At 64.5% G+C, this 55607-nt stretch carries 58 protein-coding genes (2 of these 58 running past the window's edge); 24 read left to right on the forward strand and 34 right to left on the reverse strand.

Features of this window, described 5'->3' with window-relative positions:
• The 9 genes in view from ACE3OO_RS03585 to coxB are tightly spaced (at most 32 nt apart) and all read right to left on the reverse strand, a layout consistent with a single transcriptional unit that may run on beyond the window.
• Positions 1-1112, reverse strand: the 5' portion of a protein-coding gene (locus ACE3OO_RS03585) for a carboxypeptidase M32 (RefSeq protein WP_374299794.1). 379 nt of this gene lie to the left of the window's left edge; 1112 of the gene's 1491 nt are visible here — the first part of the coding sequence; its start codon is at positions 1110-1112; its stop codon lies beyond the left edge, outside the window.
• Positions 1113-1115: 3 nt separating this feature from the next.
• Entirely contained in the window at positions 1116-1862 is a 747-nt protein-coding gene (locus ACE3OO_RS03590; protein WP_374299796.1) for an SURF1 family protein, read from the reverse strand.
• 4 nt (positions 1863-1866) lie between these two features.
• Positions 1867-2247: a DUF983 domain-containing protein gene (locus ACE3OO_RS03595; RefSeq protein ID WP_374299798.1), complete on the reverse strand. Its 381-nt coding sequence runs from the start codon at positions 2245-2247 to the stop codon at positions 1867-1869.
• An 11-nt stretch (positions 2248-2258) separates the two neighbouring features.
• Positions 2259-3071, reverse strand: coding sequence for a cytochrome c oxidase subunit 3 (locus tag ACE3OO_RS03600; protein ID WP_374299800.1), 813 nt, complete (start codon positions 3069-3071; stop codon positions 2259-2261).
• 30 nt (positions 3072-3101) lie between these two features.
• Entirely contained in the window at positions 3102-3686 is a 585-nt protein-coding gene (locus ACE3OO_RS03605) for a cytochrome c oxidase assembly protein (RefSeq protein ID WP_374299802.1), read from the reverse strand.
• On the reverse strand, positions 3683-3817 hold the full coding sequence (locus ACE3OO_RS03610; protein WP_374299804.1) for a hypothetical protein: 135 nt from the start codon (positions 3815-3817) through the stop codon (positions 3683-3685). Before ACE3OO_RS03610 ends, ACE3OO_RS03605 begins: the two co-directional genes overlap by 4 nt.
• On the reverse strand, positions 3814-4746 hold the full coding sequence (locus tag ACE3OO_RS03615) for a heme o synthase (protein ID WP_374299806.1): 933 nt from the start codon (positions 4744-4746) through the stop codon (positions 3814-3816). Before ACE3OO_RS03615 ends, ACE3OO_RS03610 begins: the two co-directional genes overlap by 4 nt.
• A 32-nt stretch (positions 4747-4778) precedes the next feature.
• Positions 4779-6392 carry a cytochrome c oxidase subunit I gene (ctaD, locus tag ACE3OO_RS03620; RefSeq protein WP_374299808.1) on the reverse strand — a complete coding sequence of 538 codons (1614 nt, stop codon included), beginning with the start codon at positions 6390-6392 and terminating at the stop codon, positions 4779-4781.
• Between the two features lie 29 nt (positions 6393-6421).
• Positions 6422-7303 (reverse strand): cytochrome c oxidase subunit II, encoded by an 882-nt coding sequence (gene coxB, locus ACE3OO_RS03625; protein ID WP_374299810.1) that lies wholly within the window; start codon positions 7301-7303, stop codon positions 6422-6424.
• Positions 7304-7520: 217 nt separating this feature from the next.
• Between coxB and ACE3OO_RS03630 the strand changes: the two genes are divergently transcribed.
• From ACE3OO_RS03630 to ACE3OO_RS03645, 4 genes are all read left to right on the forward strand, one after another.
• Entirely contained in the window at positions 7521-10832 is a 3312-nt protein-coding gene (locus ACE3OO_RS03630) for an EAL domain-containing protein (RefSeq protein ID WP_374299812.1), read from the forward strand.
• A gap of 110 nt (positions 10833-10942) precedes the next feature.
• On the forward strand, positions 10943-12382 hold the full coding sequence (gene tldD / locus ACE3OO_RS03635) for a metalloprotease TldD (protein WP_374299814.1): 1440 nt from the start codon (positions 10943-10945) through the stop codon (positions 12380-12382).
• Positions 12383-12411: 29 nt separating this feature from the next.
• Positions 12412-13224 (forward strand): serine O-acetyltransferase, encoded by an 813-nt coding sequence (cysE, locus tag ACE3OO_RS03640; RefSeq protein WP_374299816.1) that lies wholly within the window; start codon positions 12412-12414, stop codon positions 13222-13224.
• A gap of 11 nt (positions 13225-13235) precedes the next feature.
• Positions 13236-14171, forward strand: coding sequence for a hypothetical protein (locus ACE3OO_RS03645; protein ID WP_374299818.1), 936 nt, complete (start codon positions 13236-13238; stop codon positions 14169-14171).
• On the opposite strand, the gene ACE3OO_RS03650 is transcribed toward ACE3OO_RS03645, so the two are convergent.
• Positions 14152-15516, reverse strand: a complete 1365-nt coding sequence (locus ACE3OO_RS03650; protein WP_374299820.1) for a glutamate--cysteine ligase — start codon at positions 15514-15516, stop codon at positions 14152-14154. The genes ACE3OO_RS03645 and ACE3OO_RS03650 overlap by 20 nt on opposite strands.
• Positions 15517-15695: 179 nt before the next feature.
• Positions 15696-16427 (reverse strand): 16S rRNA (uracil(1498)-N(3))-methyltransferase, encoded by a 732-nt coding sequence (locus tag ACE3OO_RS03655; RefSeq protein ID WP_374299822.1) that lies wholly within the window; start codon positions 16425-16427, stop codon positions 15696-15698.
• A 37-nt stretch (positions 16428-16464) separates the two neighbouring features.
• Here ACE3OO_RS03655 and ubiA point away from each other — a divergent pair, with 37 nt between their 5' ends.
• The 3 genes from ubiA to ACE3OO_RS03670 all read left to right on the forward strand — a co-directional run bounded on the left by ubiA (position 16465) and on the right by ACE3OO_RS03670 (position 18605).
• Positions 16465-17400: a 4-hydroxybenzoate octaprenyltransferase gene (gene ubiA / locus ACE3OO_RS03660; RefSeq protein ID WP_374299824.1), complete on the forward strand. Its 936-nt coding sequence runs from the start codon at positions 16465-16467 to the stop codon at positions 17398-17400.
• Positions 17401-17447: 47 nt separating this feature from the next.
• Positions 17448-18200 carry a hypothetical protein gene (locus ACE3OO_RS03665; RefSeq protein ID WP_374299826.1) on the forward strand — a complete coding sequence of 251 codons (753 nt, stop codon included), beginning with the start codon at positions 17448-17450 and terminating at the stop codon, positions 18198-18200.
• Positions 18201-18287: 87 nt separating this feature from the next.
• Entirely contained in the window at positions 18288-18605 is a 318-nt protein-coding gene (locus ACE3OO_RS03670; protein ID WP_374299827.1) for an endonuclease domain-containing protein, read from the forward strand.
• 59 nt (positions 18606-18664) lie between these two features.
• Here ACE3OO_RS03670 and ACE3OO_RS03675 read toward each other — a convergent pair whose 3' ends face one another.
• Positions 18665-19396 (reverse strand): hypothetical protein, encoded by a 732-nt coding sequence (locus tag ACE3OO_RS03675; RefSeq protein WP_374299829.1) that lies wholly within the window; start codon positions 19394-19396, stop codon positions 18665-18667.
• A gap of 76 nt (positions 19397-19472) precedes the next feature.
• Between ACE3OO_RS03675 and ACE3OO_RS03680 the strand changes: the two genes are divergently transcribed.
• From ACE3OO_RS03680 to ACE3OO_RS03705, 6 genes are all read left to right on the forward strand, one after another.
• Positions 19473-20396: a DMT family transporter gene (locus tag ACE3OO_RS03680; protein ID WP_374299831.1), complete on the forward strand. Its 924-nt coding sequence runs from the start codon at positions 19473-19475 to the stop codon at positions 20394-20396.
• A gap of 1 nt (position 20397) precedes the next feature.
• The gene (locus tag ACE3OO_RS03685) at positions 20398-21912 is read left to right on the forward strand and encodes a UbiD family decarboxylase (RefSeq protein WP_374299833.1); all 1515 of its coding nucleotides are present in this window, start codon (positions 20398-20400) and stop codon (positions 21910-21912) included.
• Positions 21913-22057: 145 nt separating this feature from the next.
• On the forward strand, positions 22058-23500 hold the full coding sequence (locus tag ACE3OO_RS03690) for an adenylate/guanylate cyclase domain-containing protein (protein WP_374299835.1): 1443 nt from the start codon (positions 22058-22060) through the stop codon (positions 23498-23500).
• 46 nt (positions 23501-23546) lie between these two features.
• Complete coding sequence (locus ACE3OO_RS03695) at positions 23547-23825, forward strand: hypothetical protein (RefSeq protein ID WP_374299837.1); 279 nt, start codon at positions 23547-23549, stop codon at positions 23823-23825.
• A 44-nt stretch (positions 23826-23869) separates the two neighbouring features.
• Complete coding sequence (locus tag ACE3OO_RS03700; protein ID WP_374299839.1) at positions 23870-25225, forward strand: TldD/PmbA family protein; 1356 nt, start codon at positions 23870-23872, stop codon at positions 25223-25225.
• A 15-nt stretch (positions 25226-25240) separates the two neighbouring features.
• Positions 25241-26026: an inositol monophosphatase gene (locus ACE3OO_RS03705; RefSeq protein ID WP_374299841.1), complete on the forward strand. Its 786-nt coding sequence runs from the start codon at positions 25241-25243 to the stop codon at positions 26024-26026.
• A gap of 9 nt (positions 26027-26035) precedes the next feature.
• On the opposite strand, the gene ACE3OO_RS03710 is transcribed toward ACE3OO_RS03705, so the two are convergent.
• The 8 genes from ACE3OO_RS03710 to ACE3OO_RS03745 form a co-directional block, all read right to left on the reverse strand.
• Complete coding sequence (locus ACE3OO_RS03710; protein ID WP_374299843.1) at positions 26036-26188, reverse strand: 4a-hydroxytetrahydrobiopterin dehydratase; 153 nt, start codon at positions 26186-26188, stop codon at positions 26036-26038.
• A gap of 4 nt (positions 26189-26192) precedes the next feature.
• A complete protein-coding gene (locus ACE3OO_RS03715; protein ID WP_374299845.1) occupies positions 26193-26879 on the reverse strand; it encodes an SDR family oxidoreductase in 687 nt (228 codons plus the stop codon).
• Positions 26880-27316: 437 nt separating this feature from the next.
• Positions 27317-27715: a nuclear transport factor 2 family protein gene (locus tag ACE3OO_RS03720; RefSeq protein ID WP_374299847.1), complete on the reverse strand. Its 399-nt coding sequence runs from the start codon at positions 27713-27715 to the stop codon at positions 27317-27319.
• A gap of 75 nt (positions 27716-27790) precedes the next feature.
• Entirely contained in the window at positions 27791-28135 is a 345-nt protein-coding gene (locus ACE3OO_RS03725; RefSeq protein ID WP_374299849.1) for a hypothetical protein, read from the reverse strand.
• Positions 28136-28239: 104 nt separating this feature from the next.
• Positions 28240-30315 carry a molybdopterin oxidoreductase family protein gene (locus ACE3OO_RS03730; RefSeq protein ID WP_374299851.1) on the reverse strand — a complete coding sequence of 692 codons (2076 nt, stop codon included), beginning with the start codon at positions 30313-30315 and terminating at the stop codon, positions 28240-28242.
• Entirely contained in the window at positions 30312-31445 is a 1134-nt protein-coding gene (locus ACE3OO_RS03735; protein ID WP_374299853.1) for an NAD(P)/FAD-dependent oxidoreductase, read from the reverse strand. Before ACE3OO_RS03735 ends, ACE3OO_RS03730 begins: the two co-directional genes overlap by 4 nt.
• A 122-nt stretch (positions 31446-31567) precedes the next feature.
• The gene (locus ACE3OO_RS03740; protein ID WP_374299855.1) at positions 31568-33025 is read right to left on the reverse strand and encodes an NAD-dependent succinate-semialdehyde dehydrogenase; all 1458 of its coding nucleotides are present in this window, start codon (positions 33023-33025) and stop codon (positions 31568-31570) included.
• Between the two features lie 91 nt (positions 33026-33116).
• On the reverse strand, positions 33117-34109 hold the full coding sequence (locus ACE3OO_RS03745; protein ID WP_374299858.1) for a zinc-dependent alcohol dehydrogenase family protein: 993 nt from the start codon (positions 34107-34109) through the stop codon (positions 33117-33119).
• A gap of 117 nt (positions 34110-34226) precedes the next feature.
• On the opposite strand from ACE3OO_RS03745, the gene ACE3OO_RS03750 reads away from it, so the two are divergent.
• From ACE3OO_RS03750 to ACE3OO_RS03760, 3 genes are read left to right on the forward strand one after another with little or no spacing between them, the layout of a single operon-like run.
• Positions 34227-34685, forward strand: a complete 459-nt coding sequence (locus ACE3OO_RS03750) for a host attachment protein (protein ID WP_374299860.1) — start codon at positions 34227-34229, stop codon at positions 34683-34685.
• Positions 34686-34693: 8 nt separating this feature from the next.
• Complete coding sequence (locus ACE3OO_RS03755) at positions 34694-35521, forward strand: ATP-dependent Clp protease proteolytic subunit (protein WP_374299862.1); 828 nt, start codon at positions 34694-34696, stop codon at positions 35519-35521.
• A gap of 15 nt (positions 35522-35536) precedes the next feature.
• The gene (locus tag ACE3OO_RS03760) at positions 35537-35746 is read left to right on the forward strand and encodes a ChaB family protein (protein WP_374299864.1); all 210 of its coding nucleotides are present in this window, start codon (positions 35537-35539) and stop codon (positions 35744-35746) included.
• On the opposite strand, the gene ppk2 is transcribed toward ACE3OO_RS03760, so the two are convergent.
• The 5 genes from ppk2 to ACE3OO_RS03785 all read right to left on the reverse strand — a co-directional run bounded on the left by ppk2 (position 35743) and on the right by ACE3OO_RS03785 (position 40290).
• Positions 35743-36516: a polyphosphate kinase 2 gene (gene ppk2 / locus ACE3OO_RS03765; protein WP_374299866.1), complete on the reverse strand. Its 774-nt coding sequence runs from the start codon at positions 36514-36516 to the stop codon at positions 35743-35745. The two genes, ACE3OO_RS03760 and ppk2, sit on opposite strands and share 4 nt — an antisense overlap.
• A gap of 3 nt (positions 36517-36519) precedes the next feature.
• On the reverse strand, positions 36520-37395 hold the full coding sequence (locus ACE3OO_RS03770; RefSeq protein WP_374299868.1) for a pirin family protein: 876 nt from the start codon (positions 37393-37395) through the stop codon (positions 36520-36522).
• Between the two features lie 93 nt (positions 37396-37488).
• Positions 37489-38778, reverse strand: a complete 1290-nt coding sequence (locus ACE3OO_RS03775) for a TRAP transporter large permease (RefSeq protein WP_374299870.1) — start codon at positions 38776-38778, stop codon at positions 37489-37491.
• A complete protein-coding gene (locus ACE3OO_RS03780; protein WP_374299872.1) occupies positions 38769-39269 on the reverse strand; it encodes a TRAP transporter small permease in 501 nt (166 codons plus the stop codon). The genes ACE3OO_RS03775 and ACE3OO_RS03780 overlap by 10 nt, the downstream gene beginning before the upstream one ends.
• A gap of 40 nt (positions 39270-39309) precedes the next feature.
• Entirely contained in the window at positions 39310-40290 is a 981-nt protein-coding gene (locus tag ACE3OO_RS03785; RefSeq protein ID WP_374299874.1) for a TRAP transporter substrate-binding protein, read from the reverse strand.
• Positions 40291-40608: 318 nt separating this feature from the next.
• On the opposite strand from ACE3OO_RS03785, the gene ACE3OO_RS03790 reads away from it, so the two are divergent.
• The 6 genes from ACE3OO_RS03790 (at position 40609) to ACE3OO_RS03815 (ending at position 46682) form a co-directional block, all read left to right on the forward strand.
• Complete coding sequence (locus ACE3OO_RS03790; protein ID WP_374299876.1) at positions 40609-41340, forward strand: FadR/GntR family transcriptional regulator; 732 nt, start codon at positions 40609-40611, stop codon at positions 41338-41340.
• A gap of 31 nt (positions 41341-41371) precedes the next feature.
• Positions 41372-42283, forward strand: a complete 912-nt coding sequence (kdgD, locus tag ACE3OO_RS03795; protein WP_374299878.1) for a 5-dehydro-4-deoxyglucarate dehydratase — start codon at positions 41372-41374, stop codon at positions 42281-42283.
• A gap of 10 nt (positions 42284-42293) precedes the next feature.
• The gene (locus tag ACE3OO_RS03800; RefSeq protein ID WP_374299880.1) at positions 42294-43115 is read left to right on the forward strand and encodes an NAD-dependent epimerase/dehydratase family protein; all 822 of its coding nucleotides are present in this window, start codon (positions 42294-42296) and stop codon (positions 43113-43115) included.
• Between the two features lie 2 nt (positions 43116-43117).
• The gene (locus ACE3OO_RS03805) at positions 43118-44203 is read left to right on the forward strand and encodes a mandelate racemase/muconate lactonizing enzyme family protein (RefSeq protein WP_374299881.1); all 1086 of its coding nucleotides are present in this window, start codon (positions 43118-43120) and stop codon (positions 44201-44203) included.
• A 14-nt stretch (positions 44204-44217) separates the two neighbouring features.
• Positions 44218-45066 (forward strand): amidohydrolase family protein, encoded by an 849-nt coding sequence (locus ACE3OO_RS03810; RefSeq protein WP_374299884.1) that lies wholly within the window; start codon positions 44218-44220, stop codon positions 45064-45066.
• Between the two features lie 245 nt (positions 45067-45311).
• Positions 45312-46682 (forward strand): DEAD/DEAH box helicase, encoded by a 1371-nt coding sequence (locus ACE3OO_RS03815; protein ID WP_374299886.1) that lies wholly within the window; start codon positions 45312-45314, stop codon positions 46680-46682.
• 53 nt (positions 46683-46735) lie between these two features.
• Here the strand turns inward: ACE3OO_RS03815 and pcaC are convergent, their stop codons facing one another.
• The 8 genes from pcaC to pcaH are packed head-to-tail and all read right to left on the reverse strand — an operon-like array spanning position 46736 to position 53512.
• A complete protein-coding gene (pcaC, locus tag ACE3OO_RS03820) occupies positions 46736-47131 on the reverse strand; it encodes a 4-carboxymuconolactone decarboxylase (RefSeq protein ID WP_374299888.1) in 396 nt (131 codons plus the stop codon).
• 16 nt (positions 47132-47147) lie between these two features.
• On the reverse strand, positions 47148-47930 hold the full coding sequence (pcaD, locus tag ACE3OO_RS03825) for a 3-oxoadipate enol-lactonase (protein ID WP_374299890.1): 783 nt from the start codon (positions 47928-47930) through the stop codon (positions 47148-47150).
• Between the two features lie 17 nt (positions 47931-47947).
• The gene (locus tag ACE3OO_RS03830) at positions 47948-49297 is read right to left on the reverse strand and encodes a 3-carboxy-cis,cis-muconate cycloisomerase (protein ID WP_374299892.1); all 1350 of its coding nucleotides are present in this window, start codon (positions 49295-49297) and stop codon (positions 47948-47950) included.
• Positions 49291-50613, reverse strand: a complete 1323-nt coding sequence (locus tag ACE3OO_RS03835; RefSeq protein ID WP_374299895.1) for a TRAP transporter large permease — start codon at positions 50611-50613, stop codon at positions 49291-49293. The genes ACE3OO_RS03830 and ACE3OO_RS03835 overlap by 7 nt, the downstream gene beginning before the upstream one ends.
• Entirely contained in the window at positions 50610-51164 is a 555-nt protein-coding gene (locus tag ACE3OO_RS03840; RefSeq protein ID WP_374299897.1) for a TRAP transporter small permease, read from the reverse strand. Before ACE3OO_RS03840 ends, ACE3OO_RS03835 begins: the two co-directional genes overlap by 4 nt.
• Positions 51145-52194 carry a TRAP transporter substrate-binding protein gene (locus ACE3OO_RS03845; protein WP_374299899.1) on the reverse strand — a complete coding sequence of 350 codons (1050 nt, stop codon included), beginning with the start codon at positions 52192-52194 and terminating at the stop codon, positions 51145-51147. Before ACE3OO_RS03845 ends, ACE3OO_RS03840 begins: the two co-directional genes overlap by 20 nt.
• Positions 52195-52233: 39 nt before the next feature.
• Positions 52234-52803 carry a protocatechuate 3,4-dioxygenase subunit alpha gene (pcaG, locus tag ACE3OO_RS03850; protein WP_374299901.1) on the reverse strand — a complete coding sequence of 190 codons (570 nt, stop codon included), beginning with the start codon at positions 52801-52803 and terminating at the stop codon, positions 52234-52236.
• Between the two features lies 1 nt (position 52804).
• Positions 52805-53512, reverse strand: a complete 708-nt coding sequence (gene pcaH / locus ACE3OO_RS03855; RefSeq protein WP_374299904.1) for a protocatechuate 3,4-dioxygenase subunit beta — start codon at positions 53510-53512, stop codon at positions 52805-52807.
• Positions 53513-53654: 142 nt separating this feature from the next.
• On the opposite strand from pcaH, the gene ACE3OO_RS03860 reads away from it, so the two are divergent.
• Positions 53655-54422, forward strand: coding sequence for an IclR family transcriptional regulator (locus ACE3OO_RS03860; RefSeq protein WP_374299906.1), 768 nt, complete (start codon positions 53655-53657; stop codon positions 54420-54422).
• A gap of 216 nt (positions 54423-54638) precedes the next feature.
• On the forward strand, positions 54639-55127 hold the full coding sequence (locus tag ACE3OO_RS03865) for a MarR family winged helix-turn-helix transcriptional regulator (protein ID WP_374299908.1): 489 nt from the start codon (positions 54639-54641) through the stop codon (positions 55125-55127).
• Here the strand turns inward: ACE3OO_RS03865 and ACE3OO_RS03870 are convergent.
• Positions 55124-55607 carry the 3' portion of a thiolase family protein gene (locus tag ACE3OO_RS03870; protein ID WP_374299910.1) on the reverse strand. It continues 779 nt past the right edge of the window, so 484 of the gene's 1263 nt are visible here — the last part of the coding sequence; the start codon falls outside the window, past its right edge; its stop codon occupies positions 55124-55126. The genes ACE3OO_RS03865 and ACE3OO_RS03870 overlap by 4 nt on opposite strands.

Below are 55607 nucleotides of genomic sequence, written 5' to 3' on the forward strand. Positions count from 1 at the left end.
TGCAGCAGGGCCTGTTCCAGGCGGTAGCGCAGGATCACATGGGCCGGATAGGTCACCTCGTCGGCATCGACGCGGATCAGATCGGGCTTCACCCGCGCATAGATGCCCAGCAGGTTTTCATCCGACCAAGCCGGGCCGCTGCCATTGAAGGCCTTGCGCAGGATCGGCGCGGCATAGCGCAGGAATTCGGCGCCGCGGCAGACCTGCATCTCGACCAGCAGGCTCTGGCTTTCATGCAGCACCATGCCGCGCGCCTCGCCCACCGGCTGGTCGCGCCACGCCTTGGGCAGGCCGAGTTCATACAGCGCATGGCCGGTCTCGTGCAGCACGCCCATCAGCGCCTTGGTGAAATCGTCTTCCGAATAGCGCGTGGTGATGCGCACGTCGTCGGGCACGCCGCCGGTGAAAGGGTGCAGGCTGACATCCAGCCGCCCGTGATTGAAATCGAAACCCAGCGCCTTCATGAAGCGCAGGCCGACCTGGCGCTGCGCCTCGGTCGAAAATGGCCCCGGCAGTGGCAACGGCGCGGGCCGCTTGGCCTGTTTGCTCAGGGCCTTGTCGATGAAGCCGGGCAGGAAGCCGCCCAGATCGGCAAACAGCTTGTCGATTCTGGCCGACCGGCCGCCGGGCTCATACTCATCCAGCAGCGCGTCATAGGCATCCAGGCCAAAGGCCGCCGATTTGGCGGCGGCCACTTCGCGGGTGAGTTCCAGCACCGGCTTGAATGCCTTGGCGAAGGATTTGAAATCATCATCCCGGCGGGCTTTGCGCCAGACCATCTCGCAGGCCATGCTGGCCTTCGAGCGCGCCTCCACCAGGTCGGACGTCAGCGCCGTGGCATGGCGCCATTGCCGGTGCATCTCGCGCAGATTGGCGCGCTGCCAGTCGCTCAGGCTTTTCTGTTGCGCCTCGGCCTCGCCCAGCAGGTCGGCTAGTCGCGGATCGGTCAGCCATTCATGGCGCACCACGCTCAAGACCGCCATCTGCTCGGCGCGGGCCTTGCTGCCGCCTTCGGGCATCATGGTGGACTGGTCCCAGCCCAGCATGGCCAAGGCCCCGTTCACCGCGCCGATGCGGCGGAATCGTGTTTCGAGAGCCTTGTAGCTTTTCATGTCTCAGGCCTTTGGCTGGCCGGATTTCGCTGCCGCTTCGCGGTCCCGGCGCCGATGCCATAGCACATAAATCACCGCCAGGACTATGACACCGCTATACCAGGTGACCGCATAGGCCAGGTGATTGTTGGTGAAATTCAGCCTGGTATGGCCGCTGCGCGGCCAGCCGCCCGGCACCTTCACCGAGGCATCGGCATCGACGAAGAGTTCCGGCGCGTCGGTGATGCCGGCGGCCTTCAGCATCCCGGCGGCGTCGCCGTAATACCACAGGTTACGCTGCAGGTCGTTGTCGGGCGTGAACCAGCCCTTGCCCCAGGGCAGATGGGTGATGCCCGAAATCGTCACTTCGCCAGTCACCTGCCCCTCTGCGCGGCGGGCGGGGTCCTTGTCCTCGGCCGGCACCCAGCCACGGCTGACCAGCACCCAGCCGGGCGCGTCGCTGCGCTTGAGCGGCGTGATGATGTGATACCCGAAATTGCCGCGTTCGGAATGGGCCAGCAGATGGAACTCGTGGCTGTGGTCAAAGCTGCCGCGCACCGTGACCGGGCGATAGCTCCACTGCTCCGGATCGAGCGGCCCTGCGGGCAGCGGCACGGGCGGTGCCTTCAGCCCGGTTTCGACGCTTTCGATCAGCTCGAGCTTCCAAAACAGCCGCTGCACCTGCCAGGTGCCCAGGACGAGCAGCAGGATAAGGGCGGGAATGGTGAACAGGGTCGGCCAGAGGGCCGGCCGAAAACCTAGAATTTTCAATGGATTACTCGCGCAGCAATTCTATGTCGGACGAAGCCTTGTGCCGGAATTGTAGCGCGATGAGCGTGGCTTTGAAGGGCCGCAGCAGAAGAATGGAGCCGCCCAGGATGAGCGGCGCCCACAAAACCATGTGCAGCCAGAGCGGCGGGCCGAAGCGCAACTCGACCCACAGCGCCAGGCCGACAACGATGAAACCGAGAATGAGGATGACGAAAACCGCCGGCCCGTCGCCGGCGTCGATCTTGGCATAATCCAGATCGCAGGACGGGCAGCGCGGCTTGACCGTCAGCAGCCCATCAAACAGCGGGGCTTCGCCGCAGCGGGGACACCTGCAGCGAAGCCCCGTCGATACCGGCGATAGCGGCGGATAAAATGCGGCCGCCATCGTTCTGGCCGTTAGTGGGCGGCCGGCGTGCCGGCGCCCCACCAGTAGATCGCGACGAACAGGAACAGCCACACCACGTCGACGAAATGCCAGTACCAGGCGGCCGCCTCGAAGCCGAAGTGGTGGTTCGACTTGAAATGGCCCTTGGTGGCGCGAACCAGGCAGACCAGCAGGAAGATGGTGCCGATGATGACGTGGAAACCGTGGAAACCGGTCGCCATGTAGAAGGTCGAGGCATAGATGCCGTCCTTGAAGCCAAAGGCGGCATGGCTGTACTCGTAGGCCTGCAGCGTGGTGAACAGCACGCCGAGGATGACGGTGATCGTCAGGCCCTGGACCAGACCCTTGCGGTCATCATGCAGCAGGGCGTGGTGCGCCCAGGTGACCGTGGTGCCCGAGAGCAGCAGGATCAGCGTATTGATGAACGGCAGGTGCCAGGGATCGAAGGTCTCGATCGTGGCCGGCGGCCAGACATGGCCGATGGCCTCGGTCGGGAACAGCGAAGCGTTGAAGTAGGCCCAGAACCAGGCAACGAAGAACATCACCTCCGAGGCGATGAACATCACCATGCCGTAGCGCAGGTGCAGCTGCACCACCGGCGTATGGTGGCCGTCATGCTCGGCTTCGCGGATCACATCGCCCCACCAGGCAATCATGGTGTAGAGCACGATCAGCAGGCCGGGCACCGCCCAGAGATAGCTGTGGCCATGGAAGCCGGCCACCGCGCCAATCGCCAGGGCGAAGGCGCCCATTGCGCCGACGAAGGGCCACGGGCTGGGATCGACGAGATGGTAGTCGTGGTTGCGGGCGCTGTCTGCGGCCATGGTGTTACCCCCTAGTTACGCAAGTTGATCTCAGTTGACCGGGCGGACCGAACCGCCACGATCGGAAACGCGCTTCTCTTCCGGCAGGCGGAAGAAGGTGTAGCTCAAGGTGATGGTGGTGACGTCGCGGGTCTTCGGATCCTTCAGGATATCGGGATCGACGAAGAACGAAACCGGCATGTCGACGCTCTGTCCCGGCTCCAGCCGCTGCTCGGTGAAGCAGAAGCAGGCGATCTTGTTGAAGTACTGCCCCGCCTTTTCCGGCGTGACGTTGAAACTGGCTTGGCCGCTGACGGCCTGCGTCGTCTGGTTGGACGCGCGATAGAAAATCAGCGTCTCCTCGCCGGGCTTCACCCGCACCTCGCGCTGCACCGGCTGGAACTGCCAGGGCAGGCCGGGAGCGATATCGGAGTTGAAGCGCACGGTGATCGTCGCCGTCTCGGCATCGGTCGCACCCGGCGCGCTGGCGGCGCGCAGGGGCGTGCCGGCGAAGCCGGTGACGCGGCAGAACAGGTCGTAAAGCGGCGCGGAGGCGAAGGTCAGCCCCACCATGCCGGCCACCACGGCGGCGCAGCTCAATGCGATGCGGCGGTTCTTGCGGGCGGCGGGCGTCATCCGGCGCGTCCCGTCATCTTGGCGATGGTGATGAAGTAGAACAGCACGACCAGCGCGCCCAGCACCAGGGCCAAGGCGATGTTGCGGGCGCGGCGGCGCTTGTGTTCGTCATGCTGCGACATCGCGCTCATGCCCCCCAACCCAGCCCGCGTTCGGCCAGCAGCAGGGCGAACAGCAGGAAAAGATACAGGATCGAATAGGCAAACATATGCTTGGCGGCGCGGTCGCCGGTACCGCGCCAGATGCGCACGGCGAGGCCAAGGAAGATCGCGCCGAGCACGGCGGTCACGCCGCCATAGAGCGAGCCGGCCAGGCCGAGCGCCCACGGGCTGAGCGTGATCGGCACCAGCAGCAGGCTGTAGATCAGGATCTGGCGGCGAGTCTCGCGGTCGCCGGCCACCACCGGCAGCATCGGTACGCCGGCGCGGGCGTAATCGTCGGAACGATACAGCGCCAGCGCCCAGAAATGCGGCGGCGTCCACATGAAGATGATCGCGAACAGCAGCACCGGCAGCAGCGACAGATCGCCGGTGACGGCGGCCCAGCCGATCATCGGCGGGAAGGCGCCGGCGGCGCCGCCGATCACGATATTCTGCGGCGTGCGGCGCTTCAGCCACATCGTATAGATGAAGACGTAGAAGCCGATGGTGAGCGCCAGGATCGCCGCGGCCACCCAGTTCACCGCCAGCCCCATCACCAGCACCGAGGCGAAAGACAGCACGGTGCCAAAACCCAGTGCCTGGTCGCGGGTGATGCGACCCTGCGGGATCGGCCGGCCCTGGGTGCGGGCCATCACGGCGTCGATATCGGCGTCGTACCACATGTTGATCGCGCCCGAGGCGCCGGCGCCGATGGCGATGCACAGCAGCGCCGTGACCGCCAATGTCGGATGCAGCCCGCCCGGCGCCAGCACCATGCCGACCAGGCCGGTGAAGACCACCAGCGACATCACGCGCGGCTTCAGCAGCGCGAGATAATCGGCCGGATGGGCATCATGAGTGCCAGCGAGGCCGGCAGAGCCGGCCTCGCTGCGCTCAACGCTGTAACTGGCGTCAGACACGTATCAACTCCCGGGGCGTGGAGTTTCCGGCCTTACTTGATGACCGGAAGTTTTTCGTACTGGTGGAATGGCGGCGGCGAGGACAGCGTCCATTCCAGCGTCGTCGCACCCTCGCCCCACGGATTGGCGGCAGCCTGCTTCTTGCGCAGGAAGGCGTAGATCACCGAGCCGACGAAGAACAGCGTCGAGGCAAAGGCGATATAGGCGCCGATCGAGGCAACAAAGTTCCAGCCGGCGAAGGCATCCGGATAGTCCGGGATGCGGCGCGGCATGCCCTGCAGGCCCAGGAAGTGCATCGGGAAGAACAGCAGGTTGACGCCGATGAAGGTGGTCCAGAAGTGGATCTGGCCCGCCGTCTCGCTCAGCTCGTAGCCCGACATCTTGCCGAACCAGTAGTAGAAGCCGGCGAAGATGGCGAACACGGCACCGAGGCTCAGCACGTAGTGGAAATGGGCCACCACGTAATAGGTGTCATGCAGGTAGGTGTCGACACCGGCATTGGCCAGCACCACGCCGGTCACGCCGCCAACGGTGAACAGGAAGATGAAGCCCACCGCGAACAGCATCGGCACGGTGAAGCGGATTGAGCCGCCCCACATCGTCGCGATCCACGAGAAGATCTTCACGCCGGTCGGCACCGCAATCACCATGGTAGCCGCGGTGAAATAGGCGCGGGTGTCGACATCCAGGCCCACCGTGTACATGTGGTGCGCCCAGACGACGAAGCCGACCACGCCGATCGCGACCATGGCATAAGCCATGCCGAGATAGCCGAACACCGGCTTCTTCGAGAAGGTCGAGATGATCTGGCTGATGATGCCGAAGCCCGGCAGGATCAGGATGTACACCTCGGGGTGACCGAAGAACCAGAACAGATGCTGGAACAGGATCGGGTCGCCGCCGCCTTCCGGCTTGAAGAACGAGGTGCCGAAATAGCGGTCGGTCAGCAGCATGGTGATGCCGCCGGCCAGGACCGGCAGCGACAGCAGCAGCAGGAAAGCGGTGATCAGCACCGACCAGACGAACAGCGGCATCTTGTGCAGGGTCATGCCCGGCGCGCGCATGTTGAAGATGGTGGTGATGAAGTTGATGGCGCCGAGGATCGACGAGGCGCCGGCGATGTGCAGGCTCAGGATGGCTAGGCCCACGGCGGGGCCGGGATGGCCGACATCCGACGACAGAGGCGGATAGATCGTCCAGCCGCCGCCGACGCCCAGGCCACCGGCCGGGCCCTCGACCATGGTCGAGAGCAGCAGCAGGCCGAAAGCCGGAATCAGCAGCCAGAAGGAAATGTTGTTCATGCGCGGGAAGGCCATGTCCGGCGCGCCGATCATCAGCGGCACGAACCAGTTGCCGAAACCGCCGATCATCGCCGGCATGACCATGAAGAAGATCATGATCAGGCCGTGGCCGGTGACCAGAACGTTGAACAGGTGATGGTTGTCGCCAAGGATGCCGTTGCCGGGGTTCATCAGCTCGGCGCGCATCAGCACCGACATGAAGCCGCCGATCAGGCCCGCCATGACGGCGAAGATCAGATACAGCGTACCGATATCCTTGTGGTTGGTCGAATAGACCCACCGGCGGAAACCGGTCGGCAGATGATGGTCGTCGTGATGGGCCGCGTGGGCGTGAGCCTGGGACATGGCGCTCCCCTGTTCCTTAAAACGATGCGTTACTGGGCGACGCGCGCGTCGGCGAGACGCGGCGACGGGCCGTCAACGGTGGCGAACTTCTGCTTGGCTTCATCGGCCCACTTGGCATAGGCCTCCTTGGAAACCACAACCACCTTGATCGGCATATAGCCGTGGTAGGCGCCGCAGATTTCCGAGCACTGGCCATAGAAGACGCCTTCGCGCTCGGCGCGGAACCAGGTTTCGTTGGTGCGGCCCGGCACGGCATCCTTCTTCACGCCAAAGGCCGGCATGGCCCAGGCGTGGATCACGTCGGCCGCGGTGACCAGCAGGCGGACATTGGTATTGACCGGCACCACCACCGGATTGTCGGTCTCCAGCAGGCGCATCTGGCCGGGCTTGAGATCGGCTTCCTGCACCAGCGTCGCGTCGAAGGTGAAATTGCCGTTATCCGGATATTCGTAGGACCAGTACCACTGCTTGCCGATCGCCTTGATGGTCAGTTCAGCCTGCTTGGTCTTGTCGCCGAAATACAGCAGCTTGAAGGACGGCACCGCGATCACGATCAGGATCAGGATCGGCACCACGGTCCAGGCCACTTCGATCAGGGTGTTGTGCGAGGTCTTCGACGGCACCGGGTTGGCCGAAGCGCGGAAGCGCACGATCACGTAGACCAGCAGCGCCAGCACGAAAACCGTGATCAGCGTGATGATCCACAGCAGCAGATCATGGAAATTGTGCATCTCCGACGCCACCGGGCTGACCGCCGGCTGCATGCCGAGGTGCCAGGGGGCCGGCAGGCCCGGCGTCTGTGCGCCAGCCGGTGCATTCAGGAACAGGACGGCGCCCAGCGCCCCCATAGCAGCCGAAACCGAAACGCGGCGCGCAGCCCGGCAGGCCTCGGCAAACGTTTTCCACCCCATCGTTGATACCCTCGCTTGTAACTAGAGACAGAGTCTCACTTCTTCGAGGCGGAACATACACCGAGCCCTTGCCGGCCGACCAAGCCCGGCGCCCTCGTGCGACGATTTGTCGCTGCGCCCTGGCGCGCACCCATCCTGCCTCTTACCCCTTGATTTGGCTTGCGCTTGCGCCACCGCAGCCGGCCCCCTAAGCTGCCTGCTCGCAAGGTTTGCAGGCATGCTCGATCCCAATCAGCGGAAATTGACGCAGGACATCCTCGACTGGCTGGATCGACCAGCCTTTACGGTTGAGTATGGGCCCGGCGATGACTACCGATACGTGTCCTGCAACACGGCTTATGCCGCCCTGACGGAAATGAGCGCCGACGCCCTGGCCGGCCAGGGCCTGTCGGCCGGCTTTGCCCTCGGCGAATCCGACAAGGTGCGGGCCCTGCTCGACACTACCCGCCAGGAGGGCCGCCGCCAGATCGGCAATACCCTGATCCGCTGGGCCAATGGCTGGCTGTGCCAGGGCCTGACCGTGGCCCCGCTGAATGACGGCGCCGGCCGGGTGGCCGGCCTGATGGTCATCGCCGAGGCATCGACGCCAGAAAAGATGCATCAGGTCGCCCTGCAGGTGGCCGAATACAAACTGCGCGATTTCGCCGAACTGGCCTCGGACTGGTTCTGGGAGACCGATGCCGACCATCGGTTCACCTGGATTTCCGATTCGTCCTCGGCCCATACCGGCAGCCTGCGCGCCTCCATGCTGGGCCGCTGCCGCTGGGAAGTCGCCATCCAGGTCGACAGCGAAACCGACATGCTGTTCTGGCAGGAACATCGTCGCCAGCTCGACAACCACGAACCCTTTCGCGGCTTCCGCTACTGTTCGCTGCTGACCGGCAACGAAATCTGGATCGAGATCAACGGCAAGCCGGTCTTCGATGCCAGCGGCCGGTTCATGGGCTATCGCGGCTCGGGTCGCGACATCACCGACCAATACCGCCAGCAGCGCCGCATCGAGGCCGCGCTGCGTCAGGCCGAGGAAGCCAGCCGCGCCAAGAGCCAGTTCCTGGCCAATATGAGCCATGAGCTGCGCACGCCTTTGAACGCCATCATCGGCTTCTCCGAAATCATCCGCGACCAGATGTTCGGTTCGGTCGGCGTGCCGCGCTATGTCGATTACGCCCGCGACATCAATGCCTCGGGCACCCACCTGCTCGCCCTGATCGGCGACATCCTGGACATGTCGCGCATCGAGGCCGGCTATTACGCGCTGGATGAGAAAGCCGTCGATCTTTCATCCGTGATCCAGTCGGCGCTGACCATGGTCAAGCCGCAGGCGGAACGCGGCGGCATTACCCTGCGCAACCTGTCGCCGGAGAATCTGCCGCAACTGCGCGCCGACGAACGCGTGGTCAAGCAGGTGTTGATCAACCTGCTGGGCAACGCGGTGAAATTCACCCCCGGCGGCGGCACCATCGACGTGGTGTTCCGCCAGTTGCCTGACGGCACGCCCTCCCTCACCGTGATCGATACCGGCATCGGCATTCCGTCTGAACGGCTGGAGCATATCTTCGAGCCATTCCAACTCGCCAAGGCCGAAGTGGCCCGCCAGCATGGCGGCACCGGCCTCGGCCTGTCGATCAGCAAACGCTTGATGGAACTGCATGGCGGCTCGCTGTCGCTGAGCAGCACGGTTGGCGCCGGCACCCAGGCGCAGATGACCTTCCCGAGCTGGCGCCTGCTGTCCGATGTCGACGAGGAATGGACACCGCCGGTGCCACCGCCGGCGCCGCCCAAGCCGGCTTCGGCCACGCCGGCCAAGGTGGCGGCGCAAAAACCCGTCATCGCGCCGGATAGCGGCCTGGTCGACACCTTGCGCGCCCTGATCGACACCATGAACGAGGGCGTGCTCAGCATCGACGGCAGTGGCACGATTTCCAGCGTCAGCGATACCTGCGCCACGATCTTCGGTTATCCGCCCGGTGAACTGGTCGGGCAGAATGTGAAGGTCCTGATGCCGGAGCCCTTCCGGTCGGGCCATGATTCCTATGTGCGCAACTATCTCGCTACCGGACGGGCCAAGATCCTGGGCCTCGGCCGTGATACGCTGGGCCGCAAGAAATCGGGCGAGATATTCCCGATCCATCTGAGCGTCGGCGAATATGCCGGGGAGGATGGCCCCGGCTTCGTCGGCATCGTGCGCGATATCTCCGACCGCCGCGATGTCGAGTTGCGCGCCGAATTCGCCAGCCGCAACGATCCGCTGACCGGCATCCTCAATCGTGCCAGCTTCATCGCCGAGACCGAACGCATGCTGGGCGCCCAGCATCGTCTGGATGGCGGCTTGTGGGTGCTGTTCAACCTCGACATGGACAGCTTCCGCGATATCAACGAAGGCTTCGGCTATCACATCGGCGACATGGTGCTGAAACAGACCGCCGACCGCATGGCCGAGGTGCTGCCGCGCGAAGCCCTGATCGGCCGCATCGCCGCCGACCAGTTCGCCGCCCTCGCGGCGGTGAACGACCTCAACAATGCCCTCAACCTGGCCCAGGCCGTCCACGGCCACCTGACCAAGGCGCTTGCCGTTGACGGCCGCGTCGTGCCGCTGAAGGCCAGCATGGGCGCCGCCATCATCGACGATCCGGGCGAAAAGATCAGCGACGCCCTGGCCAAGGCCGAACTGGCGATGAAACTGGTGCGTTCGGCCGGCGGCGATTCCACGCGTTTCTACAGCCCGGAAATGACCCGCGCGGCCGAACGGCGGCTGCAGCTGACCATGCATCTGGATGCAGCGGTCGACAACAACGAGTTTCACATCGTCTATCAGCCCGTGGTGGAAACCGCGACCGGCGCGATCTGCGCCATCGAGGCCCTGCTGCGCTGGCGCCATCCCGATCTGGGCGCGATCTCGCCGTCGGAATTCATCCCGCTGGCCGAGGAAACCGGCAGCATCATCCCGATCACGCGCTGGGTTTTCGCCACGGTATCCGAGCAGCTGCGCAGCTGGCGGCGCAACGGCATCGAGCCGCGCCGCGTCTTCGTCAACGTCTCGGGCCAGCAGTTCATCCGCGACGACCTGCCCGGCCATTTCCGCAAGATGGCCCAGGAAGAACCGGAACTGATTCCCTTCCTCGGCATCGAGATCACCGAGCAGGCGGCCATCCAGAACATGGAAGCCACCGTGCAGGCGATCCGCGAACTGGCCGAGATCGGCATCGATGCGGCGCTGGACGATTTCGGCACCGGCTATTCGTCGCTCAGCTACATCCAGCGCCTGCCGATCCGCAAGATCAAGCTGGACCGCGCCTTCATCGCCGATCTGCCCGGCAACGAACGCGACATCGCCCTGGTGCGCGCCATGATCGGTATGGCGACCGGTCTCGACCTGCCGGTGGTGGCCGAGGGCGTCGAAACCACGGCGCAACGGGATTTCCTGCGCGGCGTCGGCTGCAGCGAAATGCAGGGCTATCTGATCAGCAGGCCGGTGCCCGCCGATGAGATGTCGACCCTGCTGCGCCAAAGTGAGCGCCGGCGGCGATAAATCGCACCGTCCGGGGGGCTGTATTTCCCCCGTCCCTGCGCCATATAATTTCCACGCCGGCCCGGCCGGTCTGTTTTTGCTGGTTTTTCATTGTCTTGCACGAGGTCGTCATGACCGGCACGTCTGCCGCCCAGGAGCTTTTCTTCACCCGCGCCGGGCTGGACCGCGCGCGCCTCGACACGCTGATCGGCGACGCCCTGCAGGGTGCCGATGACGGCGAGCTGTTCCTGGAATACAGTCAGTCGGAAAGTTTCAGCTTCGACGACGGCCGGCTGAAAGCCGCCAGCTTCGACACCAGCCAGGGATTCGGCCTGCGCGCCGTGTCGGGCGAGCAGACCGGCTATGCCCATGCCTCCGACCTGAGCGAGGCGGCGATCCGCCGCGCCACCACCACCGTACGGGCGGTGCGCGCCGGTCATGGCGGCGTGATGAGCGAGCCGCCGCAGCCGACCAACCGCCATCTTTATGGCGACGACAATCCGCTGAACGAAATTCCCTTCGAGCAGAAGGTGGCTTTGCTGCAGGCCATCGACGCCTATGCCCGCGCCAAAGACCCGCGCGTGAAGCAGGTTTCCGCCTCGCTGGCCGGTTCGTGGCAGGCCGTGGCGATCCTGCGCGCCGATGGCACGATGGTGGAGGATATCCGCCCGCTGGTGCGGCTGAACGTATCCGTCGTGGCGGGCCAGGGCGACCGCATGGAAAGCGGCAGCCGCGGCGCCGGCGGCCGCGTCGGCTATGCCCGCTTCTTCGACCCCGCCCATTGGCAGGCGGAAGTCGACGACGCCCTGCGCCAGGCGCTGGTAAACCTGGATTCCGTGCCGGCACCGGCTGGCGAGATGACCGTGGTGCTGGGTCCCGGCTGGCCCGGCATCCTGCTGCACGAGGCCATCGGCCACGGCCTGGAAGGTGATTTCAACCGCAAGAAAACCTCGGTCTTCGCCGGCCTGATGGGCGAGCGCGTGGCGGCGCCCGGCGTCACCATCGTCGACGACGGCACCATCGAAAGTCGGCGCGGCTCGCTCAGCGTCGACGACGAAGGCACGCCGACCGAAAACACCGTGCTGATCGAGGACGGCATCCTGAAAGGCTATATGCAGGACCGCATGAATGCGCGCCTGATGGGCATGAAGCCGACCGGCAACGGCCGCCGCGAATCCTTCGCGCACAGCCCGCTGCCGCGCATGACCAATACCTACATGCTGGCCGGCGACCGCGATCCGGGCGAAATCCTCGCCGGCGTGAAAAAGGGCGTCTATGCCGTGAATTTCGGCGGCGGCCAGGTCGACATCACCTCGGGCAAGTTCGTGTTCTCCTGCACCGAGGCCTACATGATCGAGAACGGCAAGGTCGGCGCCCCGATCAAGGGCGCCACCCTGATCGGCGCCGGCGCGGAAGTGCTGAAGCAGGTCAAGGCGGTCGGCAACGACCTCAAGCTCGATGCCGGCATCGGCACCTGCGGCAAATCGGGCCAGGGCGTGCCGGTCGGCGTCGGCCAGCCAACCCTGCTGATCGATGGATTGACGGTGGGCGGCACCGCAAAAGCCGCGTAAACTGCCGTAACGGTACCGGAGGGAGCCCCATGCCCGTCATCGCCAACAAGATCGTCAGCCACGACCCGGTCTGGGCCTCGATCCGCGAGGAAGCCCTGCGCGCCGCCGCGGAGGAACCGTTGCTGGCCAGCCTGGCCCATTCCGCCGTGCTGCATCATCAGCGGCTGGAAGATGCCCTCAGCTATATCCTGGCACAGAAGCTGGGCAGCGATGCCCTGCCCGTGCTGGGCATGCGCGAGGTGATCGAGGAAGCCTTCGCCGCCGATCCCGATATCGGCAATGCCGTGCGCGCCGATCTGGTGGCGGTGAACGAGCGCGACCCGGCCTGCAGGGGTTTTTTGAAGCCTTTGCTGTTCTTCAAGGGCTTCCAGTCGATCCAGGCACATCGCGTGGCGCATTGGCTGTGGCACCAGAAGCGCGAGACCATGGCCTTCCTGCTGCAGAACCGCTCGTCCGAGGTCTTCGGGGTCGATATCCACCCGGCCACCCGCTTCGGTCGCGGCATCATGATCGATCACGGCACCGGCGTGGTGATCGGCGAGACCGCCGTGATCGAAGATGACGTGTCGCTGCTGCAGAATGTGACCCTGGGCGGCACCGGCAAGGAAACCGGCGACCGTCATCCCAAGATCCGCCGTGGCGTGCTGATCGGCGCGGGCGCCAATATCCTGGGCAATATCGAGATCGGCGAAGGCGCCAAGATCGGCGCCGGCAGCGTGGTGCTGATCCCGGTTCCCCCGCATTGCACGGCGGCCGGCGTGCCGGCCAAGCTGCTGGGCGATTGCGGCTGCGAACAGCCGGCCCGCGAGATGGACCACGCCCTGCCGTCGCAGACCGACTGATATTCGCGGCCGTGCGCCGTCTCGCCGTCGTTGCCGCAGCCCTGCTCGGCCTCGCCGCCGGCGGTGCCGGGGCGCAGTCGCTGGTTGGCGCGCGCGAATGGCTGCCGGCCGGCAGCCTGTCGCTGGACGCCTTGAGCCAGCGGCCGGCCGAACGGCTGGAGGACGGGCGGAATTTCTATGTCGCTTTCGGCCGTCTGGCCTTCCGCTCGCCGGATATCCTCGGCGGCACGGCACGCAAGGCCGGCCTGTCCTGCCAGGCCTGCCATGCCAGCGGTTTCGCCACCCATGCCTTCTTCATCCCCGGCCTGTCCGACCGGCCCGGCCGCATTGATGTGAGCAACGCCTTCTGGCACCTGCGCGGCGAGGATGGCATCGACAACCCGCTGGAGATTCCGTCCCTGCGCGGCGTGAAAACAAAAGACCGTTTCGGTCATGACGCCCGCACGGCATCGCTGCGTGACTTCACCCGTCGCGTCATCGTGATGGAATTCGCCGGCGACGAACCCGATGCCCTACTGCTGGATGCCCTGGTCGCCTATCAGGAGAAGCTGCAGCCGGCCATTGAAACGCCGCAGCCGGTCACGTTACGACAGGACCTGGCCGATATCCTCGATCATCTCGACACCCTGCGCGTGCCGCTGGGCGAGGAGAATCCCGCGCTGGCAAGCCGGCTGGTGACGATGATCCGCGGCCAGCTCGGTTTCATCCACGAACGTTTCGCCGACGAAAACATGCGTGGCAGCCGCGCGACACTGGAGGAATGGTCGCGGCAGCTTGTTGGCATCGCGGAGCTTGCGGAGAACGGCCAATGGCCACAGGCGCGGCAGCATCTGGCCGCCCTGCGCGGCGCCATTGCCGCTCCGCCGCCGGCCTTTGCCGCCGACCTGCCGCGCTCGCTTTACGACGGGCCGCGGCTCGCCGCCTGGCTCAATACGCCAGTTCGGTGAAGGCCGGATCGACCGACTTGTTCCAGCGGCCGTTGTAAAGCTTGAGCAGCGCTTCCGCCGGCGTCTCGCCGGATTCGGCGATGCGCACCAGCGGTTCGAGGAAATGCGTTTCATCCTCGCCGGCCGGCGAGATGCGCTTGCGCGCCTTCAGCCCGGCCATGGCGATCTTCATCATCTCGATGGCATAGCTTTGCAGGCGCCGGCCGCGCAGTTCGGTGTGCAGGCCGAATTTCGGCACATCGATCCGCAGTTGCTCGCGTTCGGCAATGGTCCAGTCGCGGCACAGATCCCACGCGGCATCCAGCGCCTCCTGCTCATACAGCAGGCCGACCCACAAGGCCGGCAGGGCGCACAGCCGCGACCACGGGCCGCCATCGGCGCCACGCATTTCCAGATAGCGCTTCAGGCGCACCTCGGGGAACAGCGTGGTGATATGGTCGGCCCAGTCGCGCAGGGTGGGCTTTTCGCCCGGCAGGGCTGGCAGCTTGCCGGCCATGAAATCGCGGAAACTCTGGCCCGAGGCATCGATGTATTTGCCGTCGCGATAGACGAAATACATCGGCACGTCGAGCGCGTGGTCGACATAGCGCTCAAAGCCCATGCCATCCTCGAACACGAAGCCCAGCATGCCGGTGCGGTCGGGGTCGGTGTCGGTCCAGATCTGGCTGCGATAGCTCAGGAAACCGTTCGGCTTGCCCTCGGTGAAGGGCGAGTTGGCGAACAGCGCGGTGGCCAGCGGCTGCAGGGCCAGGCCGACGCGGAATTTCTTCACCATGTCGGCTTCGTCGGCGAAATCCAGGTTCACCTGCACGGTGCAGGTGCGGAACATCATGTCGAGGCCAAGGTTGCCCTTCTTGGGCATGTAGGCGCTCATGATGCCGTAGCGGCCCTTGGGCATCACCGGGATGTCCTGCCGGCGCCATTTCGGATTGAAGCCGAGGCCCATCATCGCCACGCCGATCTCGCTGTCGATCTCGCGCAGCTGCTTCAGATGGGTCGAAACCTCGATACAGGTCTGATGGATGGTTTCCAGCGGGGCACCCGACAATTCGAACTGGCCGCCCGGCTCCAGCGTGATCGACTGGTTGTCCATGGTGAGCGCGATGACCTTGTCGCCCTCCGTCACCGGCTGCCAGCCGAAACGCTGCAACTCGACCAGCAGGCGCTTGATGCTGGCCTCGCCTTCATAGGGCAGCGGACGGAAGTCGGCGATGCTGTAGGCGAATTTCTCGTGCTCGGTGCCGATCCGCCAGTCGGCCTTCGGCTTGCCGCCCTGCGCCAGATACTCGACAAGCTGCGCCTTGGCGGTGATCGGCGTTTCTGGGGCCTGGGCCGGTCCGGACATGAAAACCTCGAAATGATTATTGTTATCGTTACTGGGGTTGAGCGGCGGCCGAACGGCTGCCTCCGGCATATGGGGCAGATCGACCGGCCTGTCTAGTACCCGGATACCGCCCGGGCATGACTGCGTCGTGACACGCCATGACGCAGATTAATCCCGGTGATTAATCCTGGTGACGCAGATTAATTCTGCCGCGCTGCCTGTAAAATGGCGAGGGCAGCGATCGACGCCGTTTCGGCCCGCAGGATATTCGGTCCCAGCGTCACCGGCACCACGGCGGGATGACGCAGCATAGACTCCCGTTCTTCCGGCGCGAAGCCGCCCTCGGGGCCGACCAGCAGGGCACAGGGTTCGTCCTTCGGGCGCGGCTGCAAAGCGGCCAGCAGCGGCAAGGCCTCGCTGCGTTCGGCACAGACATAAAGACGCCGCTCCTTCGGCCATACGGCCAGCAGTTTCTCCAGCGTGACCAGGTTCTCAATCGGCGGTACATCCAGTCGCTCGCTCTGCTCGGCCGCTTCACGCGCAATGGCCGACAGCCGCTCGCCGTTCACCTTCGCGATCTGGCAGTGCCGGGTCTGCACCGGCAGCAACCGGCCGACCCCCAGTTCGGTGGCCTTCTCGATCACCATCTCGATACGGCCCTGGCGGATCGGCGCGAAACACAGCCACAGGTCTGCGGTTGCCGTGAAAGGCCGCGTCTGCATGCCGACCAGCAGGCGGACTTCCTTCTTGCCCAGGGCGGTGAGCGTGGCATGGAATTCGCCGTCGCGACCATTGAACAGGGCAATCGTGTCGCCCTCGCCCAGCCGCAGCACATGGCGCAGGTAATGCGCCTGGTCGGGCGGCAACGCAACCTCGGTACCGCCGCTCAGGGCGGTGGGCACAAAGAGGCGGACCTTGGCTACATTGCTCATGCTTGTACGGTATCCTCGGACGGACTACAGGAGCGTTATGGCAAAGCCCGACCCCGAAGTCACGAACCAGACCGATGCGCCGCCCGCCGATGCCGTGCAGGGCCACTGGGTCGAGCGCTGGCTGCCGGCCGGCTGGCGGCCCTATGCCCGGCTCTCAAGGCTGGATCGGCCGATCGGCACCTGGCTTCTGCTGCTGCCCGGCTGGTGGGCGATCGCGCTGGCGCGGCCCCAGGATGCGCCGCTGGATCATTGGCTGGTCCTGCTGTTCGGCATCGGCGCGCTGGTGATGCGCGGGGCCGGCTGCACCTTCAACGACATCGTCGACCGGGATTTCGACGACAAGGTGGAGCGCACCCGCCTGCGGCCGATCCCCTCGGGCCAGGTGAGCGTGACACAGGCCTGGATCTGGCTGGTACTGCAATCGCTGATCGGTTTCGCCGTGCTGATCCAGATGAACGGGCTGGCGATCCTGCTCGGCGTGGCCTCGCTGGGCCTGGTCGCCATCTATCCCTTCATGAAGCGCTTCACCTGGTGGCCGCAATTCTTCTTAGGGCTAGCCTTCAACTGGGGCGCCGTGCTGGGCTATGCGGCGGTCAGCGGCCGGCTCGACTGGATCACGCTGGTTCTCTATCTGTCGGGCATCGTCTGGACGCTGGGCTACGACACCATCTACGCCCTGCAGGACAAGGAAGACGACGCGCTGATCGGGGTGAAATCCACCGCCCGTTTATTCGGCGGTCACGCCCGGCTGTGGATCGCCGGCTTCTACGACCTCACCCTGCTGGGCCTCGCCATCGTGGGCTGGATGGCCGGCCTGGGCTGGCCCTACTGGATCTGCTTGGGCATCGCCGCCCTGCATTTCCTCTGGCAGGTGCTGACGCTGAAACCCGACGACAGCGCCGACTGCCTGGCGAAATTCCGCGCCAACCGCGATACCGGCCTGATCCTCTTCGCCGGCTTCCTGCTGGGCTGAAGCTTTCCGCTTGGCGGCAGCCGGCCGCCCGCGTATGGTGCGCCGCCATGAGCCAGCCCCGAATCACCCCGCGCCAGTTCGCCGAGATCTACAAACGCTACAATGCCAACCTGGCCAAGGTGGATTGCGGCCGCAAATGCGCCCCGCTGAACAAGGGCCAGCCGGTCTGCTGCGACACCGACAATGCCATTCCCGTGGTGGAAAAGGCCGAGTTCGAGCTGCTGAAAAGCCGCACCGACCTGTGGTTCAAGTACAAACCGACCGACGCGGCCTCGCGCAAGATCGTCAATGAACTGACCAGCCATGCCTGCGCCATCGAATGCAAGGGCGCGGCCTTCTGCGAGCGCGACAACCGCACCATCGCCTGCCGCTCCTTCCCCTTCTATCCCTATGTCGACAAGGCCGGCAATTTCATCGGCCTGACCTATTACTGGGATTTCGAGGACCGCTGCTGGATCATTTCCAACATGCAGGTGGTGGAGCGCGCCTTCGTCGACGAGATGGTCGCGGCCTTCGACCGCATCTTCAAGCTCGACCCGGAAGAATTCGAGACGATGAAGGATCACTCGGCGACCATGCGCCGGGTGTTTTCGCGCAAGAAGAAGATCATCCCGCTGATCCACCGCGACGGCGGCTATTTCAAGATCAAGCCCGGCTCGGGCGGCGTGCTCACGCCCTGCACGCCCGACGACTTCAACAAGTTCGGCCCCTATAAATCCGAAGCCGCCTATATCCGCGCCGTGAAGGCGGCCGGCGGCACGCTCGGTCCGGCACCGAAAAAGGGCTACCTGGCCCCCTGAGCCAACAAACCCTCTCCCATATAATGGGAGAGGGAGGGGCCCAGCCGTAGGCTGGGAGGGTGAGGGCCTTTCCGCTATCTTCCGCATATGCCAGATGCGCGGGCCTTGCGAAGAACCATGACCGATGCCGAACGTCGGCTCTGGTCATTATTGCGTGGCAGGCAATTAAATGGCTTCAAATTTCGCCGCCAACACCCTGTTGGCAGGTATATCCTTGATTTCGCCTGCATAGAGAGACGGCTAGCTGTCGAAGTTGATGGCGGACAGCATGCCGACACCAATAGTGACCGCCAACGCACCGCCTGGTTGGAGGCGCAAGGATGGCAAGTCATCAGGTTCTGGAACAGCGATGTTTTGTCAAACCCGGAAGAGGTCACCGCACGTATCGCCGAAATGCTCCGGTAAGTACCCCTCACCCTCCCGCTAATGCGGGCCCCTCCCTCTCCCGCAAGCGGGAGAGGGTCTTACCCTCTGAACAGGAACGTGCCGAGCAGCAGCCAGCGCCGCGCGGTTTCCTCCTGCCCCGCCTTCGCCCGCAGCGGCGTGGTGTAATGCCAGAATGGCAGGCGATAGGCCGTGATCAGGCCAGGCTTCGCCGCCGCCGCCATCTCGGTGAAATGGCCGGTCTTGGCATAGACCAGGAACTGATCGCGCACACCCGGCGTGACGAAGGTGAGGTGCACATCCAGATATCCATGCGCCGCATCGGCTTCTTCCGGATGATGATCGGTATGCGGCCCGGCATAATCGCCGGCACCGTAGGCAATCGCCTGCAGGCCGTATTTCGCCTTCAGGGGCCGGCCGGCCAGCATGGCCGCGAAAGCGCGGTAGCTCTCCGAGCGCAGCAGGCCGATCAGCCCAATCTCCTTGGCCGCGCGGAAGCCGGCCGAGCGCGGATTGTCGAGATGCGTGGTGCGCTGGCGCATCGTCTTGGGCAGTGCTTCGGCGTAATTGCGGGTCTGGCCCCAGATCGTCTCGGGCGGGATCGGCGCTTCCAGCAGGCGCAGATGCGGCAGCATGGCCTTTTCCAGCAGCAAGGCCGCGGCCAGCGCCTGCCGCCGGTCGATCAGGCCATCCAGGCTTAAGAACCGGCAGCGCGGATGGCTGAGCGCGCCGGCGGCCGGATGCCGCCCGGCCAGCAGGGCGCGGCCTTTCGGCGTCAGCAGGTCGGCGAATTCGGCGGGAAAACGGTGCATGCCATGGGCTTACGGGGCCGGCTTCCGCCGGTCAAGCACTGGTTTCCGCTGGGCTGCGCCCCTAATCTCCGCGCCGATGACATTATCCTCCCCCGCCGCCACCCCCATGCGCGAGCAGCAATATGCCCAGGTGCTGATCTTCATCACGCCGGCCCTGTTCTGCGCCAACATGCTGCTGGCCCGTTACTCGGCCGACTTCATCCCGCCGGTGGCTTTGGCGGTGTGGCGCTGGCTGGGCGTGGTCGTATTGCTGCTGCCGTTCTGCGGGCCTGAGCTGTGGCGCCAGCGCCGCGCGATCATCGGCGATGCCGGCCGGCTGCTGGTGCTGGGCGCGCTGGGCATGGGCATCTGCGGCGCCGTGGTCTACGCCGCCGGCAAGACCACCACGGCGACCAATATCGGCCTGATCTATGCCGTGTCGCCCGTGCTGATCATCCTGCTCAGCCGCATCATGTTTGGCGACCGCCTGTCGAAGCGCCAGATGGCCGGCGCCGCGCTGGCACTGGGCGGCACGCTGGTGATCGTCACCAAGGCCGACTGGGCCGTGCTGCGGGCCCTGACCTTCGTGCCCGGCGACCTGATGATCCTGGGCTGCGCGATTGCCTGGGCGGCCTATGCCGTGCTGCTGAAACGCTGGCCGGGGAACTTGAGCATCAATGCCCGGCTGGCTGCCATCGCGGCCGCCGGTGTGATCGTCATGCTGCCCTTCCTGGCCTGGGAAACCATCACCGTCGGACCCGCCGGCACGGATCCTCGCACCCTGGCGGTGATCGCCACCGTGATCCTGGTGCCCGGCCTGCTGGCCTATGGCGCGCATGCCTATATCACCAAGCATCTGGGCCCCGCCAAGGCCGGCCTGATCCTCTATCTCTCGCCGGTCTACAATGCCGTGCTCGCCTGGGCGCTTCTCGGCGAGCAATTCGCGGCCTACCATTGGGCCGGTGCCGTGCTGGTTCTGGCCGGCCTCTACATCGCCACCTCGCTGCCGGGAAAGCGCTGACATGCCCTATACCTCGCTCCGCGATTTCATGGCGCAGCTCGAACAGAGCGGCAATCTCGTGCGCGTGACCGAGCCGGTCTCCACCGTGCTGGAGATGACCGAGATCCAGACCCGCCTGCTCAGCCAGGGCGGCCCCGCCGTGCTGTTCGAGAAACCCCTGCGCGCCGATGGCAGTCCGAGCCCGATTCCCGTGCTGGTGAACCTGTTCGGCACGGTGGAACGCGTGGCCTCAGGGATGGACCGCAAGCCGGCGGAACTGAAAGACGTGGGCGAGACATTGGCTTTCCTGCGCCAGCCCGAACCGCCCGGCGGATTCAAGGAAGCGCTCGGCATGCTGCCGCTGCTGAAAACCGTGATGGCGATGCAGCCGAAAACGGTGGGCAGCGCGCCGGTGCATGAGGTGGTGCTGCAGGGCGATGACATCGACCTCTCGGCCCTGCCGATCCAGACCTGCTGGCCGGGTGAGCCGGCACCGCTGATCACCTGGCCGCTGGTGGTGACCCAGGGACCGGACAAGTCGGACAAGACCGACCGCTTCAATCTCGGCATCTACCGCATGCAGGTGCTGAACAAGAAACAGACCCTGATGCGCTGGCTGAAACATCGCGGCGGCGCGCAGCAGCACCAGCGCTGGAAACAGGCCGGCAAGCGCGAACCCTTCCCCGCCGCCGTGGTGATCGGCGCCGATCCCGGCACCATCCTGGCCGCCGTGACGCCGGTGCCCGATACGCTGTCGGAATACCAGTTCGCCGGCCTGCTGCGCGGCAGGAAGGTCGAACTGGTCGATTGCAGGACGGTGCCGCTGAAGGTGCCGGCCGAAGCCGAGATCGTGCTGGAAGGCCATGTGTCGCTGGAGGATTACCGCGACGAAGGCCCCTATGGTGACCATACCGGCTATTACAATTCGGTGGAGCAGTTCCCGGTTTTCACCATCAGCGCCATCACCATGCGGCGCAATCCGATTTATCTCAGCACCTTCACCGGCCGGCCGCCCGACGAGCCCAGCGTGCTGGGCGAAGCGCTGAACGACGTGTTCGTGCCGCTGATCCGCCAGCAGTTCCCCGAGATCGTCGATTTCTGGCTGCCGCCCGAGGGCTGTTCCTACCGCGTCGCCGTGGTGAGCATGAAGAAGGCCTATCCCGGCCATGCCAAGCGCGTGATGCTGGGCGTGTGGTCGTATCTGCGCCAGTTCATGTACACCAAATGGGTGATCGTGGTGGACGACGACATCGACGCCCGCGACTGGAAGGATGTGGTCTGGGCGATGTCGACCCGCATGGACCCCGCCCGCGACATCACCCTGATCGAGAACACCCCCATCGACTATCTGGATTTCGCCTCGCCGGAATCGGGCCTGGGCAGCAAGATCGGCCTGGACGCCACCAACAAATGGCCGCCGGAGACGAAACGGGAATGGGGCGAGAAGATCCGCATGGACGACGATGTCGTGCGCACCGTGACCGAGAAATGGCCGAAACTCGGCCTGCCCGGCCCCGGCAAACCGATCTGGAAATAGACCCGGTCGGCCAGCCTCCACCTGCGGCCCCGCCGCAAATGTGACGGCGACCCCTTTCCGGCCGGCCGCCGCCCCTCGTACCGGCCGGCCCGATCCGCTAATCTGCCGCCGGACCAGACTGCACCCGACGGGGACGGACGGCGCGATGCGCTTATGGCAGCAATGGCACGACCTGATCTGCGGCAAGGGCGAGGATTGCCTGCCCGACCCCGCCGGCGACCGTCTGAATGCCGCGATCCGCCAGGAGGAATTCGAGGCCCTGCGCCTGACGCTCGGCCTGCGGCTGGGCGTCTGCGCCATCGTCGCCGTCATCCTCACCGTCGAGATGGGCCTGCCGCTCGCCTTCAATTACTACGGCTATCTCGGCGCCTTCGCCTTCTCGGCCTATCTGCAGATGCTGCTGCGCAAGCCGGAACTGGACCAGCCCTGGATGCATTGGCTGTTCCCCTTCATCGACATGGCGCTGTTGACCGGCGCCATCGTGCTGCCGAACCCCTTCGACCCCAGCCCGCTGCCGCCGCCGATGCAGCTTGGCTTCGACACGATCCTCTATGTCGCCCTGTTCGTCGTGTTGTCGGCGCTGGGGCAGTCGGCGCGCACCGTTTTGCTCACCACGCTGGCCGCCATCGTCTGCTGGACGGCCGGCACCCTGTATATCCTGATGCAGCCCGGCGTCTCGCTTGCCCTGAACATGGGCAACATCATTCACATGTCGGTGCCCGACCGCATCGCCTACATCCTGGACCCCTGGAGCGTGCGACTGGGCGAAATCCTGCCGCGCCTGATCCTGATCGGCATGATCGGCATGCTGCTGGCCGTGGCGGTGATGCGCTCGCGCCACCTGATCGCCCGGCAGGTGGAAAGCGAGCGGGCGCGGCGCAACCTGTCGCGCCATTTCTCGCCCCATATCGCCGAGCAGATCGAGCAGATGGACGAGGCCATCGGCCAGGTGAAATCCCTCAGCGCCGCCGTGCTGTTCGCCGATCTGGTCGGTTTCACCCAGATCGCCGACGACCACACGCCGGAACAGACCGTTGGCATCCTGCGCGAGGTGCATCAACGCCTCGGCCGGGCCGTGCATGAAAACAGCGGCACGCTCGACAAGTATCTGGGCGACGGCATCATGGCCTCCTTCGGCACGCCGCAGGCCGGCCAGCGCGATGCCTCCTGCGCCCTGCTGGCGGCGCGCGCCATGCTGCGCGAGATGGACCTGCTCAATCGTCAGCGCACCCTGCTGCGCCAGGTGCCGCTGCATCTGGCGGTCGGCATCCATTTCGGCCCGCTCACGCTGGGCAATATCGGCGACGAGAGCCGCGTTGAATTCGCCCTGATCGGCGAAACCGTGAATGTGGCGCACCGGCTGGAGCAGATGACCCGCAGCCTGAACGCCCAGCTTTGCCTCAGCCAGGCTTTCGTCGACAAGCTGGCAGAGGAAACCCGTGGCGACATGGGGGCGGTGCGCGACATGGTGACGCTGAAACCGCAGCCGATCCGCGGTCTGCGCGACCGCATGGTGCTGTGGATCCTGCCGCGCCAGCCGCTGGGCAGCGAAGCCGACGCCCCCGAGGCGGCGCCGACCATCCACTGAAGCAGAAAATCGTGGATGCCGCGGTCCGGCCGTGGCATGACGAGGCATGCTGTTCCGCCCGCCCAAACCGTCCGACCGCGATATCCTGCCCTGGTGGCATCCGCATGCCCTGCTGCGGGCTGTGTGGAATCTGGTTTTCTCGGCCGCGCTGGGACTGGCCGTGGGCGCCATCGCCCTCGATCTGGCCGCCCAGGTCGCGGCCAAAATCGCCGGAGAGGACTGGCGCGACTGGCATGAACCCCTGCAGCCACTGGCCTGGCTGCTTGGTTGTTTTGTCGCTTTCGTTTCCTATATGGCCTATAGAATGGACGACAAGGCCGAATAACCGGCTTTTCCCTAGAAAAAGCACGCCCCTAGAAAAGCACTCTGATGTCCGATCCCCGCCAGCGCGCCCTGGATGCGCAGAGCCTGATTGCCGACCTGATCAAGGCCGCCCGCAAGGCCGGTGCCGATGCCGCCGACGCGGTCTATCACGAATCCCGCTCGCTCAGCGCCGGCGTGCGCATGGGCCAGCCCGAGGATGTCGAATCCTCCGAAAGCCGCGATCTCGGCCTGCGCGTGCTGGTCGGCCGGCAGCAGGCTTGTGTCTCCACCACCGATTTCGCGCCCGCCGCCCTGCAGGACCTGGTGAGCCGCGCCGTCAGCATGGCCCGCGCCGCGCCCGAGGACAAATATTGCGGCCTGCCCGAACCGGGCCAGCTCGCCACCCAGCCGGTGGAACTGGATCTGTTCGACGGCATCGAACTGGAAATGCCGCAATTGCTGGAACGCGCCAAGGCGGCCGAAGCGGCGGCGCTGGCCGTGCCCGGAATCACCAATTCCGAAGGCGGCAGCGCCGGCCGCGGCTTCGGACTGGTTGCCTATGCCAACACCGCCGGCTTCAGCGGCAGCGGCTTCAGCGGCTCGCACAGCATCTCGGCCGCCGCCATCGCCGGCAAGGATACCGGCATGGAGCGCGACTGGGATTACGAGGCGAAAACCCATTTCAGCGATCTGCCCGATCCGGCCAGCATCGGCCGCAAGGCCGGCGAGCGCGCCGTGCGCCGCCTCAATCCGGTGAAGCTGAACAGCGCGGCGATGCCCATCGTCTACGATCCGCGCGTGGCCACCAGTCTGGTTGGCCATCTGGCCGGCGCCATCAATGGCGCCGCCGTGGCGCGCGGCACGTCGTTCCTGAAGGACAGGCTGGGCCAGATGGTCTTCGCACCCGGCATCGCCATCACCGACGACCCGCTGCGCAAACGCGGCTTTCGTTCCCGCTGGTTCGACATGGAAGGCGTGGCGCGCCAGACCCGCGCCCTGATCGAGGACGGCCGGTTGACCACCTGGCTGCTGGATTGCGCCACCGCGCGCCAGCTCGGCATGCAAAGCACCGGCCACGCCTCGCGCGGCACGACATCGCCCCCCTCGCCGGCCCCGACCAACATCTATCTCAATCCCGGCAAACAGACGCCGGCGGAACTGATGGCCGACATCAAGCTCGGTCTCTATGTCACCGAACTGATCGGCATGGGCGTGAACGGCGTGACCGGCGATTACAGCCGCGGCGCCGCCGGCTTCGTGATCCGCGATGGCCAACTGGCCGAACCGGTCTCCGAGATCACCATCGCCGGCAACCTGAAAGAGATGTTTCCGCATCTCACGCCGGCCAACGATCTGGAATTCCGTTTCGGCACGGATTCCCCCACGGTCCGCATCGACGGCATGACCGTCGCCGGCCGCTGAATCCCGGTCGGGCGGATGGCGATTTCATTGAAGCAGGATCACGATCTTCTGGTAAGCGCCGTGCGCGAGGCCGGTGCGGTGGCGTTGCGCTTTTTCCAGTCCGGCGCCAAATCCTGGCACAAGAAACCCAACGATCCGGTTTCAGAAGCCGATATCGCCGTCGATAACCTGCTGCGCGAAAAGCTGATGGGCGCACGGCCGGCATATGGCTGGCTCAGCGAGGAGAGTGGCCGCCAGGGCGGCAACGGCCCCGAGCAATGGGTGATCGATCCCATCGACGGCACCCGCGCCTTCATCGATGGCAAACCCGAATTCACCATCTGCGCCGCCCTGCTGCAGGACGGCCAGCCGACGCTGGCCGCCATCTTCAACCCGGCGAGCGATGAATTCTTCGAGGCCACCTGCGGCGGCGGGGCGAAGCTGAACGGCAAGGCGATCCGTGCCTCCGGCCATGCCAGCCTGATGGAGGCGCGTTTCCTGGCGAGCCGCCGCACGTTTGAGCGCCATGGCTGGCTGGCACGCACCGCCAAGGCCGATTTCGCCTACCGCAATTCGATCGCCTATCGCATGGCGCTGGTCGCCTGCGGCAAATACGATGCCGCCATCAGCCTGACCGAAAAAAGCGACTGGGACATCGCGGCCGCCGACCTGCTGGTGCGCGAGGCCGGCGGCCGCGTGGCCACCGCCGATGGCGAACCGCTGACCTATGGCGCCGACAAACACCGCCATCCCTCGGTGATCGCCACCGGCGCCTATATTTTCGACGACGTGGTCGACCTGCTGAAGACGCGCAAGCCGTAAGGCGACGCCTCAGACAATGGAATCCGTGAATGCGGCCAGGCCCGCAGCCCGTTGGGACAGGCCATCCACGTCATGGGTGCGCAGCGTGACCTCGATCCGGTCGCAGACATTGAACCATTCCGCATGACGGTCCATGCGGCCGGTCAGTTTCTGCATCGCCATGCCGTCAGCTACGGCCATAAACCGGCACGGCACCGCCGGTCGTCACCTGATTGTCGGGTGAGGCCAGGAAGGCGATGGTGGCGGCGATCTCCTCGGGTTTGGGCCATGCAGCATGGTCGGCCTGGGGCATGCCGGCACGGTTGGCCGGGGTATCGATGATCGAGGGCACCACCGCATTCACCAGAATATTGCGCGGCGCCAGTTCCGCCGCCAAAGCCTGGGTCAGGGCGATCACCCCTGCCTTGCTGGCGGCATAGGCGCTCATGCCGGCACCCTGACGCGGCTCCAGCCCCGGCCGCGCACCGACATTGACGATCCGTCCCGCCCCGGCAAAAGCCTTCACCGCGGCGCGGCAGCATAGATGCGCGCTGACCAGATTGGTGTTCAGCATCTCCATCAGGTCTGCCTTGCCGGTTTCCTCCAGCCTGCTCATGGCGAACCCGCCTGCGATATGCACCGAGGCCCAGAGGCCATCGACCCCGGCATAGAGCTTTGCAACATCGGCCTCCTCGGTGAGTTCGCAGGGGCCGACCAGCGTGACCCGGTCCTTATAGGGGAAACTTTCGGCTTCCCTGGCATGCAGGTATGACAGGCGGCATTGCGCGCCGGCCTCCAGCAGGGCGCCGACCACGGCGCGGCCGAGCGCGCCGGTGCCGCCGGTGATCACAACAGTACGTTTCTGGAAATCCATGGCTCTCCTCCGGGAATTCCGCTGTCGCTTCAGGCCGTGATGCCCGGCCGGGCCCGCGCCTCGTCCAAAGGCAACGGAAGCAGCGGTCAGAAATCCCCGTCACCCGACAGGTTCGTATTGACGCGGCCCAGGCACCACTTTGCCCCCGGCGCCCCAGCAGCGGCACGAAGAGGAGTATATACATCGGATTGTGCCGCTTGAACCCGGCCGAGAAAGTCCCGACCCGCAGTCCGCCTTCCGGCAGACGCTCGAGCGCAGTGAAACGCCCGGGCAGCGCCGCGGATGCCGCAGTGACGGCGATGGGCGTTCTTGACCATACCGCGATAAGCGAGCGCCGCCTGAAGTCCGGGCCGACATCCGACCGGCTTTTTCGATCATGCCCGGCGCAAGGCCGGGCATGACGATCATAAAAAACCGATGCAAGGGAGCCGGAGGCCTCAGCCCAGCCCTTCGGGCGCGAAATCGATGAAGCCGGTCACCGCGTGCAGCCGGCCGCCGGCCAGCGTGGCGAAATCGGTGCCGCCCACCAGGGCGGCCGCGCCATCCGGCCCCGCCTCCCAGGAAAAGCGCAGACGATCCTCCACCGTCTCCGGCGCGCGGCTCAGGCGAAAGACGAAGCCGGGGAATTTCTGCTGCACGGCGGCAATCATGCCATCCACGCCGTCATGCCCTTCCCCCTGCATCAGGGGATCGCGATAGCGCACATCCTCGGCCAGGGTGCGGGCGATCAGCCCGCGCCGCACCCCGGCATCGGTTTCGTTCCAGATGGCGATATAGCGGTCGACGATGGCGGCGATGTTGCCGGCTGTGCTGTTGATCGCTGTGCTGTTGCTCATGGTTTGCTCCTGCGGTTGGGGTTGCGGGGCAAACATGCGGCCGGCGCGCCGGGCTGGCGATTACGTTGCCGATAATCAGCATACCGGCTTGATCGGCTGGCGAGCCTCACCACCTTTTTTCCGCCGCTCTTGCCCATCGTGAATCTGAAGCACGCCGTGGATCCGACACACGCCGTGAATCCGACACCCGTTTTGATTGCGCCCCGACGAGCCGCATTCGCAAAAACTTGGCTGGAATTGGCCGGAATTGGCGATCATTGGCGATAATTGGCGATGATTGGCAAGGTTTGACTTGCCCTGGGCCGGCCGCGTTTCGCGTCCGGCCAACTGAAACGGCGGATAATCAATGCGTTGGACCAAAACAGGCCGTTTTGGGCCGGCTTTTCCGCCTTTCACGCCCGCCAGTTGTGCGTTGTCCAATCAGGCCGCCCGCATCCTGATCGCCCGCGCGCAGCCAGGCCGCGCGGACCCAGATCGCCCGCCGCGTAGCTAGGCTGCGCGGATCCAGATGGCCCACCGCGCAGCTAGGCTGCGCGGACCCAGATAGCGTTGTCGTGAAAGGCGCCGCCGCCATTGGGCTGCGCCGCATCGGCGCCGGTCAGCGCGTTGATGCCCATGCCATCCACGAAGGCGGCATGGGGCCAGATGCTTTCCACGATCACCACGCCGCGCTGCACGCCGTCATAAAGCTTGGCGTGGATACGGATCTGGCCGCGCCGGTTGCCCAGCCGCACCAGTTGTCCGTCGGCGATCTGCAGCCGCGCGGCATCCTCGGGGTGGATGAAGGCGGTCGGGCGCGTCTCGCGGCTGGTCGATGTGGGTGTTTCGGTGAAACTGGTGTTGAGGAAATTGCGCGCCGGCGAGGTCGCCAGGCGGAAGGGATGTTCCTCCGTCGCTTCCTCGATGCTGGTCCAGTGATCGGGCAGGCGCGGCATGCCGGCATGATCCGGTCCCATCGCCGCCCAGTCCGGCGCGAAGCGGAATTTCCTGTCCGGCCAGCCAAAGCCGTTGAGGAAATGCGCCGTCTCGAAATCCGGCTGGCAATCGTGCCAGCGCTGGCTGCGCAGGGTGGCCACATCAGGCCAGCCCGACGCCTTCAGGGTGGCCTCCACAATCTCCATGGCGCTCATGCCAAAGCCCGGATGTTCGGCCCCCAGCCGCTTCGCCAGCTCGCAGATCACGTAGTGGTTTTCGCGCGCCTCGCCGGGCGCCTCCACCAGCTTGGGGCCAAGCAGGATATGCTGCTGACCGCCGGCCTGATAGATATCGTCATGCTCGGTGAACATGGTGGCCGGCAGCACGATATCGGCCATCTTGGCCGTCGCCGTCATGAACTGCTCATGCACGCAGACGAACAGATCGTCACGTTCGAAACCGCGTTTCACCAGATTGGAATCCGGCGCCACCTCCATCGGATTGGTGCTCTGGATCAGCAGGGCCGTCACCGGCGGGCCATTCTTCAGGGCTTTGGCATCGCCGGTCAGTACCGGACCGATCTGCGACTGGTCCAGCATGCGGATATTCGGATCGATGGCATCCAGCCCATCGATCAGCGTCTTGTTCCAGTGGAAGATCGCGCCGTTGTTGTGGAAGGCACCGCCGCCTTCATATTGCCAGGATCCGGTCACGCTGGCGATGCAGGTGGCGGCATGCATGTTCACCGCGCCGTTGCGGCTGCGCGCGAAACCGTAACCCAGGCGGATGTAGTGCCGCCTGGTTTCGCCCAGCAGCCGCGCGAAAGCCTCGATCTCGGCAACGCTCAGGCCGGTGATCGCCGAGGCCCATTCAGGCGTGCGGGTTTGCAGATGCGCTTCCAGTTCGGCCGGCACGTCGGTATGGCGCGCCATGTAGTCGCGGTCGGCATAACCGTCGCGGAACAGCACATGCATCACCGCGCAGGCCAGCGCGCCATCAGTGCCCGGCCGCAGGATCAGCGCCATGTCGGCCTGCTGGGCGGTGGCATTGTTGTACACGTCGACCACCACGATCTTGGCGCCGCGTTCCTTGCGGGCGCGGATCGCATGGGTCATCACGTTCACCTGGGTATGAACGGCATTGGTGCCCCAGATCACCACGCAGTCGCTTTTCGCCATCTCGCGCGGATCGGGGCCGCTCAAATGCCCCGTGGCCGCGATATAGCCGGCACGCGCCAGCGTCACGCAGATGGTGGAATGCTGGCCGGAATAGCGCTTGGCATGGCGCAGACGGTTGATGCCGTCGCGCTGCACCAGGCCCATGGTTCCGGCATAGAAATAGGGCCAGACCGTTTCGCTGCCGTATTTCTTCTCGGCAGCCAGAAAGGCTTCCGCGGTACGGTCCAGCGCCTCGCGCCACGAGATCGGGGTGAACTGCCCCGAACCCTTCGGGCCGGTGCGCAGCAGCGGCTGCAAAAGGCGTTCAGGGTGGTTGGCGCGCTCGGCATAGCGCGCCACCTTGGCGCAGATCACGCCGGCGGTGTAGCTGTTCGCCTCCGCGCCCCGTACCCGCCCGATGCGGCCATCGGGCATGAGATCGATCTCCAGCGCGCAGGTGGAGGGGCAATCATGCGGACAGGCGCTGTAGCCGATGTCGGGTTTTACCGGGGCAAATGGGGCATTCATCGCAATCGGGTCGGGCTCAGGTCCTGCTCGGTCACGCCGAGATCGAGGATATCCTGCGGCAAAGTCCGGCCCGATGCCAGCGCCCCGGCCACGCGGCTCATCGCCGCCGAGGTCTGGATACCGTAACCGCCCTGGGCGGCCAGCCAGAAGAACCCCGGCGCGGCGGCATCGAAGCCGGCGACCACGGTACGGTCGGACACGAAGCTGCGCAGGCCGGCCCATTTCGCCGCCAGCCTTCGCACCTGCAGCGTCGTGGCGGTTTCCAGCCGGTCGATAGCGATGGCGATATCCATCTCGTCGGGCTGGGCATCGCAGGGATCGCTGTCGGTCTCGTCGCAGGGTGACAGCAGGATGCGGCCGGCATCGGGCTTGAAATACCATTCCTCGTCGGCATCGATCACCATCGGCCAGCGATGGATGTCGGTCCCGGCGGGCGGATCGAAGGTCACTGCTGTACGCCGTTTCGGCTTCAGGCCGATCGGCGGCACCCCGGCCATCCAGGCGATCGCATCGGCCCAGGCACCGGCCGCGTTGATCACCACCGGCGCGCTGAAACTGCCCTGGGTGGTCTCGACCTGCCAGTCACTCCCGGCGCGCCCCACCCCCTTCACCTCGGCATCGGTGACCATGCGGCCGCCGGCCGCCGTCATGCCGCGCAGCAGGCCACGATGCAGGGCATGCACCTCGATATCCATGGCATCGGGTTCAAACAGCGCCCCGCCGCTGGCGGCTTCCGGCCGCATCACCGGCATCAGCGCCAGCGCTTCGGCCGCAGTCAGCCGGCGCACGCTGGGCACCAGCCTGTGCATGTCGGCGAAAGCTTCGTCCAGATGCGGGGCCTGCTGTTCGCTGCCGATATGCAGTGCGCCGCGCGGCGTGAGGATCGGCACGTCGGTAAAACCCGCCGGCGGATTCATCAGGAAATCGCGGCTGGCCACCGTAAGCGCGCGGATTGGCGCATTGCCATAGGTCTCGGCGAACAGGGCTGCCGAGCGGCCGGTGGTGTGATAGCCGGGCTGGCTCTCGCGCTCCAGCAGGACAACGCTTTTGCCATCACGCGCCAGCGCATAACCGGCGCCAGCGCCGGCAATACCGCCACCGACAATCACCACATCGCAACGCTCGCTCATCGCAATCCTCTTGGTCCGGGGTTCGGCCACGGCGTTCTTTGCGCCGTCGGCTACGCCCTGACTATAGTGACTGGCGATCCGGCGGACCAATGCCTTGACGGCATGGCGCGATGCTATAGGCGTCAGATGCCGCCGAAGCAGAGGTACTTGATCTCGACGAAGCTATCGACGCCGTATTTCGAGCCTTCGCGGCCCATGCCTGATTCCTTCACGCCGCCGAAGGGTGCTTCCGCCGTGGAGATCAAGCCTTCATTGATGCCGACAATGCCGTATTCCAGTTTCTCGGCCACACGCCAGACCCGGCCGATATCGCGGCTGTAGAAATACGCCGCCAGGCCATACGGCGTGTCATTGGCCAGCCGGATTGCTTCTGCCTCATCCTTGAAGCGGAACAACACGGCGACCGGGCCGAAGATTTCTTCCTGTGCGCAGGCCATGCCGGCATTGGCTTCGGTGATCACGCTGGGCTGATAGAAGGTTCCGCCCAGCTCGTGTCTCGCACCGCCGACCAGCACCTTAGCCCCCTTTGCCTTGGCATCGCCGACCAGACGCTCCACCTTGTCCAGCGCGTCCTGATTGATCAGCGGCCCCTGATTGACGCCTTCGGTGAAGCCGGGCCCGGTCTTCAGCTTTTTCACCGCCTCGGCCAGCCTGGCCGCGAAGGCATCATAGATGCCATCCTGCACGAACAGGCGGTTGGCGCAGACGCAGGTCTGACCGGTATTGCGATATTTCGAGATCATGGCGCCGGCAATGGCGGCATCGATATCGGCATCATCGAATACGATGAAGGGTGCGTTGCCGCCCAGCTCCAGCGACAGCTTCTTCAACGTGTCTGCGCTCTGGCGCATCAGGATTTTACCGACCTCGGTGGAGCCGGTGAAGGAGACCTTGCGCACCTTCGGGTTGGTCGTGAGTTCGATGCCAACGCCCGGGCCGTCCATGGTGGTGACAACGTTGAACACGCCTTTCGGGATGCCGGCCTCTTCGGCCAACCGGGCGAGCGCCAGCGCGCAGAGCGGCGTATCTTCAGCCGGTTTCACCACCACCGGACAGCCAGCCGCCAGTGCCGGCGCGACCTTGCGGGTGATCATGGCGACCGGAAAATTCCATGGCGTGATCGCCGCCACCACGCCGATCGGCTGCTTGATCACCACGATGCGCTTGTCGGGGGCATGAGCCGGGATCACATCGCCATAGATGCGGCGGCCTTCCTCGGCGAACCATTCGACGAAGCTGGCGCCATAGACCACTTCACCTTTCGCTTCGGCCAGCGGCTTGCCCTGTTCCAGCGTCATCAGCGCGCCGAGATCATCCTGGTTCTGCAGGATCAGGTCGTACCATTTGCGCAACACGGCGGCGCGCTGCTTGGCCGTCAGGCCCGCCCAGGCCGGCCAGGCGGCATGGGCGGCATCGATGGCACGCTTGGCTTCGGCGCGCCCCATATCGGGAACTTCGGCAATCACGCTGCCATCGGCGGGATTGCCGACCTTGAAGGTCTTGCCGCTATCGGCATTCACCCAGGCGCCGTCGATATAGGCCTGACGACGCAACAGGTCGGCATGTTTCAGATGGGTCACGGCAATCCTCCCTCAGGCATTCCGGGCAGGCGACCTGCCCGCTGCGAAAGCCAGAGGATTCCCCAATCCGCTGGCCGAGGCAAGGCAGGCGCTATGCGCTTTCCGTGACCAGAACGGCCGCTCCCTGCAATCTTCCGGCGCGCAGATCGTCCAATGCCCGGTTGGCATCCTGCAGCGCATAGGGCACCGGATGCGTGCGCACGGGAATCAGGGGCGCCAGAGCCAGGAAATCGATGGCGTCCTGCCGCGTGAGATTGGCGACCGACTTCACCATGCGTTCGCCCCACAGCAAATGATAGGGAAAAGCCGGAATGTCGCTCATGTGGATGCCGGCGCAGATCACCCGGCCGCCCTTGCGCACCGCTTTCAGTGCCGTGGGCACCAGATTGCCGACCGGCGCGAAGATGATCGCTGCATCCAAGGGCTCCGGTGGCAAGGCATCGGATGGCCCGGCCCAGACGGCGCCGAGCCGCCGGGCGAAATCCTGTGCCGCAGCGTCACCCGGCCGGGTGAAGGCGTGAACCCGCATGCCCTGCGCCACCGCCACCTGGATCAGGATATGCGCCGCCGCACCAAAGCCATACAGCCCCAGCACAGAGGCCACGCCCGCCATGCGATAGGCGCGATAGCCGATCAGGCCCGCGCAGAGCAGCGGCGCGGCTTCGACATCGCTGATCCCATCGGGAATGCGGAAGCAATAGCGCTGATCCACCACGGCACGATCGGCATATCCACCGTCAATCTGATAGCCGGTGAACCGTGCCTGGTCGCAGAGATTCTCTTCACCGGCCAGGCAAAAGCGGCAGGCGCCGCAACTCCAGCCCAGCCAGGGGATACCGACGCGATCACCCAGCGTATAGTCCGACACGCCTTCGCCAAGCGCGATGACATGGCCGACAATCTCATGCCCCGGCACCAGCGGGTATTTGGCATCGGGTAATTCGCCATCCACGACATGCAGATCGGTGCGGCAGACGCCGCAAGACCGGACACGGACAACCACCTGACCGGGCCCGGCCTTCGGCTCGGGCAAATCGGTCATCACCAAGGGCCTACCCACGGCCTGCAACAGCATTGCCCGCATCACTGGCCTCCGTGTGAATATGCTAACGTTGCCCGCCGACAATCGTTTTGACGCACATCAACCCGCAACGGCCAGGATTATGGCAGCCTGATGATCCTGCACACGAGGAGAACCGCCATGGCCTTCCAGCTTCCGATCCCGACCTGGATTTTGGTGACCGACGCAAGTCAGGCCCATGTCTATGAAATCGCCAGTCTGGCGGGGCCGCTGAAAGCCGTATCCGGGCTGGACATGACAGCCGCCGACACGCACGGATTCTCGCGCGACCTGAAAAGCGACAGGCCCGGCCGCGCCTTCGCCAGTACCGGACAGCGCTCGGCGATGGAACCACGTCATGACCCGCACCAGATGGCCGAGGACAAGTTTGCCAGAAGCGTGGCCGAACGGCTGAACCATGCCTGCGGGGAAAAGCTGTTCGCCCAACTGGTGGTGATCGCTCCGCCGCGGATGCTGGGCGTATTGCGGGAGGAGTTCAATGCCGCCGTCCGCAAGCTGATTGCCGCCGAGATACACAAGGATCTGGTGAAGGCCGACAAGGCCGATATCCTGGCGCATGTCAAAGCGGAACTGAGTTGAGTTCCGCTGTGTCGATCAGCGACCTGATCTGGATTTTCTTCATCGGCATGGCGCTGCAGCCGATGTTGCGGCAGCGCATCCTGATCATGATGCGGGCCCGCAAGATCATGCAGTTGCAGCGGCAACGCGGCAGCCAGGTGATCACGTTGGTGCATCGGCAGGAAACCATGCGTCTGCTGGGCTTCCCACTGGTGCGCTACATCGACATTGACGACGCCGAAGACGTGATCCGCGTGATCCGCGACACCGATCCGGACATGCCGATCGACATCATCCTGCACACGCCAGGCGGACTGGCCATCGCCACCCTGCAGATCGCCGCGGCCCTGCGCCGCCATGGCGGACGGGTCACGGCCTTCGTGCCACACCTGGCCATGTCAGGCGGCACGCTGATCGCGCTGGCCGCCGACAATATCGTGATGGCCCCGCATGCCATGCTCGGGCCGATCGATCCGCAGGTGGGCGGCTTTCCGGCGGCCTCGGTGGCGCGCGTGCTGCGCGACAAACCAATGGCCGAGATCGACGACCAGACCGTGATCCTGGCCGATATCGGCGAGAAGGCGACGCGCCAGCTGCGCACCGCCGCCACGCAACTGCTGGGGCGCCATATGGATGCTGGCCGAGCGGCCGAACTGGCCGACCAGCTCAGTAAGGGGCAATGGACCCATGATTACCCGATCACCGCCGACGAGGCTGCCAGCCTGGGCCTGCCGGTGAGCACCGACCTGCCGGTGGAGGTGGCCGACCTGATGGCCCTGTATCCGCAGCCGGTGCGCACGACGCCCAGCGTGGAATACGTGCCGGCGCCGCCGCGCCGCGAACCGCCACCGCGCTGAACCGGCGGAACCGGCATGCCTTATGCCAGCAATGCCGACCTGCCGGCCAATCTGCGTGACATCCTGCCGATGCATGCGCAGGACATTTTCCGCGCCGCCTTCAACAATGCCTGGCATGACCATGGCGATGACCCCGAGCGCGAGGCCATCGCCCATCGGATCGCCTGGGCCGCGGTGAAACGGCGTTATCGGAAACTGGGCGGCCGCTGGGTGGAAAAGGACTAGGCCGACAGGCGCCCGTCATGCAGGGCGTCCAGATCGAAGGGGAAAACGACGCTGCGATCAGGCGCAATCTGCTTCGGCTTCGCCTTGTCGGCGTAATCCAGGCGGCCAAGCAGGTCGCGGATCAGGTTCAGCCGGGCCGTTGGCTTGTGGTTGGCCCGCACGATGGTCCAGGGCGCCAGGGCGCTGCTGGTCCGCGTCAGCATGGTATCGCGGGCGCGGCTGTAATCCTTCCAGTGTTTCAGCGCCGCATTGTCAATCGGGCTGATCTTCCACTGCTTGAGTGGATCGTCACGGCGGGATTGCAGCCGCTGTTTCTGCTCATCCTTGTCGATATCCAGGTAATATTTGAAAAAACGGATGCCGGAACGCACCAGCAGGTGTTCGAAGATCGGCACCGCATCGAGGAAATCCTCGCAATCCTGCTTGCTGCAGAATCCCATTACCCGTTCGACCCCGGCGCGGTTATACCAGCTGCGGTTAAACAGGACGATTTCCCCGCCGGACGGCAGATGCGGCACGTATCGCTGGAAATACCATTGGCTGCGTTCGCGGTCGGATGGCTTGCCCAGCGCCACCACACGGGTCTCGCGGGGACTCAGATGCTCGGTAATGGCTTTGATCGTGCTGTCCTTGCCGGCGCCGTCCCGCCCTTCCAGCACGATCAGCACCTTTTCCTCGTGCCTGATCAGATGGCGCTGTAGCTTGACCAGCTCGATCTGCAAGCCACGCAGTGCCGCACGGTATTCGCCGTTATCCTTTGGCCTGGCCATGGCTCAAGCCTCCGGCAGGGGGATGAATTCCGGATCGCCGGGCACCATGACGAAACGGCCGGCGCGCCAGTCGGCCTTGGCCTGTTCGATCCGCTCTTTCGAAGAGGAAACGAAATTCCACCACAGATGCCGTTCGCCATCCAGCGGCGCGCCACCCAGCAGCATCAGCCGCGCCGGTCCCTGCGCCGCGATCCGCGGGCGACTGCCTGGCCGCAGCACCAGCATGCTGCCGGCCTCATACCGCTCGCCGTCCAACATCACCACGCCAATGGCGACATAGACGGCCCGTTCCTCGTAGTCCTCGGGCAGCGGCAACACCGCCTCATCGTCCAGCACCGCGTCGAGATAGAACATCGGTGCGAAAGTCTGCACCGGCGACACCGCGCCAAAGGCCTTCCCTGCGATCAGACGCATCCTGGCTCCGGGCAGTTCGACCTCGGGCAGGCCGGCGGCCGGGTAATGCCGGAAATCCGGCGCGGTTTCTTCATGTGCCTGCGGAAGCGCCAGCCAGGACTGGATGCCATGCAGGGCCGAGCCGCTGCGGCGCAGTTCGTCGCGGGTCCGTTCGGAATGCACGATGCCCCGCCCCGCCACCATCCAGTTCACGTCACCGGGGCGGATGGGCTGCACCACGCCCAGGCTGTCGCGATGCATGATTTCGCCCTCGAACAGATAGGTTACCGTGGCGAGGCCGATATGGGGATGCGGGCGCACATCGAGGCCGTGGCCGGGCGCGAAATCGGCCGGACCCATATGATCGAGGAAAACGAAGGGGCCGACATGCCGCCGCTTCGCATAGGGCAGGATGCGCCGCACCATGAATCCCTCGCCCAGGTCGCGGCTGCGTGGTGTGATGACTAGATCGACGGCTTCGGGCATGACCGCACCTCCGCCGCCAGACTAGCGCGGGATGCCTGCGAGCCCAACCCTCTTGATCGCCCGCCCCTGCTTGATCGCCCCTGCTTGATCGCCTCAGTGGTGACCGAGGAAATAATCGGGCAGGAACTGCGAGAAGGCCGGCACGTATGTGACCAGGAACAGGGCCGCGATCAGGGCGCCATAGAAGGGCCAGATCGTGCGCATCACCGTGCCGATGGAAACCCCGCCGATGGCACAGCCAACGAATTGCGTGGTACCGACCGGCGGCGTGTTCAGTCCCAGTGCGCAGTTGATCAGCATCAGCATGCCGAACTGTACCGGCCCCATGCCGTATTGCATGCAGATCGGCAGGAAAATCGGCGTGCAGATCAGAATGGTGGCGGCCATATCCAGGAAGGTGCCCAGCACGAACAGGATCACATTCACCAGCAGGAAAATCATCCAGGGGGACGTCGTGACGCTGCTGAGCGCCTGCCCGGTCAGATCGGCCACGCTGTAGAGGCTGATCAGGTAACCGAAGGTATTCGACACGCCGATCAGCAGCAGCACGATGCCGGTGGTCTTGACCGCCTTGGCGGCCGCCTTGATCAGGTGCTCCCATTTCAGCGAGCGATACAGCAGGGTCGCCAGCAGGATCGCATAGATCACGGCGATGGCCGCCGATTCCGTGGCGGTGAACACGCCGGAGAGAATGCCGGTGATGATGATCACCACCACGAACAGGCCGGGAATGGCGGCCGCGGCCGAGCGGGCCACGGCGTTCCAGCCCGGGAACACCCCGGCCGGGTAGCCACGCCGGATCGCCACCAGATAGGCGGCCACCAGCATGCAGATGGTAAGCAGCACGGCCGGGATCATGCCGGCCAGGATCAGCGCGGCGATCGAGACCTTGCCGCCGGCGGCCAGCGAATAGATGATCATGTTGTGACTGGTCGGCATCAGGGCGCCGACCAGCGAGGCATGCGTGGTGACGTTGACGGCGTAATCGGCGTCGTAGCCTTCCTTTTTCATCATCGGGATCATCACCGCGCCCATGGCCGAAACGTCGGCCACCGGCGATCCGGACACGCCGCCGAACAGGGTGCAGGCCACGACATTCGACATGCCGAGCCCGCCACGGATATGCCCGATCAGGTTCTTGGCAAACTGCACGATGCGGTCGGCCACGCCGCCATAGAGCATCAGCTCACCGGCGAAGATGAAGAACGGGATCGCCAGGAAGGAGAAGATGTTCATACCTGCCGTCATGCGCTGGAACACCACGGCGAGCGGCAGGCCCTCGTAGAGGATGGTGGCGACGGCGGACAGGCCGATCGAGAACGCGACCGGCACACCGAGGACGAGGAAACCGAAGAAGCTGACAGCCAGGATGATCAATGCCATGAGGGGCGGACCTCTTCGCCCGCGAGCAGGGCGAGAATATGTTCGAGCGAGAACAGCGCAATCAGACCGCCGGCGATCGACAGCGGCAGATGGTTGAGGCCTTCAGGCAGGCCCAGTGTGGGTATCTTGTAGGCCATCACGGAATCGGCCAGCAGCCAGGCATTCCAGCCCATGACCAGGCCAAAACAGGCCACCAGCAGATGGATCAGGATTTCCACCCAGATGCGGTGCCGCTCGGGCAGGATCATGACAAATACGGATTCAAGGCCGATATGCCCGGCGTCGCGCACTCCGACCGCGGCACCGAACATGGTGACATACAGCACCAGAACCAGCGCGAGGCTTTCGGCCCAGGTCGGCGTGTCATTCAGCACATAACGGCCGAAGACCTGATAGGCGACCACCGCGACGATGCCGAGCAGCCCGATAACGGCGACATACATGCAAAGCCGGGAGATCCAGGCGTTGATGGGACTGAGCCAGCGCAGCATGGATACTCCCGGTTCTTCGCGTTACAGGACTTGGAATGCGTCAGTTGGTTTCCTGGATGCGCTTCACCAGCGCCTGCAGCTTGGCATCGCCGGCAAACTTGGCATAGACCGGCTGCATCGCAGCCTGGAACGACTTCTTGTCCAGGTCACTGATGATCTTCGAGCCGCCGGCCTCCACCGTCTTGCGCGAAGCTTCCTCGCGTTCATCCCACAGCTTGCGCATATAGGGCACCGAGTCCTTGGCTGCCTTGCGGATCACGTCCTGCTCGTCCTTCGACAGGCCATCCCAGACCCTCTTGGAAAAGACCAGCAGTTCCGGCGCCATCGAATGTTCGGTCAGGCTGTACATCTGCGCCACTTCGTAGTGCCGCGAGGAATCGTAGGACGGCCAGTTATTCTCGGCGCCATCCACCACGCCGGTCTTCAGCGCGGTATAGACCTCGGCATAGGGCAGCGGCGTGGCGTTGGCGCCAAGCGCCTGCATCATCGCCACCCACATGTCGGATTGCTGCACGCGAATCTTCATACCCTTCATGTCGGCAACCGACTTGATCGGTTTCTTGGTGGTGTAGAAGCTGCGCGAGCCGCTGTCATAGAAAGCCAGGCCAACAAAGCCCTGCGACTCCAGCGACTTCAGAATCTCCTCGCCGATCGGGCCATCCAGCACGCGGCGCATGTGATCCTTGGATTTGAAGACGAAGGGCAGCGCCGGCACGATGGTTTCCGGCACGATGTTGTTGAACGGCGAGATGTTGACGCGCACCATATCGAGCGCCCCGAGCTTGGTCTGCTCGATGGTATCCTTCTCCGAGCCAAGCGAACTCTGGCCGAACACCTTCACCGAATGCTTGCCGCCGGTGCGTTCCCCGATCAGCTTGCCCATATAGGCCACCGCCTGCACGGTCGGATAATCCATCGGATGGACATCCGCCGACCGGAATTCCTTCGCCGTCGCCGCGCCCGAAAGCGCCACCGCGACGGCCGCGCCAAAGAAGGCGCGCAAAGCTGTGCTGGATTTCATGTTTTTTCCTCCCTTGGTGCGAGGCGCCATGCGGGCCCCGGCCATTGCACGACATGGTTCAGTCGTCGTGTCATCATACAACATGGAGCGAAATGCGAGTCAATCCTCGAAAGATGGGGTGATGACAATTTTCACGGCACAATACAGAAATTCACATTTTATCATTAATATCAATATTTTATGAAAATATCCGGCTTCCTTGGTGCGATATGGCGCAGGATACAGATGCAAAAGAACCTATCAGTTGTCATACAAGATGAAGGATGCTAAAGCTCTCAACAACCGGCGGGACCGGTTGTGAATCGAGGAGACTTCCTGGTGACGGCTCTGCGCCGACGCGAAACCCTGACCTCCCAGCTCGTCAGGACCCTGACCGAGCGCATCGCCAAGGGCAGCCTCAAGCCCGGCGACAAGCTGCCGAGCGAGCAGGAACTGATCGAGGAATTCGGCGTCAGCCGCACGGTGGTGCGCGAGGCGATCTCGAGCCTGCGGGCGGCCGGGCTGGTCGCCACCCAACAGGGCGTCGGCGCCTTCGTGCAGCCCGCGGCCAGCAACCAGCCCTTCCGCATCGATGAAACCAGCCTCGATCTGATCAAGGAAGTGATTAATGTGCTGGAACTGCGCATCGGACTGGAGGCCGAAGCCGCCGCCCTGGCCGCGCAACGACGCAAACCCGAACATGTAACGGCGATGCGCAAGGCGCTGGACCAGATGGAAGCCGCCATCGAGGCGGCCGAGGATGCCGTCGCGCCCGATCTGGATTTCCATCAGACCATCGCCGAGGCCACTGGCAACAGTCACTTCACCCATCTGTTCGGCTATCTGGGCTCGCTGATGATCCCCCGCGCCCGGGTGCAGACATTCCGTTTCTTCGCCGACGATCGCAGCGAATACCTGCGCCGCGTCAACCGCGAGCATGAAGACATCTACCAGGCGATCCTGCGACAAGACAGCGATGCCGCCCGCTCCGCCATGCGCCTGCACCTGAGCAACAGTCGCGAACGCCTGCGCAAGGCCATGGAGCAATCAAGCCCGGCCAACAACGCCTGACGATCCGTTTCATTTCAAAGGTGAGATAAGAATGGAACCTTATGCTCTGAAGGAGGCCATCTCCAGCGGCCTGCTGTCTTTCCCGGTGACCGATTTCGATGCCGCCGGTAATTTCGAGCCGAACAGCTATCGCCGCCGGCTGGAATGGCTGATGCCCTATGGCGCCACGGCCCTGTTCGCCGCCGGCGGCACCGGCGAATTCTTTTCGCTGGCGCCCGGTGAATACAGCGACGTGATCCGCACGGCCGTAGAGACCTGCAAGGGCAAGGTGCCGATCCTGGCCGGCACCGGCTATGGCACCCGGCAGGCCATTGCCTATGCCCAGGAAGCCGAACGCCTGGGTGCCGCCGGCCTGCTGATCCTGCCACATTACCTGGTGGAGGCCGACCAGGAAGGCATCAGCCGGCATATCGCCGCCATTTGCAAATCGGTGAAAATCGGCGCCATCGTCTACAATCGCGGCGTCTGCCGGCTGGGGCCTGACATGTTGGCCCGGCTGGCCGAGCAATGCCCGAATCTGATCGGCTTCAAGGATGGCATCGGCGATCTGGAACTGATGGTGGCGATCCGCCGCAAGCTGGGCGACCGTTTCGCCTATCTGGGCGGCCTGCCGACGGCGGAATTCTTCGCCGCTCCCTACAAGGCGATGGGTGTGCCGGTTTATTCCTCGGCCGTGTTCAATTTCATTCCGAAAACCGCGATGGATTTCTATCGCGCCATTGCCCGGGACGACAGCGCCGCGGCAACGCGGATCCTGGACGATTTCTTCATGCCTTACGCTCTGATCCGCAACCGCCGGCCAGGTTACGCCGTCAGCATCATCAAGGCGGGTGCCCGCCTGGTCGGCTATGATGCCGGTCCGGTACGCACGCCACTGGTGGATTGCAGCGAGGAAGAACATGCCATGCTGAAGGCGCTGATCGATAAACTCGGGCCGCAATAAGGAGACCGGCATGAAACGCGTTCTGCTGACCGGAGCAAGCGGCGGCGTCGGCACGCGGCTGCGCCAATTGCTCAAGCCGATCTATCCCGAATTGGTCCTGAGCGATATCAAGGCGCCGGCAGACCTGCGCCCGGATGAAACCTTCATCCCAGCCGATCTGGCCGATATGGCTGCCGTGGAGAAGATCTGCTCGGGTATCGAGGGGATCGTGCATCTGGGTGGCTTCTCCGTGGAAGGCCCGTGGGAAACCATCCTGAACGCCAACATCATCGGCACCTACAACCTGTTTGAGGCGGCCCATCGCAAAGGCGTGAAACGCGTGGTTTTCGCCTCGTCCAACCATGTCATGGGCTTCCATCCGCGCAGCCGCAAGATCGGCATCGAGGCCGTGCCCAAACCCGACACCCGCTATGGCCTGAGCAAGCTGTTCGGCGAAGGCGTCGGCGCGCTCTATGCCCACAAGCACGGCATGGGCGTGCTGAGCATCCGCATCGGCAATTTCGGCGACAAGCCGATCGACGAGCGGCGGCTGGCGATCTGGCTGAAGCCCGACGATCTGGTGCAACTGGTCCGCATCGGCCTGGAAAAGCCCGATCTGATCTATGAAGTGGTTTACGGCATGTCCGACAACAAGCGGGCCTGGTGGGACAATGCCAACGCCCTGCGGCTGGGTTATCGTCCGGCAGGCCAGTCGGAGGATTTCGCGGCAGAAGCACTGGACGCACAGAAGACCCTGCCGAAAGACCCCATCGGCGATCATTTCCAGGGCGGCAGCCCCTTCTGCAGCCAGGAATTCGATGGCGATTTCGAGGCCCTGAAAAAACGGCTGTAAGGATGCGGATCAAAAGCATTGATACCGTCACGCTGAAAATACCCTTCGGCGATCTTTATGATGGCCCGCGGGCCAAGCGCCGCGGCTGGACCGAATTCGATACCCTGCTGCTGCGGATCGAGACCGAAGACGGCCTGGTCGGCTGGGGCGAGGCTTTCGCCTATAGCTGCGCCTCGGCCGTGCGCGCCGCGGTGCATGACATGATTGCGCCGCTGGCCATCGGTCGCGAAACGAGCGATATCCCGGCGCTCAACCGCGACCTGCAGAAGGAACTGCATATCTGGGGACGCTACGGCATCACCATTTTCGCGCTGTCTGGCCTGGATATCGCTTTGTGGGACATCGCCGGCAAGCGTGCAGGCAAGAGCCTGTCCGCGCTGCTCGGCCGCCGGCGCGGCCATGTGCCGGCCTATGCCAGCCTGGTGCGGTATGGCGGCGCGGAACCGATCGCGACGATGACGCAAAAAGCCGTGGCGGAGGGCTATGGCGACGTCAAGCTGCACGAGGTCACCTATCAGGCTATCGCCGCCGCACGCGCCGCCGTCGGCCCGCATATCCGCATCACCACGGATGTCAATTGCGGCTGGAGCCTGGCGGAAGCCGAAGAATTGTTGCCGAAGATGAGGGACCTCGACCTGTTCTGGGTCGAGGAACCGATCTTTCCGCCCGAGGATTACGAAACGCTGGCCGCCTTGCGCCGCCGCTTTGGCGTGCCGCTTTCGGCTGGCGAGAACGCCTGTACGGCGACGGAATTCCGCCGCCTGATCGCGGCGCTGGACTACCCGCAGCCCAGCGTGATCAAGGTGGGCGGCGTAAGCGAATTCCTGGCCGTGGCCAGACTGGCGGGCGTAGCCGAGAAAACCCTGATGCCGCATTCACCCTATTTCGGCCCGGGATACTGGGCCACCCTGCAGTTGGCGGCCCATCTCGAGCATGTCGGCCTGTTCGAATTCCTCTATGTCCGGCCCGAGGCCTTCAGCGGGCATGACATACCGCTGCCGCAACAGGGCCACATCGCCATCCCCGACATGCCTGGTATCGGCTTCGTGCCAGACGAAGACGTGCTGAGACGTTACCGTGTTGCCTGACCGCTGGAGCCATCATGAGCTACACCCGCATCCTCACCGGCCCGAAGCCTGAACTGCAGATGCCCAAGGGTGCCTGCGACACCCATATCCATTTCTATGACAGCCGCTATGCCGCCCTGCCCGGCACGCCGACGCCGCCGGATGCCTCGGTGGGCGATTACCGCCAGGTGATGGCCTGGCTGGGGATCGAGCGGGTCGTGGTGGTGCAGCCCAACGCCTATGGCGACGACAATCGCCTGACCATCGCCGCCACGGCCGAGCTGGGCTCCATTGCCCGTGCCGTTGTCGTGGTGAAACCCGGTGTGGCGGATGCCGAACTGGAGCGCCTGACCAAAGCCGGCGCACGTGGCCTGCGTATCATGGCGCTGCTGGGCGGCACGCTGGGGCTGGATGTGGCAGAGGAAATGGCTGCCCGCGTCGCGGCTCATGGCTGGCATCTGCTGCTGCAGCTCGATGGCCGCGACCTGCCCCAGCACGAGGCGATGATCCGCCGCCTGCCCTGCAAGGTTGTGATCGACCATATCGGCAAATTCCTCGAACCGGTGCCGGTGGAGCATCCGTCTTTTCAATGCCTGCAGCGACTGGTGGATAGCGGCAATGTCTGGGTCAAGCTGGCAGCGGCTTACGAGACATCGAAAACCGGCAAGCCGAAATACGAGGATGTCGGCGCTCTGGCGAAAGCATTGGTGAAGCAGGCGCCAGAGCGCATGATCTGGGCCAGCAACTTCCCGCATGCCCAGGCGCATAAATTCGGTTATCCGGACGAAGCCGCCCTGCTCGACCTGATGCTGGACTGGGCACCGAATGAGGCCGACCGGAAAAAGATCTTCACCGACAACCCGGCGGAATTGTACGGCTTTTGAGAGTAATCGCTTATTTCGCTTGACCTTGGGCAATATAGGGCCCATATACCGCCTGCCGTTTCGACGGCTTCGCGTCGTGGCCGCGTGAGCGAAGAGCATTTCAGGCTCTTTCGTCCTGCCCGACGCCTCGCACTCCCATTCACGACCCAGGTCACGCGGGGACGTTTTACCGGACCCGCGTCCGATCGCTGCGCTGCAGGCAAGCCGCCTGGCGCCGTCGTGCGCTTACACTTAAGGATTCCATTTTGACCAGCTTTACCGAACTCGGCCTCGACCAGGCCCTGCTCAATGCCCTGATCGCGGGCAAATACACCCAGCCGACGCCGATCCAGGCCCAGGCCATTCCTCCGGTTCTGGCCGGCCGCGACCTGCTGGGCATTGCCCAGACCGGCACCGGCAAGACCGCCGCCTTCGCCCTGCCGATCCTGCATCGCCTGGCCGCCAATAACCGCCGCCCGGCACCGAAGACCTGCCGCGCTCTGGTGTTGAGCCCCACGCGCGAACTGGCTTCGCAGATCGCCGACAAATTCCGCGCCTATGGCCGCGAGATGAAACTCTCGGTCACCGTCGTATTCGGTGGCGTGGGCATGAACCCGCAGGTGCAGGCCTTGGCGCGTGGCGTCGATGTGCTCGTCGCCACCCCGGGCCGCCTGATCGACCACATGCAGCAGGGCACCCTTCGGCTTGACGCCGTCGAGACCGTCGTGCTGGACGAAGCCGACCAGATGCTCGACCTGGGCTTCGTGCATGCCATCAAGCGCATCTCGCAGGCCCTGCCCAAGCAGCGCCAGAGCCTGTTCTTCTCGGCCACCATGCCGCAGAACATCGCCCAGCTTGCCGCCGGCTTCCTGAAAGACCCCGTGCGCGTCGAGGTGACGCCGGCCGCCACCACGGTCGAGCGCATCGACCAGCAGGTGATTTTCGTCGAGGCCGAGCGCAAGCGCGCCCTGCTCGCCGAGATCATGACCGACGCCAGCATCACGCGCGCGCTGGTGTTCACCCGCACCAAGCATGGCGCCGACCGCGTCGCCCGCCATCTGACCAGCGGTGGCGTGCCGGCCAGCGCCATCCACGGCAACAAGTCGCAGAGCCAGCGCGAGCGCGCCCTGGCCGATTTCAAGGCCGGCCGCGTCCGTGTGCTTGTCGCCACCGACATCGCCGCCCGCGGCATCGATGTCACCGGCGTCAGCCATGTGGTGAATTTCGAGCTGCCTAATGTGCCGGAAAGCTACGTCCACCGCATCGGCCGCACCGCGCGTGCCGGCAAGGACGGCATGGCAATCTCGCTCTGCGCCCAGGATGAACGCGCTTATCTGCGCGACATCGAAAAAGTGACGCGCCAGCGCATCCCCTTCACGGATCGGCGCGGCGACGCCAAGCTGGCGGCCGCCACCGCCGCCGAGCCGAAAGGCGAGGCACGGCCGCACCAGCAGCAACGCCCGCATGGCCACAATCATGCCGGCGGCCGCAAGGATAGCCAGCGCAACGACGGCCATCGCGGCCGCAGCGATCAGGGCCAGCCGCAGCAGAACCGCAAGCCGGGCGGCAAGCGTTTCGGCCGGCCGCAGCAGCAGGGCGGTGGCCAGAATCGCGGCCAGCGCCAGGCTTCGCACTAATCGTTCCCGAACCCCGGGAAAAAGCGGCGCCGAAAGGCGCCGCTTTTTTATTGTCAGAATTTATGGCCGTCCTTTTCCATCTGGGCAAAGACTTCCTCGGCCCAGTGGGTGGCGCTGTTGCCGGCCGGAACGCCGCAATAGACGGCTGCCTGCTTGATCACCGCGCGGATATCGTTTTTGGTCAGGCCGTTGTTGAAAGCGGCCTTCACATGCAGCTTGAACTCGTCGACGCGATTGAGCGCGATCATCGTCGACAGCACCATGCAACTGCGCGTCTTGCGATCCAGGGTGGGATCGGTCCAGATCTCGCCCCAGGCATAGCGGGTGATGAAATTCTGGAAATCGCCGTTGAAGTCGTTGATCTTGGTCAGCGAGCGATCGACATGCGCATCGCCCAGCACGGCGCGCCGGACGGTCATCCCGGCGCCATAGCGGTCCTTGTCATCCATCACGATATCCTTTCAGTCAGCCGGCCAGGAAACCGGTGAGCAGCTGGGTGAATTCCTCGGCCCGCTCGACATTGGAAAGATGGGCAGCCGGCAATTCGGCATAGCGGGCGCCGGGAATGGCATCGGCGACGAAACGGCCATCCTGCGCCGGAGTGGCGAGGTCGTGTGTGCCGGCGATCACCAGCACGGGCAGGCGAATGGCAGCAATGCCATCGCGCTGATCCATGTCGCGAACGGCGGCGCAGGCGGCGCAATACCCTTCCGGCGCCGTGGTCAGCAGCATATCCGAAATAACCTTCACGGATGACGGGTGCAGCTTGACGAAATCCTCGGTGAACCAGCGCTGTATCACGCCATTCAGAATCGCCGCCATGCCGCCCTTCTCCACCGCAGCGATGCGGGTGTTCCAAACCTCCGGCGTGCCGATCTTTGCGGCCGTGTTGCACAACACGAGACGGCTGAAGCGCTGTGGCGCATGGATGCCGAGCCACATGCCGGTCATGCCGCCCATCGACAGGCCGCAGAACATCGCGCGGTCGATGCCCAGCCCGTCCATCAGGGTCAGGACATCGCGGCCGAGCCGGTCGACCTGATAGGGTTTCGGCGGCAGGCCGGACTGGCCATGGCCGCGGGTATCGTAACGCAGCACCCGATATCGTTCCGCCAGCGCCGGCATCTGCGGCTCCCACATGCCGAGATCGGTGCCCAGCGAGTTGGACAGCACGAGAACCGGCGCATTGTCCGGACCGTCCAGCCGGTAATGCAGTTCGACGCCATCGTCGCAGGCGATAAACGGCATGAAGCCTCCTGTGTATATTACTGTCGGCGGGCAGCCAGCACGCGATCGACCAGCGTTGCGGCCACACCGGTATAGCCGAGCGGATCGAAAAGCTGAGCCAGCGTGTTCGCGCCCAAATGCTGGGACACCACGGCATCCTCCGCCAGCACGTCGCGCAGGTGGCGCTTCTCGGACACCGCCCGCTTCGATGCCGCCTCGACGCGCTGGTGCGCTGCCATGCGACCGATCTTGGCGCCCAAAGCCATCGTCACCGCTTCAGCCATGATCAGGCCATTGGTGACATCCATATTGGCCCGCATGCGGCCGGCGTCGACTTCAAGGCCCTCGATGGTGTCGGCCATCTGTGCCAGTGCCCCGGCGCTGAGCTGCACCAGTTCCGGCAAGGCCTCCCATTCGGCATGCCAGCCGCCAAGACCGCGCTCGTGTTCCTGCGCCATGCCGCTGAGCAGGCTGCCGGCCAGATGCGGCACCCGCGTCGCGGCGGCGAGCACGACAGCGGCCGTCACCGGGTTGCGCTTGTGCGGCATGGTGGAAGAGCCCCCACGGCCCTCCCCGGCCGGCTCAAAAGCCTCGCCCACATCGGTCTGCATGAGCAGCGCGATATCACGCGCCATCTTGCCCAGACTGCCGGTCAGCAGGGCCAGCATCGCTGCCAGTTCCACCACGCGGTCACGCGCGCCATGCCACGGCATGGCTGGCAAACCGAGGTTGAGGTCTTCCGCCAAAGCCGCCGCCACCTGCAGGCCCTTGTCGTCGAGTGCGGCGAGTGTGCCAGCGGCACCACCGAATTGCAGCACCAGAAGGCGCGGCTTGAGTTCCGCCAGGCGGGCGCGATGGCGTTCGATGGCATCCAGCCAACCCGCGGCCTTCAGGCCAAAGGTGATCGGCAACGCATGCTGCAGCCAGGTGCGGCCCACCATCGGCGTCTGTTTATGGTTGAGTGCCAGCGCGGCGAGCGCGGCGGACAGGCGTGCGAGGTCGGCTTCGATCAGGGAGAGGGCCTGACGCAGTTGCAGCACCAGCCCGGTATCCATCGCGTCCTGGCTGGTGGCGCCCCAATGCACATAGCGCGCGGCCTCGCCGTCGGATTCGGCCACGCGCGCGGTCAGCATCTTCACCATCGGAATGGCAGTGTTGCCGGCCTTTGCCGCGGCATCGGCCAGGACAGCAAGATCGTAGGCATCGGCGACGCAGGCCGAAACAATGGGGGCAACCGCCGCCTGGGGTATTACACCCGTCTTGGCCTCTGCCCGGGCCAGGGCCGCCTCGAAATCCAGCATGCCCTGCAGATGGGCATGGTCGGAAAACACCGCAGCGATGGCAGGGCCGGCAAAGAGAGGGGCGAAGATGCCCCGGTCAGCTACCATTTAACAAGCTCCAGCAATCCATAGGTCAGGACCGGGAAGATCAACAGAAGGGCAACGCGCACCGCATCCGAGATCAGGAACGGCACCACGCCACGGAAAGTGTGCCGCATCGGCACGTCGCGCGCCAGCTTGTTGATGACAAAAACATTCATGCCGACCGGCGGGGTGATCAGGCCGACCTCGACCACGATCAGGATCAGGATGCCGAACCAGATCGCGGTCTGCTCGGGCGTCAGCCCGAAATCGAGCGCAAAAATCGCCGGCAGGAAAATCGGCAGGGTCAGCAGAATCATGCTGAGCGAATCCATCAGGCAACCCAGCACCAGGTAGACCAGAAGGATCATCAGCATGACCATCATGGGCGACAGGCCGCTGCGGCCGATGGCATCGGCCAGTTCCTGGGGCACGCCGCTGAGCGCCATGAAGGAATTGAAAATCTCGGCGCCGATCAGGATCATGAAGATCATGCCGGTGCTGATCGCGGTATCGCGCAGACATTCGATCAGACCGTTCAACCGCAATCCGTTCATGGTGACGGCGATCAGCAGGGCGCCGAGCGTACCGAAAGCGGCCGCCTCGGTGGGCGTGAACACGCCGGAATAGATGCCGCCGAGCACCAGCACGAACAGCAGCAGGATCGGTATCAGGTCACGCATGGCCTGCAGGCGCTGGGACCAATTCGAGCGGGGGCCGGCGGGACCGGCCTTGGGATTGATCCGCACATAGATCGCAATCGCGATCATGTAGCCGATGGTCGCCAGAATACCGGGCAGGAAAGCGGCAAAAAACAGCTTGGCGATATTCTGTTCGGCCAGGATGCAATAGACGATCAGCGGAATCGAGGGCGGAATCAGGATGCCCAGCGTGCCGCCGGCCGCCAGGGTGCCGGTAGCGAGGCTGCCAGCATAGCCGTAGCGCTTCATCTCGGGCAGCGCGACCTGGCCCATGGTGGCCGCCGTGGCCAGAGACGAGCCGCAGATGGCGCCGAACATGGCGCAGCCGCCGATGGCCGCCATGGAAAGTCCGCCCCGCACATGGCCGATGAAGGCATTGGCGCCGGCGAACAGCGCCCGGCTGATGCCAGCGCGCGAGGCGATATACCCCATCAGCAGGAAGAGCGGAATGACCGAGAAGCTCTCGGACGAAAGGGTATAGAATGGCCCGGTCTTGAGGCGGTTGAGAAACGGCAGCCAGCCCGACAGCATGATATAGCCGCCAGCCCCCGACAGGATCATGGCGATGGCGATCGGCACGCGGATCACCATCAGGACAATCATCACGCCGATAAACAGAACGCCGATGCCAAGACTTGTCATTCGATCACCTTCGCGGCATCGGCCGCATGACCATCGGTCGCGTCACGCCAGGCCGCGATCAGGCTGGAGATCGCCAGCAGGGCGAATGACGGCACCACGACGATGAAACCGATCCAGGTCGGCAGGCGCAGCACCATCGATTCATCGTTGGCAACCCGCAGTTCCAAACCGCCGATGCCCATGCGCCAGGCCAGAACGCCGGCAACCACGGCAACGCCAAGACTGGCAAACACATCGAGCCATTTCCGCACGACCGGCGGCGCCGCCTCGGTGAAGACGTCGACGATCACGTTGCCCTTGTGCAACTGGCAATAGGGCAGGAACAGCGCAATAGAAGCCGCCATCAGCAGGGCCACGATCTCGATATCGCCCGGGATCGGCGCATTGAGGAAATAGCGCCCCAGAACACTGACCACGGTAATCGTGGCGGCGGCCATCAGGATGAAACCGCCCAGCACCGCAAGAAGGGTGCAGAAGCGGTCAAACAGCGAAGGCGACCGGAAACCGGCCGCCTTCGCCCGCGCAGATGCGTCAGTTGGTTTTTGCGCCATACTTGTCGATCAGGGCCTGTGCCGCAGCCAGCAGCTTGGCGCCATCCTTGCCTTGCTTGTTCATATCTTCCACCCAGGCCGCCTGCACCGACTCCGCCAGCTTGCGCAGCTTGGCGGTTTCGGCATCCGGCATGGTCAGGATCTTGTTGCCGCGGGCCTTGGCCGCATCGAGCCCCGGCTTCTCGACCTCTTCCCAGGCCCTGCCGATCTGCGCCGTGATCGCTGAGCCGGAATTGGCGTCGATCACCTTCTTCAGATCGGCCGGCAGTCCGTCATACTTCGCCTTGTTCATCGCATAGAGGAACACCGAGGTATACAGGCCGCGCGGCCCCGTTACGAGGGTGTGGTGGTCGGTCAGCTCATACAGGCGAAGCGAAACCGTCACTTCCCATGGCACCACCGTACCTTCCACCACGTTCTTGGACAGCGCTTCGGGGGTCTGCGGCACCGGCATGAAAATCGGCGTCGCGCCATATTTGGCCAAAGCATCGCCAACCGGACGTGACGGAGCACGCAGCTTCATGCCCTTCAGGTCATCCACGCTCTGCACCGCCTTGCCCTTGGTATGGATCACGCCGCGGGCATGCACATGGAACAGCAGCGGATGCACATCGGGAAATTCGGCCTTGGCATAGGTCTCGTAGAATTCCCAGGCTGCCTTGGTGGTGGCCTCGGCATCATTGATCATGAAAGGCAGCTCGAAGACCGACATGATCGGGAAGCGGCCAGGCGTGTAGCTGGGCAGGGTCCAGACCACATCAACGATGCCGTCACGCACCTGGTCGTAAAGCTCGGGCGGCTTGCCGCCAAGCTGCATGGCCGGGAAGATGCGCGACTTGATCTTGCCCTGCGACTGTTCCTCGACAGCCTTGGCCCAGGGTTCGATCAGCGATTTCTGCGATGGCGCACCGGCCGGCAGGAAATGCTGGATCTTCAGTTCGACCTGCGCGGCGGCCGGCATGATGGCTGCCGGAGCCAGGGTGGCGCCCGCCACCAAGCTGGCAGCGAGAGCGAGACGACGTGTAAGCATGGTTTCCTCCTCGTTGTCTGGCGCGTCCGGCGCCTTCGGTCAGCAATCGAAAAACACGGTTTCCCCGAAACCTTGCATATGGATGTCCCAATGATACTCCGCCTTGCCCTGCTGGCGCTGCGCGACCAAGGTCGGGCGGCGCGCAACGTCCTCGATCAGGCTCAGCACGGGATCATCGGCGTTGGCGGCTTCATCCGAGAAATAGATGCGGGTGTATAGATGCCGCAGCATGCCGCGCATGAAGATGCAGACCACGATATGCGGCGCCTGCAGGCTGTTGCCGGGTCCTGGCACGGCGCCGGGCTTGATGGTGGTGAAGCTGTACCGGCCGTCCTTGTCGGTCGGCATGCGGCCGAATCCGATGAAAGCACCGTCCAGCGGCTTGTCCTGCATGTCGTCGGGATGGGCATATTTGCCGTCGGCGTTGGCCTGCCAGAATTCCAGCAGCGCATCCGGGATCGGCTTGCCCTCGCCGTCCAAAACCTGGCCGGAAATCACGATCTTTTCGCCCCTCGACGCATCCTTGGCGATATCGTCCCGGGTAATGGCTGTCAGCCCCAGATGCAGATAGGGGCCAACGGTCTGCGAAGCAGTTGGAACAAGCGCCATCTCAGCGAGTCTCCATGGGCGTGGCATCGCGGCCGCGCAGCACGATGTCCCAGCGGTAGCCAAGGGCGAATTCCGGGATCGTGGTCGCCAGATCGAAGCCCGACACCATGCTGTCGCGTGCCCGCTGGTCGGTCACGCAATTGAAAATCGGATCCAGCGGCAGCAACGGATCGCCAGGAAAATACATCTGGGTCACCAGCCGGGTCATGAAACTGGGCCCGAACAGCGAGAAATGGATATGCTGCGGACGCCAGGCATTATGATGGTTCCGCCAGGGATAGGCGCCGGGCTTGATGGTGACAAAACGATAGCGGCCCTCCTCATCCGTGACCGTCCGCCCGTAGCCGGTGAAATTGGGATCCAGCGGCGCATCATGCTGATCCAACGCATGACGATAGCGACCCGTGGAATTAGCCTGCCAGATCTCGATCAGGGTGCGCGGCACCGGGCGGCCATTTTCGTCGAGCACACGGCCGGACAAAATGATCCGCTCGCCGATCGGCTCGCCGGCATGCTGCTTGGTGAGGTCGTTGTCGGTTGGCCCGATCAGGTCATGGCCGAACAGCGGTCCGGTGATTTCGGACAAGGTCTGCGGCATCAGCACCAGGGCCTGGCCCGGCGCGCGCTTGATCGAGGACTGGTATGGCGGATGGAGGTAATTCGGCTGCGTTCCGGCCGCCGGCTTTTTGTAGCCGATAAGGGCTGACATTTGTTTCCTCCCAGCCCTGCCGTGGCGGCAAGGCAGACCCCAATATCAACTTTACATCAAGAAAAGCGACATTGGCTTGACTTGTTGTGCGTATAGCGCACAATGATTTGTATATCAAACATTTCTAGCGGATCACCCTCCCTTGTCAACTGCAATCAATGTCCGCGATTTCTCCACATCGCTTGCCCGCGGTCTCCGTGTCATCACCGCTTTTGACCGCGACCATGACGAGATGACCCTGAGCGAGGTATCGCGCCGGGCCGACATGACCCGTGCCGCCGCCCGCCGCTATCTGCTCACGCTTTGCGAGCTCGGCTATGTCACCGGCGATGGCAAGTATTTCCGCCTCACGCCGCGGGTGCTGGAACTGGGCTTCGCGTTCCTGACTTCCATGCATATCTGGGAACGCGCCCAGCCTTTCATGGAACGCCTGACCGAGCAGGTGAATGAATCCTGCTCGATCTCGGTGCTGGAAGGCGGCGACATCGTGTATGTCGCGCGCGTGCCGACCAAACGCATCATGTCGGTCGCATTGGGTATCGGAACCCGCCTGCCGGCCTTCTGCACCTCGATGGGCCGCGTACTGCTGGCTGATCTGCGGCCGGGCGAACTGGAACAGTTTTTGTCCAACACAGAATTCGCCCCGCTGACGCCGTACACCGTCACCGATCCTGCCCTGCTGCGCGATCGCATCGCCACCGTGCGACAGAATGGCTACGCCGTGGTCGATCAGGAATTGGAAGTCGGTTTACGCTCGATCGCGGTGCCGATCCGCAATCAGGCCGGCCGCGTATTGGCTGCGATGAATGTCAGCGGCCATGCCAGCCGCATCAGCGTGGAGGAAATGCAGCAGCGTTTTCTTTCACCGCTGCTGTATGCCGCCGAAGGCATCCGCATGGCGCTGGCCTGAACGGACCAGACGAAGCGATTGCGGATCGCCCAGGGACCGGCAGCGGCCCATTCGATGCTGACGCGATGACTATTTGGATTTCATGCCATCCCGCCTCTCCAGGTAGTTTTGAATTATAACAATACTGCAGACCGATTTTCAAAAATCCTGCATATTGATTGCCAGTCCGCCGGATATCTTCTACATCCGGGGCAGTCATTCCTGGACGGACACCGCATGGCCGCGAAACAGACAAAACCCGCAACTGCCATCGAACCGATGCCGGAACCATCCGGCAAGATCGATCTTGGTTTGCTGAACGGCCTGCTCGGTTATCGCCTGCGCCGGGCCCAGCTTGCGGTGTTCCAGGATTTCATGACCACGATGAAGGATTACGATCTGCGCCCGGCGCAGTTTTCCGTGCTGGCCATCATCGCCGCCAATCCCGGGCTGAAGCAGTCGCGGGTAAGCGAAGCCCTCGGCATCAACCGCGCAAACTTTGTCGCGCTACTGGATGAGCTGGAGCAGCGCAAGCTGGCACGGCGTGCCGCCGCCGCCGGCGACCGCCGCTCCAACGCCCTATACCTGACCCCGAAAGGCGAAGCGTTCCTCAAGGACGCCTATCAGCATCTGCTACAGTCGCATGAACAGCGGATCGAAACCGCGCTGGGCGACACGGACAAGCAGCTCCTGCTCGGGCTGCTCGACCGCCTCGCCGCACTTTAGGCCGCCTTGGCCGCCGCGTCCGGATTCTCCACCAGCAGGGCAATGCCCTGCCCGCCGCCGATGCAGGCCGAAGCCACGCCGTAACGCAGCCCGGATCGCTGCAGCTCGCGCGCAACCGTCACAGACAGCCGCACACCGGTCGCGGCCAGCGGATGGCCGATGGCGATCGCGCCGCCATTCACGTTCAACCGGTCGCGCGGAATGTCCAGAGCCCGCATGCAGGCCATCACCTGGGCACCAAAAGCCTCATTGATCTCGAAACGATCGATCTGGTCGACACGGATGCCGGCCTTGGCGCAGACGGCCCGGATCGCGGGCACCGGACCGATGCCCATGATCTCGGGCGGTACGCCCACGCTGGCGCCGGCCACGATCCGCGCCAGCGGTTTTTTCTGCTTGCCGCGCAGATACCCGCCACTGGCCACAACGGCCGCCGCGGCGCCATCGACAACGCCGGAGGAATTGCCGCCGGTCTGCACG

The sequence above is a fragment of the Ferrovibrio sp. genome, from assembly GCF_041906005.1.
Lineage (GTDB): Bacteria > Pseudomonadota > Alphaproteobacteria > Ferrovibrionales > Ferrovibrionaceae > Ferrovibrio.

What these genes read in the sequence shown, in the direction of transcription:
- ACE3OO_RS03595 (WP_374299798.1), bottom strand. Translation starts at nt 2,247, where the DNA reads ATGGCGGCCGCATTTTATCCGCCGCTATCGCCGGTATCGACGGGGCTT.
- ACE3OO_RS03600 (WP_374299800.1), bottom strand. Translation starts at nt 3,071, where the DNA reads ATGGCCGCAGACAGCGCCCGCAACCACGACTACCATCTCGTCGATCCC.
- ACE3OO_RS03605 (WP_374299802.1), bottom strand. Translation starts at nt 3,686, where the DNA reads ATGACGCCCGCCGCCCGCAAGAACCGCCGCATCGCATTGAGCTGCGCC.
- ACE3OO_RS03610 (WP_374299804.1), bottom strand. Translation starts at nt 3,817, where the DNA reads ATGAGCGCGATGTCGCAGCATGACGAACACAAGCGCCGCCGCGCCCGC.
- ctaD (WP_374299808.1), bottom strand. Translation starts at nt 6,392, where the DNA reads ATGTCCCAGGCTCACGCCCACGCGGCCCATCACGACGACCATCATCTG.
- coxB (WP_374299810.1), bottom strand. Translation starts at nt 7,303, where the DNA reads ATGGGGTGGAAAACGTTTGCCGAGGCCTGCCGGGCTGCGCGCCGCGTT.
- ACE3OO_RS03630 (WP_374299812.1), top strand. Translation starts at nt 7,521, where the DNA reads ATGCTCGATCCCAATCAGCGGAAATTGACGCAGGACATCCTCGACTGG.
- tldD (WP_374299814.1), top strand. Translation starts at nt 10,943, where the DNA reads ATGACCGGCACGTCTGCCGCCCAGGAGCTTTTCTTCACCCGCGCCGGG.
- cysE (WP_374299816.1), top strand. Translation starts at nt 12,412, where the DNA reads ATGCCCGTCATCGCCAACAAGATCGTCAGCCACGACCCGGTCTGGGCC.
- ACE3OO_RS03650 (WP_374299820.1), bottom strand. Translation starts at nt 15,516, where the DNA reads ATGTCCGGACCGGCCCAGGCCCCAGAAACGCCGATCACCGCCAAGGCG.
- ACE3OO_RS03655 (WP_374299822.1), bottom strand. Translation starts at nt 16,427, where the DNA reads ATGAGCAATGTAGCCAAGGTCCGCCTCTTTGTGCCCACCGCCCTGAGC.
- ubiA (WP_374299824.1), top strand. Translation starts at nt 16,465, where the DNA reads ATGGCAAAGCCCGACCCCGAAGTCACGAACCAGACCGATGCGCCGCCC.
- ACE3OO_RS03665 (WP_374299826.1), top strand. Translation starts at nt 17,448, where the DNA reads ATGAGCCAGCCCCGAATCACCCCGCGCCAGTTCGCCGAGATCTACAAA.
- ACE3OO_RS03670 (WP_374299827.1), top strand. Translation starts at nt 18,288, where the DNA reads ATGCCAGATGCGCGGGCCTTGCGAAGAACCATGACCGATGCCGAACGT.
- ACE3OO_RS03675 (WP_374299829.1), bottom strand. Translation starts at nt 19,396, where the DNA reads ATGCACCGTTTTCCCGCCGAATTCGCCGACCTGCTGACGCCGAAAGGC.
- ACE3OO_RS03680 (WP_374299831.1), top strand. Translation starts at nt 19,473, where the DNA reads ATGACATTATCCTCCCCCGCCGCCACCCCCATGCGCGAGCAGCAATAT.
- ACE3OO_RS03685 (WP_374299833.1), top strand. Translation starts at nt 20,398, where the DNA reads ATGCCCTATACCTCGCTCCGCGATTTCATGGCGCAGCTCGAACAGAGC.
- ACE3OO_RS03690 (WP_374299835.1), top strand. Translation starts at nt 22,058, where the DNA reads ATGCGCTTATGGCAGCAATGGCACGACCTGATCTGCGGCAAGGGCGAG.
- ACE3OO_RS03695 (WP_374299837.1), top strand. Translation starts at nt 23,547, where the DNA reads ATGCTGTTCCGCCCGCCCAAACCGTCCGACCGCGATATCCTGCCCTGG.
- ACE3OO_RS03700 (WP_374299839.1), top strand. Translation starts at nt 23,870, where the DNA reads ATGTCCGATCCCCGCCAGCGCGCCCTGGATGCGCAGAGCCTGATTGCC.
- ACE3OO_RS03705 (WP_374299841.1), top strand. Translation starts at nt 25,241, where the DNA reads ATGGCGATTTCATTGAAGCAGGATCACGATCTTCTGGTAAGCGCCGTG.
- ACE3OO_RS03710 (WP_374299843.1), bottom strand. Translation starts at nt 26,188, where the DNA reads ATGGCGATGCAGAAACTGACCGGCCGCATGGACCGTCATGCGGAATGG.
- ACE3OO_RS03715 (WP_374299845.1), bottom strand. Translation starts at nt 26,879, where the DNA reads ATGGATTTCCAGAAACGTACTGTTGTGATCACCGGCGGCACCGGCGCG.
- ACE3OO_RS03720 (WP_374299847.1), bottom strand. Translation starts at nt 27,715, where the DNA reads ATGAGCAACAGCACAGCGATCAACAGCACAGCCGGCAACATCGCCGCC.
- ACE3OO_RS03730 (WP_374299851.1), bottom strand. Translation starts at nt 30,315, where the DNA reads ATGAATGCCCCATTTGCCCCGGTAAAACCCGACATCGGCTACAGCGCC.
- ACE3OO_RS03735 (WP_374299853.1), bottom strand. Translation starts at nt 31,445, where the DNA reads ATGAGCGAGCGTTGCGATGTGGTGATTGTCGGTGGCGGTATTGCCGGC.
- ACE3OO_RS03745 (WP_374299858.1), bottom strand. Translation starts at nt 34,109, where the DNA reads ATGCGGGCAATGCTGTTGCAGGCCGTGGGTAGGCCCTTGGTGATGACC.
- ACE3OO_RS03750 (WP_374299860.1), top strand. Translation starts at nt 34,227, where the DNA reads ATGGCCTTCCAGCTTCCGATCCCGACCTGGATTTTGGTGACCGACGCA.
- ACE3OO_RS03760 (WP_374299864.1), top strand. Translation starts at nt 35,537, where the DNA reads ATGCCTTATGCCAGCAATGCCGACCTGCCGGCCAATCTGCGTGACATC.
- ppk2 (WP_374299866.1), bottom strand. Translation starts at nt 36,516, where the DNA reads ATGGCCAGGCCAAAGGATAACGGCGAATACCGTGCGGCACTGCGTGGC.
- ACE3OO_RS03770 (WP_374299868.1), bottom strand. Translation starts at nt 37,395, where the DNA reads ATGCCCGAAGCCGTCGATCTAGTCATCACACCACGCAGCCGCGACCTG.
- ACE3OO_RS03775 (WP_374299870.1), bottom strand. Translation starts at nt 38,778, where the DNA reads ATGGCATTGATCATCCTGGCTGTCAGCTTCTTCGGTTTCCTCGTCCTC.
- ACE3OO_RS03780 (WP_374299872.1), bottom strand. Translation starts at nt 39,269, where the DNA reads ATGCTGCGCTGGCTCAGTCCCATCAACGCCTGGATCTCCCGGCTTTGC.
- ACE3OO_RS03785 (WP_374299874.1), bottom strand. Translation starts at nt 40,290, where the DNA reads ATGAAATCCAGCACAGCTTTGCGCGCCTTCTTTGGCGCGGCCGTCGCG.
- kdgD (WP_374299878.1), top strand. Translation starts at nt 41,372, where the DNA reads ATGGAACCTTATGCTCTGAAGGAGGCCATCTCCAGCGGCCTGCTGTCT.
- ACE3OO_RS03800 (WP_374299880.1), top strand. Translation starts at nt 42,294, where the DNA reads ATGAAACGCGTTCTGCTGACCGGAGCAAGCGGCGGCGTCGGCACGCGG.
- ACE3OO_RS03805 (WP_374299881.1), top strand. Translation starts at nt 43,118, where the DNA reads ATGCGGATCAAAAGCATTGATACCGTCACGCTGAAAATACCCTTCGGC.
- ACE3OO_RS03810 (WP_374299884.1), top strand. Translation starts at nt 44,218, where the DNA reads ATGAGCTACACCCGCATCCTCACCGGCCCGAAGCCTGAACTGCAGATG.
- pcaC (WP_374299888.1), bottom strand. Translation starts at nt 47,131, where the DNA reads ATGGATGACAAGGACCGCTATGGCGCCGGGATGACCGTCCGGCGCGCC.
- pcaD (WP_374299890.1), bottom strand. Translation starts at nt 47,930, where the DNA reads ATGCCGTTTATCGCCTGCGACGATGGCGTCGAACTGCATTACCGGCTG.
- ACE3OO_RS03830 (WP_374299892.1), bottom strand. Translation starts at nt 49,297, where the DNA reads ATGGTAGCTGACCGGGGCATCTTCGCCCCTCTCTTTGCCGGCCCTGCC.
- ACE3OO_RS03835 (WP_374299895.1), bottom strand. Translation starts at nt 50,613, where the DNA reads ATGACAAGTCTTGGCATCGGCGTTCTGTTTATCGGCGTGATGATTGTC.
- ACE3OO_RS03840 (WP_374299897.1), bottom strand. Translation starts at nt 51,164, where the DNA reads ATGGCGCAAAAACCAACTGACGCATCTGCGCGGGCGAAGGCGGCCGGT.
- ACE3OO_RS03845 (WP_374299899.1), bottom strand. Translation starts at nt 52,194, where the DNA reads ATGCTTACACGTCGTCTCGCTCTCGCTGCCAGCTTGGTGGCGGGCGCC.
- pcaG (WP_374299901.1), bottom strand. Translation starts at nt 52,803, where the DNA reads ATGGCGCTTGTTCCAACTGCTTCGCAGACCGTTGGCCCCTATCTGCAT.
- pcaH (WP_374299904.1), bottom strand. Translation starts at nt 53,512, where the DNA reads ATGTCAGCCCTTATCGGCTACAAAAAGCCGGCGGCCGGAACGCAGCCG.
- ACE3OO_RS03865 (WP_374299908.1), top strand. Translation starts at nt 54,639, where the DNA reads ATGGCCGCGAAACAGACAAAACCCGCAACTGCCATCGAACCGATGCCG.